Source organism: Mycobacterium sp. IDUB_36, from assembly GCF_055419225.1.
In genome coordinates, this window is record NZ_JBVAXH010000002.1 from 1 (window position 1) to 57,671 (window position 57,671).

49 protein-coding genes, 1 tRNA gene and 1 pseudogene (1 of these 51 running past the window's edge) are annotated in these 57,671 nt (G+C 65.6%); 33 read left to right on the forward strand and 18 right to left on the reverse strand.

Annotated features, from left to right (window positions below):
* Positions 1-91 precede the first annotated feature (91 nt).
* Positions 92-721, reverse strand: coding sequence for a class I SAM-dependent methyltransferase (locus tag ACZYW1_RS18375; RefSeq protein WP_463787895.1), 630 nt, complete (start codon positions 719-721; stop codon positions 92-94).
* A gap of 159 nt (positions 722-880) precedes the next feature.
* Here ACZYW1_RS18375 and ACZYW1_RS18380 point away from each other — a divergent pair, with 159 nt between their 5' ends.
* The 11 genes from ACZYW1_RS18380 to xerD all read left to right on the forward strand — a co-directional run bounded on the left by ACZYW1_RS18380 (position 881) and on the right by xerD (position 12,133).
* Positions 881-1,705, forward strand: coding sequence for a tetratricopeptide repeat protein (locus ACZYW1_RS18380; protein WP_463787896.1), 825 nt, complete (start codon positions 881-883; stop codon positions 1,703-1,705).
* A 1-nt stretch (position 1,706) separates the two neighbouring features.
* On the forward strand, positions 1,707-2,696 hold the full coding sequence (locus tag ACZYW1_RS18385) for an HAD-IIA family hydrolase (protein ID WP_463787897.1): 990 nt from the start codon (positions 1,707-1,709) through the stop codon (positions 2,694-2,696).
* Positions 2,697-2,717: 21 nt separating this feature from the next.
* Positions 2,718-2,894 (forward strand): hypothetical protein, encoded by a 177-nt coding sequence (locus ACZYW1_RS18390; RefSeq protein ID WP_463787898.1) that lies wholly within the window; start codon positions 2,718-2,720, stop codon positions 2,892-2,894.
* A 7-nt stretch (positions 2,895-2,901) separates the two neighbouring features.
* A complete protein-coding gene (locus tag ACZYW1_RS18395; RefSeq protein WP_463787899.1) occupies positions 2,902-3,711 on the forward strand; it encodes a TlyA family RNA methyltransferase in 810 nt (269 codons plus the stop codon).
* The gene (locus tag ACZYW1_RS18400) at positions 3,708-4,631 is read left to right on the forward strand and encodes an NAD kinase (RefSeq protein ID WP_463787900.1); all 924 of its coding nucleotides are present in this window, start codon (positions 3,708-3,710) and stop codon (positions 4,629-4,631) included. Before ACZYW1_RS18395 ends, ACZYW1_RS18400 begins: the two co-directional genes overlap by 4 nt.
* A gap of 2 nt (positions 4,632-4,633) precedes the next feature.
* Positions 4,634-6,406: a DNA repair protein RecN gene (gene recN / locus ACZYW1_RS18405; RefSeq protein WP_463787902.1), complete on the forward strand. Its 1,773-nt coding sequence runs from the start codon at positions 4,634-4,636 to the stop codon at positions 6,404-6,406.
* Positions 6,407-6,512: 106 nt separating this feature from the next.
* On the forward strand, positions 6,513-7,706 hold the full coding sequence (gene steA, locus ACZYW1_RS18410; RefSeq protein WP_463787904.1) for a putative cytokinetic ring protein SteA: 1,194 nt from the start codon (positions 6,513-6,515) through the stop codon (positions 7,704-7,706).
* Positions 7,707-7,715: 9 nt separating this feature from the next.
* On the forward strand, positions 7,716-8,657 hold the full coding sequence (locus tag ACZYW1_RS18415) for a copper transporter (protein WP_463787905.1): 942 nt from the start codon (positions 7,716-7,718) through the stop codon (positions 8,655-8,657).
* 146 nt (positions 8,658-8,803) lie between these two features.
* Entirely contained in the window at positions 8,804-10,561 is a 1,758-nt protein-coding gene (locus tag ACZYW1_RS18420) for a CTP synthase (RefSeq protein ID WP_463787906.1), read from the forward strand.
* Positions 10,554-11,189 (forward strand): NUDIX domain-containing protein, encoded by a 636-nt coding sequence (locus tag ACZYW1_RS18425; RefSeq protein WP_463787907.1) that lies wholly within the window; start codon positions 10,554-10,556, stop codon positions 11,187-11,189. The genes ACZYW1_RS18420 and ACZYW1_RS18425 overlap by 8 nt, the downstream gene beginning before the upstream one ends.
* Entirely contained in the window at positions 11,186-12,133 is a 948-nt protein-coding gene (gene xerD, locus ACZYW1_RS18430) for a site-specific tyrosine recombinase XerD (protein ID WP_463787908.1), read from the forward strand. The genes ACZYW1_RS18425 and xerD overlap by 4 nt, the downstream gene beginning before the upstream one ends.
* Here the strand turns inward: xerD and ACZYW1_RS18435 are convergent.
* Positions 12,130-12,885 (reverse strand): O-methyltransferase, encoded by a 756-nt coding sequence (locus tag ACZYW1_RS18435; protein WP_463787909.1) that lies wholly within the window; start codon positions 12,883-12,885, stop codon positions 12,130-12,132. The genes xerD and ACZYW1_RS18435 overlap by 4 nt on opposite strands.
* Positions 12,886-13,085: 200 nt before the next feature.
* On the opposite strand from ACZYW1_RS18435, the gene ACZYW1_RS18440 reads away from it, so the two are divergent.
* The 7 genes from ACZYW1_RS18440 to ACZYW1_RS18470 are packed head-to-tail and all read left to right on the forward strand — an operon-like array spanning position 13,086 to position 19,204.
* A complete protein-coding gene (locus ACZYW1_RS18440; protein WP_463787910.1) occupies positions 13,086-13,946 on the forward strand; it encodes a ParA family protein in 861 nt (286 codons plus the stop codon).
* Positions 13,943-14,752 carry a segregation/condensation protein A gene (locus ACZYW1_RS18445; RefSeq protein ID WP_463787911.1) on the forward strand — a complete coding sequence of 270 codons (810 nt, stop codon included), beginning with the start codon at positions 13,943-13,945 and terminating at the stop codon, positions 14,750-14,752. Before ACZYW1_RS18440 ends, ACZYW1_RS18445 begins: the two co-directional genes overlap by 4 nt.
* Positions 14,749-15,537, forward strand: coding sequence for an SMC-Scp complex subunit ScpB (gene scpB, locus ACZYW1_RS18450; RefSeq protein ID WP_463787912.1), 789 nt, complete (start codon positions 14,749-14,751; stop codon positions 15,535-15,537). The genes ACZYW1_RS18445 and scpB overlap by 4 nt, the downstream gene beginning before the upstream one ends.
* Complete coding sequence (locus tag ACZYW1_RS18455) at positions 15,534-16,289, forward strand: pseudouridine synthase (RefSeq protein WP_463787913.1); 756 nt, start codon at positions 15,534-15,536, stop codon at positions 16,287-16,289. The genes scpB and ACZYW1_RS18455 overlap by 4 nt, the downstream gene beginning before the upstream one ends.
* Entirely contained in the window at positions 16,286-16,978 is a 693-nt protein-coding gene (gene cmk, locus ACZYW1_RS18460; protein WP_463787914.1) for a (d)CMP kinase, read from the forward strand. Before ACZYW1_RS18455 ends, cmk begins: the two co-directional genes overlap by 4 nt.
* Positions 16,975-18,378 (forward strand): ribosome biogenesis GTPase Der, encoded by a 1,404-nt coding sequence (gene der / locus ACZYW1_RS18465; protein ID WP_463787915.1) that lies wholly within the window; start codon positions 16,975-16,977, stop codon positions 18,376-18,378. Before cmk ends, der begins: the two co-directional genes overlap by 4 nt.
* A gap of 43 nt (positions 18,379-18,421) precedes the next feature.
* The gene (locus tag ACZYW1_RS18470; RefSeq protein ID WP_463787916.1) at positions 18,422-19,204 is read left to right on the forward strand and encodes a sulfite exporter TauE/SafE family protein; all 783 of its coding nucleotides are present in this window, start codon (positions 18,422-18,424) and stop codon (positions 19,202-19,204) included.
* A 3-nt stretch (positions 19,205-19,207) separates the two neighbouring features.
* Here the strand turns inward: ACZYW1_RS18470 and ACZYW1_RS18475 are convergent, their stop codons facing one another.
* Positions 19,208-19,894, reverse strand: coding sequence for a DUF3060 domain-containing protein (locus ACZYW1_RS18475; protein WP_463787917.1), 687 nt, complete (start codon positions 19,892-19,894; stop codon positions 19,208-19,210).
* A 64-nt stretch (positions 19,895-19,958) separates the two neighbouring features.
* Here ACZYW1_RS18475 and ACZYW1_RS18480 point away from each other — a divergent pair, with 64 nt between their 5' ends.
* Both ACZYW1_RS18480 and ACZYW1_RS18485 read left to right on the forward strand, forming a co-directional pair.
* Complete coding sequence (locus tag ACZYW1_RS18480) at positions 19,959-20,978, forward strand: NADP-dependent oxidoreductase (protein WP_463787918.1); 1,020 nt, start codon at positions 19,959-19,961, stop codon at positions 20,976-20,978.
* Between the two features lie 74 nt (positions 20,979-21,052).
* Positions 21,053-21,126, forward strand: a tRNA-Pro gene (locus ACZYW1_RS18485).
* Positions 21,127-21,146: 20 nt separating this feature from the next.
* Here the strand turns inward: ACZYW1_RS18485 and ACZYW1_RS18490 are convergent.
* Both ACZYW1_RS18490 and ACZYW1_RS18495 read right to left on the reverse strand, forming a co-directional pair.
* The gene (locus ACZYW1_RS18490; protein WP_463788785.1) at positions 21,147-21,596 is read right to left on the reverse strand and encodes a universal stress protein; all 450 of its coding nucleotides are present in this window, start codon (positions 21,594-21,596) and stop codon (positions 21,147-21,149) included.
* 180 nt (positions 21,597-21,776) lie between these two features.
* Entirely contained in the window at positions 21,777-23,087 is a 1,311-nt protein-coding gene (locus ACZYW1_RS18495) for a cation:proton antiporter (protein ID WP_463787919.1), read from the reverse strand.
* A 194-nt stretch (positions 23,088-23,281) separates the two neighbouring features.
* On the opposite strand from ACZYW1_RS18495, the gene ACZYW1_RS18500 reads away from it, so the two are divergent.
* The 4 genes from ACZYW1_RS18500 to ACZYW1_RS18515 all read left to right on the forward strand — a co-directional run bounded on the left by ACZYW1_RS18500 (position 23,282) and on the right by ACZYW1_RS18515 (position 32,370).
* A complete protein-coding gene (locus tag ACZYW1_RS18500; protein WP_463787920.1) occupies positions 23,282-25,057 on the forward strand; it encodes an NAD(P)/FAD-dependent oxidoreductase in 1,776 nt (591 codons plus the stop codon).
* 67 nt (positions 25,058-25,124) lie between these two features.
* The gene (locus ACZYW1_RS18505) at positions 25,125-30,686 is read left to right on the forward strand and encodes a type I polyketide synthase (RefSeq protein WP_463787921.1); all 5,562 of its coding nucleotides are present in this window, start codon (positions 25,125-25,127) and stop codon (positions 30,684-30,686) included.
* Positions 30,683-31,519, forward strand: coding sequence for an ABC transporter ATP-binding protein (locus tag ACZYW1_RS18510; protein WP_463787922.1), 837 nt, complete (start codon positions 30,683-30,685; stop codon positions 31,517-31,519). Before ACZYW1_RS18505 ends, ACZYW1_RS18510 begins: the two co-directional genes overlap by 4 nt.
* Positions 31,519-32,370 carry an ABC transporter permease gene (locus ACZYW1_RS18515; RefSeq protein WP_463787923.1) on the forward strand — a complete coding sequence of 284 codons (852 nt, stop codon included), beginning with the start codon at positions 31,519-31,521 and terminating at the stop codon, positions 32,368-32,370. The genes ACZYW1_RS18510 and ACZYW1_RS18515 overlap by 1 nt, the downstream gene beginning before the upstream one ends.
* Here ACZYW1_RS18515 and ACZYW1_RS18520 read toward each other — a convergent pair whose 3' ends face one another.
* Positions 32,371-33,621 carry a flavin monoamine oxidase family protein gene (locus ACZYW1_RS18520; protein WP_463787924.1) on the reverse strand — a complete coding sequence of 417 codons (1,251 nt, stop codon included), beginning with the start codon at positions 33,619-33,621 and terminating at the stop codon, positions 32,371-32,373.
* Positions 33,622-33,927: 306 nt separating this feature from the next.
* On the opposite strand from ACZYW1_RS18520, the gene ACZYW1_RS18525 reads away from it, so the two are divergent.
* Positions 33,928-38,049, forward strand: coding sequence for a SpoIIE family protein phosphatase (locus ACZYW1_RS18525; RefSeq protein ID WP_463787925.1), 4,122 nt, complete (start codon positions 33,928-33,930; stop codon positions 38,047-38,049).
* Complete coding sequence (locus tag ACZYW1_RS18530) at positions 38,049-38,384, forward strand: STAS domain-containing protein (protein WP_463787926.1); 336 nt, start codon at positions 38,049-38,051, stop codon at positions 38,382-38,384. The genes ACZYW1_RS18525 and ACZYW1_RS18530 overlap by 1 nt, the downstream gene beginning before the upstream one ends.
* Positions 38,385-38,390: 6 nt before the next feature.
* Here ACZYW1_RS18530 and ACZYW1_RS18535 read toward each other — a convergent pair whose 3' ends face one another.
* Positions 38,391-38,579: a hypothetical protein gene (locus ACZYW1_RS18535; RefSeq protein WP_292989586.1), complete on the reverse strand. Its 189-nt coding sequence runs from the start codon at positions 38,577-38,579 to the stop codon at positions 38,391-38,393.
* Between the two features lie 98 nt (positions 38,580-38,677).
* On the opposite strand from ACZYW1_RS18535, the gene ACZYW1_RS18540 reads away from it, so the two are divergent.
* Positions 38,678-39,505, forward strand: a complete 828-nt coding sequence (locus ACZYW1_RS18540) for an adenylate/guanylate cyclase domain-containing protein (RefSeq protein WP_463787927.1) — start codon at positions 38,678-38,680, stop codon at positions 39,503-39,505.
* Here the strand turns inward: ACZYW1_RS18540 and ACZYW1_RS18545 are convergent.
* The 4 genes from ACZYW1_RS18545 to ACZYW1_RS18560 form a co-directional block, all read right to left on the reverse strand.
* On the reverse strand, positions 39,495-39,737 hold the full coding sequence (locus tag ACZYW1_RS18545) for a hypothetical protein (protein ID WP_463787928.1): 243 nt from the start codon (positions 39,735-39,737) through the stop codon (positions 39,495-39,497). The two genes, ACZYW1_RS18540 and ACZYW1_RS18545, sit on opposite strands and share 11 nt — an antisense overlap.
* Before the next feature lie 42 nt (positions 39,738-39,779).
* Entirely contained in the window at positions 39,780-42,569 is a 2,790-nt protein-coding gene (locus ACZYW1_RS18550) for an MMPL/RND family transporter (protein ID WP_463787929.1), read from the reverse strand.
* 50 nt (positions 42,570-42,619) lie between these two features.
* Positions 42,620-43,042 carry an MmpS family transport accessory protein gene (locus tag ACZYW1_RS18555; protein ID WP_463787930.1) on the reverse strand — a complete coding sequence of 141 codons (423 nt, stop codon included), beginning with the start codon at positions 43,040-43,042 and terminating at the stop codon, positions 42,620-42,622.
* Positions 43,043-43,233: 191 nt separating this feature from the next.
* Positions 43,234-43,704, reverse strand: coding sequence for a hypothetical protein (locus tag ACZYW1_RS18560; protein WP_463787931.1), 471 nt, complete (start codon positions 43,702-43,704; stop codon positions 43,234-43,236).
* Positions 43,705-43,777: 73 nt separating this feature from the next.
* On the opposite strand from ACZYW1_RS18560, the gene ACZYW1_RS18565 reads away from it, so the two are divergent.
* The 5 genes from ACZYW1_RS18565 (at position 43,778) to ACZYW1_RS18585 (ending at position 50,292) form a co-directional block, all read left to right on the forward strand.
* A complete protein-coding gene (locus ACZYW1_RS18565) occupies positions 43,778-45,244 on the forward strand; it encodes an MFS transporter (protein WP_463788786.1) in 1,467 nt (488 codons plus the stop codon).
* Positions 45,245-45,357: 113 nt separating this feature from the next.
* Positions 45,358-45,708, forward strand: a complete 351-nt coding sequence (locus tag ACZYW1_RS18570; RefSeq protein ID WP_463787932.1) for a DUF732 domain-containing protein — start codon at positions 45,358-45,360, stop codon at positions 45,706-45,708.
* 637 nt (positions 45,709-46,345) lie between these two features.
* Positions 46,346-47,344, forward strand: a complete 999-nt coding sequence (locus tag ACZYW1_RS18575) for a Gfo/Idh/MocA family protein (protein WP_463787933.1) — start codon at positions 46,346-46,348, stop codon at positions 47,342-47,344.
* A gap of 48 nt (positions 47,345-47,392) precedes the next feature.
* Entirely contained in the window at positions 47,393-49,027 is a 1,635-nt protein-coding gene (locus ACZYW1_RS18580) for a class I adenylate-forming enzyme family protein (protein ID WP_463787934.1), read from the forward strand.
* Positions 49,024-50,292 (forward strand): amidohydrolase family protein, encoded by a 1,269-nt coding sequence (locus tag ACZYW1_RS18585; RefSeq protein WP_463787935.1) that lies wholly within the window; start codon positions 49,024-49,026, stop codon positions 50,290-50,292. Before ACZYW1_RS18580 ends, ACZYW1_RS18585 begins: the two co-directional genes overlap by 4 nt.
* A 12-nt stretch (positions 50,293-50,304) precedes the next feature.
* Here the strand turns inward: ACZYW1_RS18585 and ACZYW1_RS18590 are convergent, their stop codons facing one another.
* From ACZYW1_RS18590 to ACZYW1_RS18615, 6 genes are all read right to left on the reverse strand, one after another.
* A complete protein-coding gene (locus tag ACZYW1_RS18590; protein WP_463787936.1) occupies positions 50,305-51,318 on the reverse strand; it encodes an LLM class flavin-dependent oxidoreductase in 1,014 nt (337 codons plus the stop codon).
* A gap of 129 nt (positions 51,319-51,447) precedes the next feature.
* Complete coding sequence (locus ACZYW1_RS18595; protein WP_463787937.1) at positions 51,448-52,026, reverse strand: hypothetical protein; 579 nt, start codon at positions 52,024-52,026, stop codon at positions 51,448-51,450.
* 135 nt (positions 52,027-52,161) lie between these two features.
* Positions 52,162-53,250 carry an NAD(P)H-dependent amine dehydrogenase family protein gene (locus ACZYW1_RS18600; protein ID WP_463787938.1) on the reverse strand — a complete coding sequence of 363 codons (1,089 nt, stop codon included), beginning with the start codon at positions 53,248-53,250 and terminating at the stop codon, positions 52,162-52,164.
* Between the two features lie 150 nt (positions 53,251-53,400).
* Positions 53,401-54,174, reverse strand: a complete 774-nt coding sequence (locus ACZYW1_RS18605) for a cutinase family protein (protein WP_463787939.1) — start codon at positions 54,172-54,174, stop codon at positions 53,401-53,403.
* Between the two features lie 116 nt (positions 54,175-54,290).
* Positions 54,291-55,412 (reverse strand): DUF1214 domain-containing protein, encoded by a 1,122-nt coding sequence (locus ACZYW1_RS18610; protein ID WP_463787940.1) that lies wholly within the window; start codon positions 55,410-55,412, stop codon positions 54,291-54,293.
* Positions 55,409-55,984, reverse strand: coding sequence for a TetR/AcrR family transcriptional regulator (locus ACZYW1_RS18615; RefSeq protein WP_463787941.1), 576 nt, complete (start codon positions 55,982-55,984; stop codon positions 55,409-55,411). The genes ACZYW1_RS18610 and ACZYW1_RS18615 overlap by 4 nt, the downstream gene beginning before the upstream one ends.
* A gap of 28 nt (positions 55,985-56,012) precedes the next feature.
* On the opposite strand from ACZYW1_RS18615, the pseudogene ACZYW1_RS18620 reads away from it, so the two are divergent.
* A pseudogene (locus ACZYW1_RS18620) lies at positions 56,013-57,261 on the forward strand (sulfotransferase family protein).
* A gap of 7 nt (positions 57,262-57,268) precedes the next feature.
* On the opposite strand, the gene ACZYW1_RS18625 reads toward ACZYW1_RS18620, so the two are convergent.
* Positions 57,269-57,671, reverse strand: partial view of a peptidoglycan endopeptidase gene (locus ACZYW1_RS18625; protein WP_463787942.1) — the 3' portion only. 125 nt of this gene lie beyond the right edge of the window; the window shows 403 of its 528 coding nt (coding positions 126-528); its start codon lies off the right edge, out of view; its stop codon occupies positions 57,269-57,271.

The following is a 57,671-nucleotide window of genomic DNA, read 5'->3' on the forward strand; positions in this document are numbered from 1 at the left end:
GGTGGAAAAGTAGGACACCGCCGAACACACACAACACACCCCGTGCCCCCCAAAACCCTTGGGGGGCACGGGCATTTGTATTTCAGGACGACTATGCAGGCTTGTCCCAGCGCAGCCAATAGCGCCAGAACACAAGTCGGCGCACCCGCACACCGGGCAATACCGCGGCCGCCCGTTCGGCCACCTCGCGGATGGTCAGTTCCGGGGCCAAGACGACAGGCATCGCCGAATGCGTCGGGTCCTTGGCGAACCACTCGCCGCGGCCGAGCGCCCGGGCAATCGAGAAAGCCGCTCCGAACAGTCGATGTCCCAGTGCGGCAATGATTTCCGCGCCCAGGTCGTGTCGCAGATCCTTTCGCGGCAAGGCGATGACGGCCAGCGTTCCGCCGGGCCGTAGCAGGGCCGCGCAGCGCCGCAATGCCCGTTCCAGGTCGAGATGATGCAGAGCGCATATCGAGAAGATCGCGTCGTAACCGTTCTCGGGCAGCGCGCACGTCATCACGTCGTCGAGGACGCATGTCACGTTGCCGGGTGTGCGCCGGCGGGCTAGATCGATCATCGCCGGCGAACGGTCGATCGCGTCGACCTGCTCCACCTGACGTGCCAGCCGGGCCGCGAATGTTCCAGCACCGCAACCGACATCGAGCACCCGGCGACTGCGCGGCGGTAATGCCCGGAGCAGCATCTGGTGGTAGTAGGCGTTGTGATCCCAGTCGAGCACGGTCGCGAGGCTACCGGCTGTGGCCGGAGCGCCGGACAAGGCCGTCCCGAGCACGGGGGCTACCCCGACCAACCGGCGTCACCGAGGAAGGTGGTCGCCGGTCCGCCCTGCATCCGGTGGCCCGTATCCTGACACGAGGCGTTGTGGCGAAAGGTTTCAGTGGTCGACAACAAAACAGGTGGCGAACGTCGTCAGCCCCGCAGTGCGGGCGGCAACGGATCTCGGGGTCAGCAACAACGGGGAGGACGCCCTCAGCCGTCGAATTCGCGACCCACCCGCGACCGTAGAGACCAGCCTCAGCGTGGCACGTCCGACAACGATCGCGACGAGCCGCCGATCCCGAGAGAGATTGAGGCCAAGCAACTGGCACCCGATGTCCGCCGGGAACTCAGCACCTTGGACAAGGCAAACGCCGACGCCGTGGCACGTCACCTGGTCGCTGCGGGTGAGTTGCTCGACGACGATCCCGAGGCGGCGCTCAATCACGCCCGCGCCGCGCGGGCCCGCTCCGGGCGGATCGCCGCCGTGCGGGAAGCGGTCGGCATCGCGGCCTATCAATGCGGGGATTGGGCGCAGGCCATCGCTGAACTGCGGGCTGCCCGCCGGATGGGCAGCAAGTCGCCGCTGCTTCCCTTGATCGCGGACTGCGAACGCGGGCTGGGCCGGCCGGAACGGGCGCTCGAGCTCGCCCGTGGCGAGGAGGCCGGCAAACTCACCGGAGACGAAGCCGACGAGATGCGCATCGTCATCGCCGGCGCCCGTGCCGACCTGGGCCAGCTCGAACAAGCCTTGACGGTGTTGTCGACTCCGCAATTGGACCCGAGCCGCACCGGCACGATCCCGGCCCGATTGTTCTATGCCTACGCCGAGACGCTGCTGGCGCTGGATCGTGGCGACGAGGCGCTGCAGTGGTTCCTGCACGCCGCCGAGGCCGACATCCACGGAGCCACCGACGCAGAAGACCGTGTAAGCGAGCTCGGCTGACGTGGGAACGCTTGCCCGGGACCATGATTGCCTGCTCCTCGACTTGGATGGCACGGTCTTTCGCGGCCACGAGCTGACCGAAGGCGCATCCGAAGCGCTGGACAAAGCGACAGGCCGGGCGCTGTTCGTCACCAACAACGCCTCGCGAAGTGCCGAGGAGGTAGCTCAGCATCTGACTGATCTCGGTCTACGGGCCGTCGCCGACGACGTCGTCACCAGCGCGCAAAGTGCGGCCCACCTCCTGGCTGGGCAACTCTCGCCGCGATCTCGGGTGCTGGTCATCGGCACGGAGTCGCTGGCCGCGGAGATCACCGCGGCCGGGCTGACACCGGTACGGAGCTACGACGACGACCCTGATGCTGTCGTGCAGGGCCACTCGCCGGAGACGGGGTGGGCCATCCTGGCCGAAGCAGCGCTGGCGATCCGGGCCGGTGCGCTGTGGGTGGCCGCCAACGTCGACGCCACTCTGCCGACCGAACGCGGACTCCTGCCCGGCAACGGCTCGATGGTGGCCGCGTTGCGAGCCGCCACCGACGCCGAACCACAGGTCGCGGGTAAGCCTGCGCCGACACTGCTGCGAGATGCCTTGGCGCGCGGCGAGTTCGAGACACCGTTGGTGGTCGGTGACCGACTCAACACCGACATCGCCGGCGCCGACGCCGCCGAGCTACCCAGCCTGATGGTGCTCACCGGCGTCAACTCGGCACGCGACGCCGTGTACGCCGGCGCCGAGGAACACCCGACCTTCATCGGCCGCGACCTCCGGTCGCTGCACCAGGATGCCGAGGAGCTCGCCGTCGGCCCACAACCGTCCTGGCAGATCGACTCCACCGACGGCACGGTCACCGTGACAAGTGCCGAGGCCGATGACGGTGACGGGCTCTCGATCGTTCGTGCGGTGGCTCACGCGGTGTGGTCCACCCAGGCCACAACGGTCACGGCCGGCGACGACACCGCATACGCGGCCCTGGAACAGTGGTCGCTGACATAAATCCGATAGCGTGGAACAGCGATGACTACCGACCCTGAAGAAATTCGCGCTCGGATCGACGCCATTCTCGCCGAATTGCCGGATCCCGATCATCCCGAGAAGATGCCCGCTGAAGCCGATCTCGAAGACCTCGCGCGCCAGCTTTCCGAGGCGCACGACATGCTCGTGCGGGCGCTGGAGTCGGCGGAGAGAGCCTGAGACCGCTGTGCCGCGGCGTACCCGTGTTGATGCCGAGCTGGTCCGTCGCGGGCTGGCTCGATCACGGCAGCAAGCCGCGGAATTGATCGACGCCGGCAAGGTGAGCATCGACGGCATGCCCGCGGTCAAACCGGGCACCGCTGTCGCCGCCACTGCAGCGCTCAGGGTCGCCGAGGATGCCGAACGTCGCTGGGTGTCCCGCGGTGCGCACAAGCTGATCGGCGCGCTCGACGCTTTCGGCATCGACGTCGAGAGCCGACGCTGTCTGGACGCGGGAGCGTCGACAGGCGGGTTCACCGAGGTCTTGCTGGATCGCGGTGCCCGTGAAGTGGTCGCGGTCGACGTCGGTTACGGACAACTGGCCTGGTCGCTTCGATCCGACTCCCGGGTGGCGGTCATCGAACGGACCAACGTGCGAGAACTCACGCCGGAGGCGATCGACGGCAAAGCCGAGACGATCGTCGCCGACCTGTCGTTCATCTCGCTGACCACGGTGTTGCCCGCGCTGACTGGCTGCGCCGTGCCCGGCGCGGATATCGTTCCCATGGTGAAGCCGCAGTTCGAAGTGGGCAAAGGGCAGGTGGGCGCCGGTGGCGTCGTTCACGACCCGGACCTGCGCGCGAGCGCGGTCCTTGGTGTCGCCCGTCGCGCCGGTGAGCTTGGTTGGCACGCCGTGGGAGTCACCCCCAGCCCGCTGCCGGGCCCCTCGGGCAACGTTGAATACTTCCTGTGGTTACGCGCCGAGACCGATCGGGGTTTGTCTGGAGATGAGCTGGAATGTGCGGTCCGCGATGCGGTTGAGGCAGGCCCGCAATGACGAGTGAGCGCACCGTTCTGCTGGTCGTGCACACCGGCCGCGAGGAAGCGACCGAAACCGCCTGCCGGGTCGAAAAAGTATTGAGCGACAACAACATTCATTTACGAGTGGTGTCGGCTGAGGCAGTCGATCGCGGACCCGTGCCGCTGGGACCCGACGATGGCCGCGACTTGGGCGTCGACATCGAGCTGATCGACGCCGATCCCGATGCCGCGCAGGGCTGCGAGCTGGTCATCGGCCTGGGTGGCGACGGCACCTTCCTGCGGGCGGCCGAGCTGGCCCGCAACGCCAACGTGCCGGTGCTGGGCATCAATCTGGGCCGCATCGGTTTCCTCGCCGAGGCCGAGACCGAGGCCATCGACACCGTGCTCGAGCACGTGGTTGCCCGCAGCTACCGACTCGAGGAGCGGTTGACGCTGGACGTCACGGTGCGGGTCAAGAACGACGTCGTCTCGCGCGGCTGGGCGCTCAACGAGGCCAGCCTGGAGAAGGGCCCGCGGCTCGGAGTGCTGGGTGTGGTCCTCGAAGTGGAAGGACGCCCGGTGTCGACATTCGGCTGCGACGGCGTTCTGGTGTCGACGCCCACCGGGTCCACCGCCTACGCATTCTCCGCCGGCGGCCCGATCCTGTGGCCCGACCTGGAGGCCCTGCTGGTGGTGCCCAACAACGCGCACGCACTGTTCGCCCGTCCGATGGTGACCAGCCCCGATGCCCGCATCGCCATCGAAATCGAGGCCGACGGGCACGACGCCCTGGTGTTCTGCGACGGCCGCCGCGAGATGCGGGTGCCCGCCGGCGCGCGGCTGGAGATCCAACGCTGCGACGCATCGGTGAAGTGGGCCCGACTGGACAGCGCTCCGTTCACCGACCGGCTGGTGCGCAAATTCCGGCTGCCTGTCACCGGCTGGCGCGGACGGTAGCGGTGCTCTCCGAGATTCGGATCGAGTCACTGGGCGCCATCAGCGTCGCGACAGCCGAATTCGACAGTGGCTTAACCGTTTTGACGGGGGAGACCGGCACCGGCAAGACCATGGTGGTGACGAGTCTGCATCTGCTCGGCGGAGCCCGCGCCGACGCGAACCGGGTGCGCTCGGGCGCTGAACGTGCCGTCGTCGAGGGTCGGTTCACCACCACGGACCTCGACGACAAAGCGGCCGCGCTGCTCGACGAGTTGCTGGACGGCTCGGGAGCCGAGCGTGACGAGGACGGCAGCATCATCGCGCTGCGCTCGGTCAGCCGGGAGGGCCCGTCGCGGGCGTACCTCGGCGGCCGGAGCGTGCCGGCCAAATCACTGAGCGGGTTCACCGCGGAACTGCTGACGCTGCACGGGCAGAACGACCAGCTGCGCTTGATGCGGCCCGACGAGCAACGCGGCGCACTCGACCGGTTCGCCGGCGTCGACTCCCGTCTGGAGAAGTACCGCAAGGTGCGCGAAGCGTGGCAGAACGCCAGGCGTGACTTCGTCGACCGCAGCAACCGGGCGCGTGAACTGGCCCAAGAGGCAGATCGGTTGAAGTTCGCGCTGAACGAGATCGACACCGTCGATCCCGGCCCCGGTGAGGACGAGTCCCTGGTCGCCGACATTCGTCGGCTCTCGGAGTTGGATGCGCTGCGCGAGGCCGCATCTGATGCGCGCAGTGCACTGACCGGCGCGCGGGATGAGGCAACCGCCGACCCGTCCGCGCAGATCGCATCCGCGGCGGACTGCCTGGCGCGGGCCAAGGCGGCATTGGAGTCGACCGAGGATTCGACGCTGCGGGCATTGGCCACGCAGCTCGAGGAAGCTCTTGCGGTGGTGGGCGACGCCGCCCGGGAACTCGGCGGCTACCTCAGCGAATTACCCTCGGACGCCAGCACATTGGACGGCAAGCTGGCTCGCCAAGCGGAGCTGCGCACCCTCACCCGGAAGTACGCCGCCGACATTGACGGCGTGCTGTTGTGGGCGCGCGAAGCCCGTGACCGGCTGGCGCAACTCGACGTCTCCGAGGAGGCGCTGGCCGGCCTGCAACGGCGGGTCGATGAATTGGCTGTCGAATTAGCATCTGCCGCAGCGGAACTCAGCAAGGTACGGAGACAGGCCGCCAAACGGCTCGCCAAGGAAGTCACCGGCGAGCTGGCCGGTCTGGCCATGGCCGACGCCGAATTCACCATCACGGTGTCGACCATGCCGGCGACCGCTGACGATCCGGCGGCACTGACACTGGCCTCCGGCACCCAGGCCCACGCCGGCGGCCACGGCGTCGACCTGGTCGAATTCGGCTTCGCCGCGCACCGCGGGATGACCGTATTGCCGTTGGCCAAAAGCGCGTCGGGTGGGGAACTGTCCCGGGTCATGCTGGCCCTCGAAGTGGTCCTGGCGGCGTCGACCACCGGCACCACGATGGTGTTCGACGAAGTCGACGCCGGTGTCGGCGGCCGCGCGGCGGTGCAGATCGGCCGACGGCTGGCGCGCTTGGCCCGCAACCGGCAGGTCATCGTGGTGACGCATCTGCCGCAGGTGGCGGCCTACGCCGACATCCACTTGATGGTCGACACCAACGGAAAGAACGGCGCCAGCGGAGTCCGCCGTCTCGACGGCGACGACCGGGTCGCCGAACTCGCCAGAATGCTGGCCGGACTGGGTGATTCGGACACCGCTCGCGCCCACGCCCGGGAACTCCTCGATGCAGCGGACTGTGACCGTATTGCGACCTGAAAAGCGCGACGTGGCCTGTGACAGGTGTGACACGATATAACTTCTGAGGCTTTTGTTACGGCGCGCCTCCCCGCTCGGTCTCGGGTTCCCCGACAGAATCGCCTCCATGACCGTGACCACCACCTTGTCCTCACTGTTGTCCCGCAACACTTCGCGGCCCGGGCTCATCGGAACCGCCCGTGTCGACCGCGACATCGACCGGCTGCTGCGCCGGGTGTGCCCAGGCGACATCGCCGTCCTCGACGTGCTGGACCTCGACCGCATCACCGCCGATGCGCTGGTAGACGCCGAGATCGCCGCCGTGATCAACGCGTCCCCGTCGGTGTCGGGTCGCTACCCCAACCTGGGACCCGAGGTGCTGCTCGCCAACGGTGTCACGCTGATCGACGAGACCGGGACCGACGTCTTCAAGAAGATCAAAGACGGGTCGAAGGTCCGCCTCTACAACGGGGGCGTTTACGCTGGAGATCGCCGACTGATTCGCGGCACCGAGCGCACCGACGAAGAAATCGCCGACCTGATGCAGGAAGCCAAGAGTGGGTTGGTCGCCCACCTGGAAGCGTTCGCCGGCAACACCATTGAGTTCATCCGCAGCGAGAGCCCGCTGCTGATCGACGGTATCGGCATTCCCGACGTCGACATCGAGCTGCGGCGTCGTCACGTCGTCGTGGTGGCCGACGAAGAAGATGCCGCCGACGACCTCAAACGGCTCAAGCCGTTCATCAAGGAGTACCAGCCGGTCCTGATCGGCGTGGGTTCCGGCGCAGATGTGTTGCGCAAGGCCGGTTACCGACCGCAGCTGATCGTCGGCGACCCCAGCGAGCTGAGCACCGAGGTGCTGAAGTGCGGAGCGCAGGTCGTCCTGCCGGCCGACGCGGACGGACACGCCCCCGGCCTGGAGCGGATCCAGGACCTCGGCGTCGGGGCGATGACGTTCCCCGCCGCGGGTTCCCCCGCCGATCTGGCACTGCTGCTGGCCGACCACCATGGCGCCGCATTGCTGGTGACAGCGGGACACCGCGCCAACATCGAGACGTTCTTCGATCGGACCCGTCAGCACAGCAACCCATCGACATTCCTGACTCGGCTGCGGGTCGGTGAAAAGGTCGTGGACGCCAAAGCCGTTGCGACGCTGTATCACAATCGAATCTCCGGCGGCGCGATCGCGTTGCTGATCATGACGATGCTGGTCTCCATCATCGCCGCGTTGTGGGTGTCGCGTACCGACACGGTGGTTCTGCACTGGGCCGCCACGTACTGGAATCACTTCATCCTCTGGTTTCAGCACTGGATCCATTAGGACGGCGACGTGATATCTCTTCGTCAGCACGCGATTTCGCTGGCCGCGGTGTTTCTGGCCCTGGCGGTGGGAGTCATCCTCGGCTCCGGTTTACTGTCCAACTCGATGATGTCGGGGTTGCGTGACGAGGCCCGCGGCCTGCACAGCCAGGTCGACGCGCTCAACGGTGACAAGAACGCCTTGAATGCAAAGCTCAACTCCGCCAATGCTTTCGACACGCAGATGGCGGGCCGAATGGTTCACGATGCGCTGAACGGCAAGTCGCTCGTGATCTTTCGCGCCCCCGACGCCAGGGACGAGGACGTCGACGCGGTGTCGAAGGTCGTTGCCCAGGCCGGGGGAGCAGTCGCCGGAACGGTGTCGCTGACGCAGGAGTTCGTCGATGCGAACTCGGCCGAGAAGATGCATTCGGTGGTGAACTCGTCGGTTCTGCCTGCCGGCGCGCAACTGAGCACCAAGTTGATCGATCAGGGGTCGCAGGCCGGCGACCTGTTGGGCATCGCGCTGCTGATCAACCGCGACCCCGCCGTCCCGCCGGTCGACGACGCGCAACGCGACACCGTGCTGGCCGCGCTGCGGGACACCGGATTCATCGGCTACGGCAACCAACATCTCGGTGCGTCGAACGCTGCCGTGGTGATCACCGGCGGATCGTTGAGCAACGATGCCGGCAACCAGGGCGTCAGCGTCGCTCATTTCGCCGCTGCACTGGCGCCTCACGGCACCGGGGTGCTGCTTGCAGGACGCGGCGGCTCGTCCGACGGACCCGCCGCGGTGGGCGTTGCCCGTGCCGACGCCGCGATGACCCCGGTGATCAGCACCGTCGACAATCTCGACGCCGAGGCCGGCCGGGTGACCGCGGTCCTGGGGGTGGCCGATCTGATCAACGGCGGCAGGACAGGTCAGTACGGAACGGGCCACCGCAGCACGGGCCTCACCGTCGCGACCTGAGCTCGCCGGCATCGTCGCCGGGCGTGTTAGCGACGGGTTGGCGGAGTGTTTGTTAGGGTAAGTTTCCGTGGGTCGGCAGGCCCCCAAGCTGGAAAACAGCCTTCATCAGAGGCTAGCCCTGCGCCGTCTTCACGGAGGTCGCCACATTGCGTAAGCATCCGCAGACCGCCACCAAGCATCTCTTCGTCAGCGGCGGAGTCGTCTCGTCGCTGGGCAAGGGACTGACCGCGAGCAGCTTGGGTCAGTTGCTGACCGCCCGCGGGCTGCAGGTGACGATGCAGAAGCTCGATCCCTATCTCAACGTCGATCCGGGCACGATGAACCCGTTTCAGCACGGCGAGGTCTTCGTCACCGAGGACGGCGCCGAAACGGACCTCGACGTGGGCCACTACGAACGCTTCCTCGATCGCGATCTGTCTGGCTCGGCGAATGTCACCACCGGACAGGTGTATTCGACGGTGATCGCCAAGGAGCGGCGCGGGGAGTACCTCGGCGACACCGTCCAGGTCATCCCGCACATCACCGATGAGATCAAGAGCCGGATCCTGGCGATGGCCGAGCCGGACGCCGACGGCAAGCGCCCCGACGTCGTCATCACCGAGATCGGCGGCACCGTCGGTGACATCGAGTCGCAGCCCTTCCTCGAAGCGGCTCGGCAGGTGCGCCACGACATCGGCCGGGAGAACGTCTTCTTCCTGCACGTGTCGCTGATCCCGTACCTGGCACCGTCGGGCGAGCTGAAGACCAAACCGACCCAGCACTCGGTGAACGCATTGCGCAGCATCGGTATCACCCCCGATGCGTTGATTCTGCGCTGCGACCGCGACGTCCCCGAGCCGTTGAAGAACAAGATCGCGCTGATGTGCGACGTCGACATCGACGGCATCATCTCCACGCCGGACGCGCCGTCGATCTACGACATCCCGAAGGTGCTGCATCGCGAGGAGTTGGACGCCTACGTCGTGCGCCGGCTCAACCTGCCGTTCCGCGACGTCGACTGGACCGAGTGGGACGACCTGCTGCGCCGGGTGCACGATCCGCAGGAGACCGTGCGAATTGCGTTGGTGGGCAAGTACATCGACCTATCCGACGCCTATCTGTCGGTCAGCGAGGCGCTGCGGGCAGCCGGTTTCAAGCACCGCGCGAAGGTCGAGATCCGCTGGGTGGGCTCCGATGACTGCGAGACCGCGAGCGGAGCGGCCGCGGTCCTCGAGGACGTCCACGGCGTGCTCATCCCGGGCGGGTTCGGTATCCGCGGCATCGAGGGCAAGATCGGCGCGATCTCCCATGCCCGCGCGCGTGGGTTGCCGGTGTTGGGCCTGTGCCTCGGCATGCAGTGCATCGTGATCGAAGCCGCCCGCTCGGTCGGACTTTCCGATGCCAACTCTGCCGAGTTCGACCCGGAGACGGCCGACCCCGTCATCTCCACGATGGCCGATCAGGAAGAGATCGTCGCCGGCGAAGCCGATCTCGGCGGGACCATGCGGCTCGGCGCATACCCTGCCGTGCTGGAGCCGGATTCCATTGTCGCCCAGGCATATCAGTCGACCGAGGTGTCCGAACGGCATCGGCATCGCTATGAGGTCAACAACGCCTACCGGGACCGCATAGCCGAGAGCGGGCTGAAGTTCTCCGGCACGTCGCCGGACGGGCATCTGGTCGAGTTCGTCGAGTACCCACCGGAGATGCACTCGTTCGTAGTCGGCACGCAGGCTCACCCTGAGCTCAAGAGCCGACCGACCCGGCCGCATCCACTGTTCACCGGCTTCATCGGCGCGGCCATCGAGTACAAAGCGGCCGAGCGGCTGTCTCTCGAGATGCCGGAGCGACGCGCCAACGGCAGCGAGCAGCACGAGGGGGCCGAGTCGGCACTGCCCGAGCCCGAGCCCGTCACCCGTGGGTGAGCACATCTTCGAGACGACGTCGTCCGAAACGCTGCACAGCGGAAAGATTTTCGCGCTGCGGGTCGACCAGGTACGGATGCCCGGCGGGGGCGTCGCCACCCGTGAAGTCGTCGAGAATTTCGGCGCGGTCGCAATAGTGGCGCTGGATGACGACGGCCGAATTCCGTTGGTCTACCAATACCGCCACCCGTTCGGCCGTCGCCTGTGGGAGTTGCCCGCCGGGCTGCTCGACATCGAGGGCGAGGCGCCGGAGCGCAGCGCGGCACGCGAACTCCAGGAGGAAGTCGGCCTGCGCGCCGAACACTGGCAGGTGTTGGCGGACCTCGATTCCGCGCCTGGCTTCAGTGACGAGTCAGTGCGGGTGTTCCTGGCCACCGGGTTGACCGAAGTCGAGCGGCCGACGCCGCACGACGAAGAAGCGGACATGACGATGCAGTGGTACCCGCTGGCCGACGCCGTGCAACGGATCTTCAGCGGTGAGATCACGAATTCCCTTGCGGTGAGCGGTATTCTGGCGGCTCACGCGGTCACCGGGGGCGTCGCCCCGGCCCGGCCGGTGGACGCGCCGTGGATCGACCGGCCGACGGCCTTCCGCGCGCGGAAGGCCCGTCTGGATGGTGCCCAGTGACGACGCTGGCGCAGCCACTGGAGGGTCAGCTTCAGGGGTACCTCGACCATCTGACGATCGAGCGCGGTGTCGCGGCGAACACCCTGAGCTCCTACCGGAGAGATCTGCGGCGGTATTTCGAGCATCTGACCACCCGCGGTGTCGACGACTTGGCGAACGTCGCCGAGGACGACGTCAGCGAGTTCCTGGTGGCACTGCGCCGAGGAGATCCGGACGCCGGCATTTCGCCGCTGTCGGCGGTCTCGGCCGCACGAACCCTGATCGCGGTGCGCGGATTCCATCGGTTCGCCGCCGCCGAGGGCCTGGCTGAGTTCGATGTCGCGCAGGGCGTCAAGCCACCGACGCCGGGCCGGCGGCTGCCGAAGAGCCTCAGCCTCGACCAGGTGCTCGCCTTGCTGGCCGGCGCGGGTGGCGACAGCCCGTCCGACGGCCCGCTGACGCTCCGCAATCGCGCGTTGCTCGAGCTGCTGTATTCCACCGGGGCGCGCATCTCCGAAGCGGTCGGCCTCGACGTCGACGATGTCGACACCGAAGCCCGGTCGGTGCTGCTGCGCGGAAAGGGCGGCAAGCAGCGGCTGGTTCCGATCGGACGACCCGCGGTCCAGGCTTTGGAGGCCTATCTGGTCCGCGGGCGGACCGAATTGGCGCGTCGCGGCCGGGGTACGCCGGCGATCTTCCTCAACGCCCGTGGCGGCCGCTTGTCCCGTCAGAGCGCGTGGCAGGTGCTGCAGGATGCTGCCGACCGGGCCGGTATCACCTCAGGCGTCTCGCCGCACACGCTGCGGCATTCGTTCGCGACCCACCTGCTCGAAGGCGGCGCCGACGTCCGCGTCGTGCAGGAACTGCTGGGACACGCGTCGGTGACCACCACGCAGATCTACACGATGGTCACCGTGCACGCGCTGCGCGAAGTCTGGGCGGAAGCCCACCCGCGGGCGCGCTAACCGCCCAAGTACTCCGACTCAAGCACCAGGTCGGAGAGCAGACTCTGATATTCCACGTGTGTCTTGTGCTCGACGGTCTGCCACAGCGCGCCCTGCTGCTGACGCATGTATTCGCGGTATTTCGGGGCGCCCGGCATCTTGACGTTGTCGGCGACCACGATCGAGCCGGTGTGTAGCCAGCCTCGGTCGAGGATGCTCTGCAGGTCGACGAGATAAGCGTCCTTGTCGTGGTCGATGAATACGAAATCCACAGCGCCAGAATCAAATCCAGGCTGGCCGGCCAGTGCGTCCAGCGTGCGTCCGCCATCGCCGATGGTGCCGACCACGCAGGTGATCCGGTCGGCGACGCCCGCGTGCGCCCAGATCCGACGGGCGTTGGCGGCGTTGACCTCGGCAAGTTCGACGGAATAGACGTGGGCACCGGGCGCCGACCGGGCGATGCGCAGCGCGCTGTATCCGCAGTAGGTACCGAGTTCGAGCGCCAGCGTCGGCTCGGCACGCCGAACCGCGGCGTCCAGCAACGCGCCTTTTTCGTCGCCGACATTGATCAGCAGCGATTTCTCGTAGGCGAACCGGTCGATCGCCGCCAGGACGTCGTCGATATCGCCCGCGCGAGCGTGGCTGAGCACGTATTCGACGGCAGCCGCTTCGCGCCCGTCGCCGATCTGGCCTGTCGTTGTGAGATTTCGCACGCCGGTCGCCATCCGCCAGAACGACCACCGGAGCAAGGGGATGCGCTGCTTCAGACTCATGACCGCCACCCTAGACCGCCGGGCAATGCCGGCGACGACGTCAAATTCGCAGGTGACGTTGTTGCGGGTCTTCCGGCGCGGGCGCACATACCCGTTAGACTTTCGAGCCATGCCCGCCGTTGCCCGATCGCCATACGAGCGGCAGTCATGAGCACCGCCGGCGACGATGCAGAGCGCAGCGATGCCGAGGAGCGGCGCAGATGAGTGACGATGCCGAGGGCACCGAGGTCGGCCTGACCGGGCGGGTGCCCCGGACAATTCCCGAACCGAAGCCACGCACCTCACACGGCCCGGCCAAGGTCATCGCGATGTGCAACCAGAAAGGTGGCGTGGGAAAAACCACGTCGACGATCAATCTGGGTGCCGCCCTGGCCGAATACGGTCGCCGGGTGCTGCTGGTCGACCTGGACCCGCAGGGCGCGCTTTCGGCCGGGCTCGGCGTGCCGCACTACGAGCTGGAACACACGATCCACAACCTGCTGGTCGAGCCGCGGGTGTCGCTCGACCACGTGCTGATGCACACCCGGGTCAAGAACCTCGATCTGGTGCCCAGCAACATCGATCTGTCCGCGGCAGAGATCCAGCTGGTCAACGAGGTAGGCCGGGAGCAGACCCTGTCCCGTGCGCTGCACCCGGTGCTGGACCGCTATGACTACGTCCTGATCGACTGCCAACCGTCGCTGGGCTTGCTGACGGTCAACGGGTTGGCATGCTCCGACGGCGTCGTCATCCCGACCGAATGCGAGTTCTTCTCGCTGCGTGGTCTGGCGCTGCTGACCGACACCGTGGAGAAGGTGCGCGACCGACTCAACCCGAAGCTGGACATCAGCGGAATCCTGATCACCCGCTACGACCCGCGAACGGTCAACTCGCGCGAGGTGATGGCCCGGGTGGTGGAGCGCTTCGGCGATCTGGTGTTCGACACCGTCATCACCCGCACGGTCCGCTTTCCGGAGACCAGCGTCGCCGGCGAACCGATCACGTCGTGGGCACCGAGATCCGGCGGCGCTCTCGCCTACCGATCGCTGGCCCGCGAGGTGATCGACCGGTTCGGCGCGTGAACGCTCGCGCGACCAGCGAGGCACCACCCCAGAACGGCTTCCAGGTCAGGCTGACGAATTTCGAGGGCCCCTTCGACCTCCTCCTGCAGCTGATTTTCGCTCACCGCCTGGACGTGACCGAGGTGGCGCTGCACCAGGTCACCGACGATTTCATCGCCTACACCAAAGCCATCGGCCGGGCGCTGGAGCTCGAGGAGACCACGGCGTTCCTGGTCGTCGCCGCGACGTTGCTCGACCTGAAGGCGGCCCGGCTGCTGCCGTCCGGTCAGGTGAGCGACGAGGAAGACCTGGCGCTGCTGGAGGTCCGCGACCTGCTGTTCGCGCGGCTGCTGCAGTACCGGGCGTTCAAGCACGTAGCGATGATGTTCGGCGAGCTCGAAGCCGCCGCGCTGCGAAGCTACCCGCGCGCGGTGTCGCTGGAGGAGCAGTTCGCCGACCTGCTGCCCGAAGTGATGCTCGGCGTCGACGCCCAGACGTTCGCGGAGATCGCCGCGACCGCCTTCACCCCCCGGCCGGTACCCACGGTGGGCACCGAGCATCTTCACCAGATCTACGTGTCGGTCCCGGAACAAGCCAAGCGGCTGCTGTGGTTCCTGGAACAGCGCGGGGTAGGGCAGTGGGCGTCGTTCTCCGACCTCGTCGCCGAATGCGAACCCATCGAGATCGTCGGTCGCTTCCTGGCTCTGCTCGAGCTGTTCCGCTCCCGAGCGGTAGCATTCGACCAGTCAGAACCGCTTGGTGTGCTCCAGGTTTCGTGGACCGGAGAACAACCGACCAGCGCAGAATTGCGGGACGAATACTCATGAGCCGTGCAGGCGACGATGCAGCGCCCTACGACGAGCCGGGGCCGGCCATCGACGAACCCGCGAACGACCTTCCCGTCGACGCGTCCGGTTCGGACTCCGATCTCGACGACGCCGGCGCGAATCTGGGTATCGACGTCGCCACGGCACCCGAGCTCGAGGACGGCGAGCTGGGTGCCGTCCTGGAGGCCCTGCTGCTGGTCGTCGACACCCCGGTGACAGTGGAACAGCTGGGTGCGGCCACCGAGCAGCCCGCCCATCGGATCGCCGCGAAGCTCCGGCTGATGGCCGATGAGCTCACCGAGCAGGACAGCGGCATCGACCTGCGCGAGGCGGGTGGGGGGTGGCGGCTCTACACCCGGGCCCGGTTTGCGCCCTACGTGGAGCGGCTGCTGCTGGACGGGTCACGCTCGAAGCTGACCCGGGCCGCGTTGGAGACCTTGGCCGTGGTGGCCTATCGGCAGCCGGTGACCCGCGCGCGGGTGAGCGCGGTCCGAGGGGTCAACGTGGACGCGGTGATGCGCACGCTGCTGGCCCGGGGCCTGATCACCGAGGCCGGCACCGACGCTGACACCGGCGCGGTGACATTCGCCACGACCGAATTGTTCCTGGAACGTCTCGGGTTGTCGTCGTTGACCGATCTCCCAGACATCGCACCATTGCTTCCCGACGTCGACATGATCGACGATCTCAGCGAATCCCTGGACGCTGAACCACGTTTCGCGAAGCTCGCGGGCGGTCCGGTCGCCAACGACCAGCCGCTGTCGTTCGACGTGGACCACGAATGATGGCGACCGCCGGCGAGCCCGAAGGGGTTCGCCTTCAAAAAGTGTTGTCCCAGGCCGGAATTGCATCACGACGAGTCGCCGAACGAATGATCATCGACGGGCGCGTCGAGATCGACGGTCGGGTGGTGACCGAGCTGGGCACCCGGGTCGACCCCGACGCCTCGGAGATCCGCGTCGACGGTGCGCGGGTGATACTCGACGACTCGATGGTGTACCTGGCGCTCAACAAACCGCAGGGCATGCACTCCACGATGTCGGACGATCGCGGCCGTCCGTGCATCGGCGACCTGATCGAGCATCGAGTCAGGGGCAACAAGAAGCTCTTTCACGTCGGACGCCTGGACGCCGACACCGAAGGGCTGATCCTGCTCACCAACGACGGCGAACTCGCACACCGATTGATGCACCCGTCCTATGAGATCCCCAAGACCTATGTGGCCACCGTCAACGGCGTCGTGCCGCGCGGCCTCGGCAAGAAGCTGCGCGCCGGCATCGAACTGGAGGACGGCCCCATCGCTGTCGACGATTTCGCGGTGGTGGACGCGATCCCCGGTAAGACGATGATCCGGGTCACCCTGCACGAGGGGCGCAAACGCATCGTGCGCCGGATGCTCAAAGCGGCCGGCTTCCCGGTACAGACTCTGGTGCGCACCGACATCGGGGCGGTCACGCTCGGGGATCAGCGTCCGGGCAGCATCAGGGCGTTGCGCCGCAACGAAATCGGGGAACTCTACAAAGCGGTCGGACTGTGAGCGCAACCAACGGTGCGGTTGTCGCCATCGACGGTCCGGCCGGCACCGGAAAGTCCTCCGTGTCACGAGGTTTGGCGCGACTGCTGGATGCCCGTTACCTGGACACCGGCGCCATGTACCGCATCGCCACCCTGGCCGTGCTGCGCGCGGGTATCGACCTTGCCGACCCGGCTGCCGTGCAGGGCGTAGCGACGGCTGCCGACATGTCGGTGGGCCACGATCCCGACGACAGCCGCAGTTACCTCGACGGTCAGGATGTCTCGTCGGAGATCCGGGGCGAGGAGGTCACCAAGGCCGTGTCGGCGGTGTCCTCGGTGCCTGCGGTACGCACCCGGCTCGTCGATCTGCAGCGCACTCTGGCTGACGGGCCGGGCAGCGTCGTGGTCGAAGGACGCGACATCGGCACCGTGGTGTTGCCAGAAGCCGACCTCAAGGTCTTCCTGACGGCCTCGGCCGAGACCCGGGCCCGGCGCCGCAACGACCAGAACGTCGCGTCCGGTCTTCCCGACGACTACGACGGCGTGCTCGCCGATGTCCGCCGCCGCGACCACATCGACTCCACCCGCGCGGTGTCGCCGCTGCGCGCAGCCGACGACGCGGTGATCGTCGATACCAGCGAGATGACCGAGTCCCAGGTGATCGATCACCTGTTGCATCTGGTCCAGCAGCGAAGCGAGACGATCAGATGAGTCAGGACGGCACGTGGGTCGACGAAAGCGACTGGGAGTCGGCGGAATTCGAAGACATCGTCGATGAACTGGCTGCGGGACCTCCGCCGGTGGTGGCGGTGGTCGGCCGCCCCAATGTCGGCAAGTCGACCCTGGTCAACAGGATTCTGGGTCGCCGGGAAGCGGTGGTTCAGGACATTCCCGGGGTGACCCGGGACCGTGTCTCCTATGACGCGCTCTGGATCGGGCGCCGATTCGTCGTCCAGGACACCGGCGGCTGGGAACCCGATGCCAAGGGTCTGCAGCAGCTGGTCGCCGAGCAGGCCTCGGTGGCCATGCGTACCGCCGACGCGATCATCCTGGTGGTGGACGCTGTGGTCGGCGCGACCACCGGCGACGAGGCCGCCGCGCGCATCCTGCGCCGCTCGGGCAAGCCGGTGTTCCTGGCCGCCAACAAGGTCGACAGCGACAAAGCGGAATCCGACGCCGCGGCACTGTGGTCGCTGGGAATCGGTGAGCCGCATGCGATCAGCGCGATGCACGGTCGCGGCGTCGGTGATCTGCTCGACGCGGTCGTCGGCGTGCTACCCGAGGTTGCCGAAGCGGCCTCCGGCAAGGGCGGTCCGCGACGGGTGGCGTTGGTCGGCAAGCCGAACGTCGGCAAGAGCTCGCTGATGAATCGGCTGGCGGGCGATCAACGGTCGGTGGTGCACGACGTCGCCGGCACCACCGTCGATCCGGTTGACTCGCTGATCGAATTGGACGGCAAAATCTGGAGATTCGTCGATACGGCCGGTCTGCGCCGCAAGGTCGGTCAGGCCAGCGGTCATGAGTTCTACGCCTCGGTTCGCACCCACGGGGCGATCGATGCCGCCGAAGTGGTGATCGTGTTGATCGACGGATCGGCGCCGCTGACCGAACAGGACCTGCGGATCTTGTCGATGGTCATCGAGGCCGGCCGGGCGCTGGTGCTGGCGTACAACAAATGGGACCTGGTCGACGAAGATCGACGGTACTTACTGGACAAGGAGATCGATCGCGAACTGGTCCAGATCCGGTGGGCGCAGCGGGTGAACATCTCCGCCAAGACCGGTCGCGCCGTGCAGAAACTGGTCCCGGCCCTGGAGGGCGCGCTGGCGGCTTGGGATACCCGGATCAGCACCGGCCGGTTGAACACCTGGATCAAGGAAGTCGTCGCGGCGACGCCGCCGCCGGTGCGCGGTGGCAAGCAGCCGCGGATCCTGTTCGCCACCCAGGCCACCGCCCGCCCGCCGACCTTCGTGCTGTTCACCAGCGGCTTCCTGGAGGCCGGCTACCGCAGGTTCCTCGAACGACGCCTGCGTGAGACCTTCGGCTTCGAGGGCAGTCCTATCCGCATCAACGTGCGGATGCGCGAGAAGCGCAAACCCAAGTCCCACTGACTGTGACGTAGGCGCCGAAACCGGGCCAGCTACAGTCCATTCCGTGTCGACGAGCCACGCAGTTCTTGTCCTTCTCGCGGGTCTGGGCGCGGGTGCCATCAACGCCGTCGTCGGCTCGGGCACTTTGATCACCTTTCCCACCCTGGTCGCCATGGGCTACCCGCCGGTGACGGCGACGATGTCGAACGCCGTCGGCCTGGTGGCCGGCAGTGTCTCGGGAACGTGGGGCTACCGCCGCGAATTGAGCGGACAGTGGGATCGGCTGCGCTGGCAGATACCCGCGTCGATCGTCGGCGCCGGGTTGGGCGCCTGGCTGCTGTTACACCTGCCTGACCGGGTCTTCATCCAGGTGGTGCCGGTGTTGCTCGTCGCGGCGTTGATCCTGGTGATCGTCGGACCGCGGATCCAGTCGTGGGCTCGTCGGCGGGCTGAGAGTTCCGGTCAGTCGGCTGACCACGTGTCGCCACGCCGAATGGCCGCTTTGGTGGCCAGCACCTTCCTCATCGGCATCTACGGCGGTTATTTCACTGCCGCGCAGGGAATCATGCTCATCGGCGCGATGGGAGCGCTGCTTCCCGAACCGGTGCAGCGAACCAATGCCGCGAAGAACTTGCTGGCACTCATTGTCAATATCGTTGCGGCGCTGGCGTATACCGTGACCGCCTTCGATCGGGTGAGTTGGGCGGCGGCCGGGCTCATCGCGGGAGGTTCGCTGATCGGCGGCTGGCTGGGCGCGCACTACGGCCGTCGACTGTCGCCGAACGCGCTGCGAGCCACGATCGTCGTGGTCGGGTTGATCGGCTTGTACCGCCTGCTGGCCCCCTGAGCCTCAGCCCTGCTGGACGACGTTGTCGAAACCGGACTTACTGATTTTCGGGCTTCCGGTGTGAAACGTGACGTGGTTGCCCGAACCTGAGGCCTGGATCGCGTCAGCCGCGTCGAGGGTGATCTGGTTCTGGATACCGGAGACGTTGACGCTGGCGCACTGGCCGGTGATCGTCACGATGTTGGTGATTCCGCTGACGCTCACGCCGCCGCCGGTGCAGCGGACGGTCCGGACCTCGTTGATGCCGGAGACCGTGACGTTCTCACCCGCCGGCGCCGTCGTCACCGAGGTACCCGGCGTCGGTGTCGCCAGACCCGGCGTGGTCGGAGCTCTCCTCGACGCGGTGGGGCTCGTCGACGACACACTCGGAATGGGCAGCATGGAAGGCAATCCACTGCGCGAGACCTGGTGTGCGCCGAACAGGAAGATCGCCACGGGCAGACACAGCACGCCAATCACGAAGAGCGCAACCAGAATCCAGCGAAGCTGCCCTCGTGTGGGCGTTCCGGTGTACGGGCCGGTGAACGATCCGCCGTAGTCCAGGGGTAACGGTGGCGGCACCGGGGGACCGGATGGCGGCGCCCACTTGCTGGGCGACTGATCCGCCGCGGCTTCGGAGGCGCGCGCCGCGTCGGCCAGCGGCTGTTCCAGTTCCCGGATACGGGCTTCTGGATCATCCTCGGATTTCATTGACCGATGCTCGCATACCACGAACATCGCTGACGGGGCATTCGCATTCGGTAGTTTCTGGAGCGTGCCGGAGTTAGCCAATCGCCAGGTCCTGCTGCGTCGCCGCCCGACCGGGCTGGTCGAGCCGGGGGACACCGAACTCGTGACCACCGCGGCCCCGCAGCCCGCCGAGGGTGAGGCGCTGGTCCGCACCACCTTTGTCGGCCTCGACGCTGCGGTGCGGACCTGGCTCAACGACCAGCAGGGCTATTTGCCGCCGGTCCAGCTGGGCGAGGTGATCCGGGCGGCCGGGATCGGCGAGGTGGTGTCGTCGCGGTGTGACGCCTACGCGGTCGGCGACGTGATCACCACACTCACCGGCTTCCAGGAGTACGTGATCATCCGCGACGACGTGTTCAGCACGCCGATCCCCGGCGAGAGCGATCAGCTGGCGATCATGTCGGTCTACGGACCGACCGGCGCGACCGCGTACATCGGGATGACCGATGTCGGCAAACCGAAAGCCGGCGACACCGTTGTCGTGTCGGCTGCCGCCGGCGCCACCGGCTCGATCGCCGGGCAGATCGCCAAGATCGCCGGCGCTCGGGTCGTGGGCATCGCGGGCGGCCCGGAGAAATGCCGGGCGGTGGTCGAGGACTTCGGTTTTGACGCATGCATCGATTACAAGAACGACGACCTGCCCGCCGCCCTCAAGCAGCACTGTCCCGATCGGGTGAACGTGTACTTCGACAATGTCGGCGGTCCGATCCTGGACGCGGTGCTGGGCCGGCTGGCCATGAACGCGCGAGTCGTGCTCTGCGGCATCATCTCCAGCTACCTCAGCGGCGATCACCCCGGCCCGGTCAACTACGTCAACCTGCTGTCCAAGACGGCGACCATGCAGGGATTCAATGCGCTCGACCAGTGGGGCCGCTTCGACGAGGCCTCGGCCGCGCTGCGGCAGTGGGGCCATGAGGGCCGAATCAAGTCCCGCCAGACCATCTTTGACGGCATCGAGTCCTGCGTCGATGCGCTCAATGGGCTCTTCACCGGAGCGAACATCGGCAAGATGCTGGTCAAGCTCAGCGAGCCGACGACGAGCTGACGGCTTGGATTGCGGCCGCCTTTACGGTCTCCTGTAGGCTCTTCACCTGCTGCCGGTCATGAGGACGGCGGCTTCGGGCTGTGGCGCAGTTTGGTAGCGCACTTGACTGGGGGTCAAGTGGTCGCAGGTTCAAATCCTGTCAGCCCGACTCAGCAGAGTCACCGACCGCTATTTGGTGTCGACGACCAGCACCTCGGTCTTCGCGCGATTGCGGATAGCGCGCGGAACCGATCCGATCAGGCGCCCCACCACCGAGTTCATTCCGACATTGCCGACCACGATGAGATCGGCATTCACGTCCTTCGCCAGCTCGACCAGGGCGTCGACGGGGGCGCCTTCGATCGCCTTTTCTTCGACGTCACGCGCGCCGGCCTGCTTGGCCCGGCCGCTCGCGTCACGGAGCATCGCGTACACGGGCGCGTTGCCCTCGGTCCGGTAACCCTCGCCGGATGCTTGATCGGGATCGGGTCCGCCCGAGCCGGAGTCAGCCGGCAAATGCGCCGACGCCACGATCAGCTTCGCGCCCGACTCGGCCGCGAGCTCGCCGGCTTTGTCAACCGCCCGAAGCGACGTCTCGGACCCGTCGGTTCCGACCAGGATGACCTTGTAATCCGCCACGCTCTTCACTCCCATCACCGTTGATGCTGTGGGTCCGCCTGCCGGCCGGCATCGGACCGCCATCACTATACCGGTGCACAAGTGTTCACTCAAGCACATCGGGGCTGCTAGATGGCGTGGGTAGCGTCGCGGGCCGCACCTGCGGTTATTCCGCGGGGCGCTGCGGTGATGGCCGACCGATCAGGTCGCCGGGGTCGGAACTGCGCCGGATTCGGCGACCGTCGGCGCGACGGCGGACTCGGTTTCGCTGTCCGCCAATGCCTTTCGGTGGCGTCCGTAGGCCAGCTCGAACACCGGGGTCGCCATCAGCGTGGTGACGATCGCGACCAGGACCAGAATGGTGAACAGCGTCGGCGTGATGATGCCCGCCTCGAGGCCGATGTTGAGCAGGATGAGCTCGATCAGGCCGCGGGCATTCATCAACGCACCCAGGGCGATGGATTCGCGGCGTGGGACCTTGTTGAGCCGAGCGGCCACTGTGCACGCGATTCCCTTGCCCGCGATCGAGACGACCAGGATGCCGATCGTGACACCCCACAACGCGGGCGTGTTGACCAGCCCGATCTGCGTGTTGAGGCCTGAATAGACGAAGAAGAGCGGCAGCAGGAAGGTGGTGACGAGCGGTTCGAGGTTGACCGTCAGACGCTCGGCGAAGAATCCGGCCGGCATGGCCACGCCGAGGATGAACGCGCCGAAGATGGCGTAGATGCCGATGGTGTCGGTGAACCAGGCGCACGTCATCAGCAGGATCAGGACCGTGCTCAGCACCGGAGGGGTGACCGCCTGACGACGCTCCGACAGCGTCCCGAAGACGCGAAATACCCTGCGCCCCAACGTGAGCATCAGCGTCGTGTACAGGATGCCACCGACTATCGCGATGACCGCCACCGAGGCGCTGCCGCGGTGGATGGCGAGCACCGTCGCCAGAAGGCACCAGGACAGCGCGTCGTCAACTGCGCCGCACGCCAGCGCAAGCGTGCCCAAAACTGTTCCAGATAGCTGTCTTTCGTAGATGATCCGGGCGAGCATGGGGAAGGCGGTTGTTGCGATCGAGGCGCCCAGAAACATCATTGCCATGATCAGGGTGACGCTCTTGTCGAAGAAGATGCCGCTGGACAACATCGGCACCGCGATCAACGCCCCCAGTGCGAGCGGAAAAAAAATTCCGGCCGCCGACACCGCAGCTGCGGTGCCCATGCGATGTTTGATCAAGTTGACGTCGAAATTCAGCCCGACCAGGAACATGTACAGCACCAGACCGATCTGGGCGGTCGTGTACAGCACGATATTGGCCGGGCCGTGCGGAAAAAGATGGTGCTGGAAATCAGGCGCGATGCGGCCGAGCAGCGACGGGCCCAGCAGGACACCGGCGATCATCTCGCCCACGACGGGCGCCTGCCCGAGTCGCTGAGCCGCCAACCCGGTGAGTCGGCAGGCGATCAGGATGATCGCCAGTTCGAGGATGAAATGGACCGCGGTTGCTGCGGGCATGCCGACATCCTTCTGGGTCGAGGAGTAAAGCGTCGGCTCGCGGGCTCTCGCCTCGTGGTTCGCGGATCCGATGACGCTCGTTGAGCGGCGGGAGCCCCCTGGCAGCCCCTCCTTTTCGGCTTGCCAGAAACCTGCTTTAGTGTAGCTTTTTAAATGTTAAGTAACTGTCCTATCCGAACAGCGGGAGCGGACTCATGGATGTGCAAGCACAGCTGTCACAACTGAGCCCGGATGCGCGGGCCGCGCTGATGCAGAAGATCAAGACGCGACTGGTGGACAGCGATAACGACAGCGCCGGCCCGGCTCACGACGTGGCCATCGTCGGCGGTGGAATAGCGGCTCTGACCCTGGCGATGGAGTTGCGTCTCGCGAGACCGGGCACCCGCGTTCTCATTGTCGAGCCGCGGGCGCATCCGGTGCCCGAGGTCACTCACACCGTCGGTGAGTCGACGGTGGAGATCGCCGCGCAATATCTGCGCGATCGCCTCGACCTGGCCGACCACTTGAACACCGCCCAGCTCCGCAAGATGGGACTGCGGATGTTCTTCACCCACGGCGCGAACAGCGACATCTCCCAGCGGATGGAGCTGGGCAGCTCGTCCTTCACCCCACAAGTCACCTATCAGATCGACCGCGGCAGGCTCGAAAACGAACTCAACCGGCGATGTCTCGCCAGCGGAGTCGAGATCACCGCCGGGCGGGTGACATCCGTCGAACTCGGTCACGGCGGGCATCCCCACACCATCTCCATCCAGCAGGACGAGGACACCAGCGTCACCACTGCCCGCTGGGTGGTCGACGCATCCGGCCGCAACCGGACGCTGCCTCGACAGTTGGATTTGAAGCGCTCCAACGAGCACCACTGCAATGCCGTCTGGCTTCGCGTCGCGACAGAAATAGACATCGGCCAATGGAGTGACGATCCCGATTGGCAGGCGCGCCTTCGCGAAGGCGATCGGGCGATGTCCACCAATCACCTGATGGGTGAAGGCTATTGGGTGTGGCTGATCCGACTCGCATCTGGTTCGACCAGCGTGGGTATTGTCGCCGACCCGGCGTTCCACGACTTCGACAGTTTCAACACCCTGGCCAAGGCCCAGTCCTGGCTGGCCGAACACGAGCCACAGTGCGCCGCCGTACTGCAACAGAGTGAGCACCTGATCCAAGACTTCAGGGTGATGAAGAAGTACAGTCACAGCTCCACCAAAGTCTATGACGCACAGAATCGTTGGTGCCTGACCGGTGACTCCGGCGTCTTCCTCGACCCGTTGTACTCGTCCGGACTGGACCTGGTCGCGATCGGTAACGGACTCATCACCGACATGATCACCCGTGAACTCGATGGCGAGAACGTCGTCGCACGGTCCGCGATAGACGACTCGTTGTTCCGTTCGCTGACCGACATGTGGCTCAACATCTACTGCGACCAGTACACGCTCATGGGCTCGCCCGCGGTGATGTCGGCGAAGGTCATCTGGGACATCGCTTTCTACTGGGGCTTTTTGGGTTTGATGTACAGCAACGGCCGATTCGTCAGTGTCGCCGACGATCCCGGGGTGGTCCCGCACCTGGAGGGTCTCATCGAGCTGAGCAATCGGATGCAACAATTCTTCCGCGAGTGGGCCGCGGTCGAGAATGCCCGTCCCTCTTCGCGTTTCGTCGACCTGTACTCGCAGCACAATTTCATGGTGACGCTGCACACCGCGATGATGGGTACGGTCCCGGACTTCGCCAGCCAATTCGATGCGAACGTCCTGCTACTCCGGCAACTTGCCGGCCAGCTGATCGAAACGATCCTCACCGACAAGTGCGCCGACTTCTCTGACGACGACGTCGTACATCAGGTGCAAGCCTGGCAGCGCGACTCGTTTCTACAGGAGCTCCGATCCGTCTACCGCCAGGGTCGGGATGCCGAACCGCTCAGCCGGGAGTGGATCGTCCGGACCGCACCCGCACTCGAATTCAGTTGAGCACGCACGGATCAAAGTTGGTGAACGGCGTGCGCTCTTACGCACCACAGGTCATTAGGGTGTGCCGATGAACCTGCCGGTCGAACCAGGCACGCAGCAGCCGCTCGCCATCGTCGGCGTCGGCTGCCATTTTCCGGGCGGCGCGCTCACACCGGCCGGCTACTGGGATCTGCTGCGCCACGGTGTCGATGCGACCCGTGACGTCCCCGAAACGCGGTGGAACGCAGACAAATACCACGACTCCAACCCGAAAAAAGTCGGGAAGATGGTGACCCGCCGGGGCGGGTTCCTCCACGAGATCGATCAGTTCGATCCTCAGTTCTTCGGTATCTCACCCCGGGAAGCCAATCTCATCGATCCGCAGCAACGCCTGTTGCTCCGGACCACCTGGGAAGCCCTGGAGGACGGCGGCATCTCCGCCGAGAGTCTGGCCGGCACCGATGTCGGCGTATTCGTCGGCGGTTTCACCCTCGACTATCAACTGCTGCAGAATCAGGGCCGCACCAGCCGCTATCGCTTCAAGACCCATTCCGCCACCGGAATGATGATGACGATGCTGGCCAATCGCATCTCCTACGCGTTCGATTTCCGCGGTCCCAGCATGACCATCGACACCGCATGCTCCAGCTCGCTGGTCGCGGTACACCTTGCCGCGCAGAGCATCTGGAACGGCGAGTGCGATCTGGCACTCGCAGGCGGCGTCAACATCATGATCGGTCCCAACACGGCGATCGCCGAATCCAAGAGCGGGTTTCTCGCCCCGGACGGCCGATGTAAGGCCTTCGATCAATCCGCTGACGGGTACGCCCGGGGAGAGGGCGGCGGGATCGTCGTCATCAAGACCCTGGAGCAGGCACTGCGCGACGGCGACGACATCTACGCGCAAATCCTCGGCACCGCGGTGTCCCAGGACGGCCATACCGACGGGATCACCGTACCGAGTGCCGATGCGCAGCAGGCCGCGATCACACATGCGTTGCGCCGAGCCGGCATTCATCCCAATGAAGTCGGTTACGTCGAGGCCCACGGCACCGGCACTCCGGTCGGCGATCCCATCGAAGTCCAGGCCCTGGCGAGCGCACTCGCCGCCGAACGTCCGGCCACTCAGCCTCTGTTGATCGGGTCGGCGAAAACCAACATCGGCCATCTCGAGGCCGGCGCAGGCGTTGCCGGACTCATCAAGGCAGCGCTGGTCGTCAAGCACGGCTACATTCCGGCGAACCTGCATCTCCGCGAACCCAGTGACCAGATTCCGCTGGGGGACTTGGCTATCGACATCCCTCGAACCGGCCGCCCGTTTCCCGACAGCGACCGGCGCATCGCCGGGGTCAATTCGTTCGGCTTCGGCGGCACCAATGCCCACGTCGTGCTCGCGGAGCCACCCGCACCGCCGGTTGCCCGCGTTGAAGGCCCGCCGTCGCAGCCTTTGCCCGCCCTGCTGCCGATATCGGCACGCGCCGAGGACGCGCTCATGGCCACCGCACGTCGACTGGCCGACCATCTGGGTGCACACGACGACCTCACACTGCTCGATCTGGGCTACACACTCGGACAGCGCCGCTCCCACCTGAACTACCGCCGGACATTGGTCGCAGACAGCATCGCCGATGCCCGACAACAACTTCGGGCTCTCGCGGACGGCGGTCACCTTTCGGCGAGCCGCACCGGCCCGTCGGCGTCCAAGCTGGCTTTCGTCTGCACCGGCATGGGGCCGCAGTGGTGGCGGATGTGCCGGGGCCTGCTCGACGTGTATCCGGTGTTCACCGAGAGCATCATGCGAAGCGACCGCGAGCTGTCTCGCTATACGAACTGGTCATTGATCGACGAGCTACGCGCCGACGAAATCGACTCTCGGATGGCCGAAACCGAGTTCGCGCAACCCGCCAACTTCGCCATCCAGGTCGCGCTGGCCGAGCAGTTGAAAGCGTTCGGGATCACCCCGGACGGGGTGATCGGACACAGCGCCGGCGAGATGGCCGCCCACTATCTGGCCGGAGTTCTCACCTTCGAACAGGCGATTCTTGTCACGTATCACCGCAGTCGGCTCCAGCAGCGCACCAGCGGCCTCGGTCGGATGCTCGCGGTCGGACTCAGCGCCGAGGCGTTCATGCAGGCAATCGACACCCGAACACGCGATGCCATCGGACACCGGGTTTCGATCGCCGCGATCAACGGGCCGTCGACCGTCACCGTCGCCGGCGACAGCGACGTGCTCGCGGACATCGCCGGCCAACTCGACGATCGTCAGATCTTCAACCGTTTCCTCAACGGACGAGTGCCTTACCACACCCACTACATGGAGGCCATCCGGGACGAGTTGGTCTGTGCCTTAACGGATCTCAAGCCAGGCACCGCGACCGTCCCGCTGTACTCGACGGTGACCGGTGAGCGGCTGGACGGCTACGCCGACGGCAGCGGATATTGGTGGCAGAACACCCGGGCGACCGTCCTGTTCGAGCCGGCGGTTCGCCGGATGCTCGACGACGGCTACACGCACTTCGTCGAGCTGGGGCCACATCCGGTTCTGGCCGCATCACTGTACGAAGTGGCCGCGAACCGGCAAACGGAATCCGTTGTGCTGGCAGCTCAGCGACGTGACGACGACGACGCCCGCACCCTGATGAACTGCCTCGGTGCACTTCATTGCCACGGCCACCAGGTTTCGTGGGACGCGCTCTATCCGCGCCAGGCAGCGAGACTGCTCAAGCTTCCGTTGTATACGTGGCAATCCAAGCGGTACTGGAACGAAACCCAGGAGGCCGCCGAGGATCTGCACTACAAACCGATACACCCGCTGCTGGGGCAGCCGGTCAGCGGGATCCACCCGACGTGGGAAGTCGAGTTGAACGCCGCCACCGCCCCGTTCCTTGCCGACCACCGGGTGCAGGGCAGCGTCCTCGTACCCGGCGCGGTGTACGTCGAAATGGCCTTGGCCGCAGCGAAAGAGGTGTACGGGTCCACCGACTACAGCGTGGACGATCTAGAGCTGCTGCGAGCCGTCATCCTCGACGAGACCTGTGACCCGGTTCTGCGGACCACCCTCCACCGCGAGACGGGGAGCCTGGAATTCGCCGCCTTGACCGCCACTTCCGGGGGTGAGGTCAAGTGGACTGTGACGGCGACCGCGGAACTCAACATCCTGGCGCCCGCCCCTGAGCTCGCCGAGACTGCGCGGCCCGCAGCATCCGTCACCACCATCGACCGAGACGAGTTCTACACCCGCGCCGGCGCGGTCGGATTCGAGTACGGCGAGGCTTTTCAGAGTATTGCCGGCATCACGTCCGGGGATGGCTGGGCGACAGCGGAGATCGTGGTTCCGGAACAGATCGGCGAAGACCTCGATCAGTACCGATTCCACCCGGCGCTCATCGACGGCGCTTTCCAAACACTGATCGGGACAACTCTTTTCACCGACGATCGCGGAGAAGACGCCTACCTTCCCACCCGAGTGCGGCGCAGCGCGATCTACCGGGCACCCGAACCGCACATGACGGCCCGAGTCACGGTGGTGTCGGCCACCAGAGACGAGATCGAAAGCGACATCACCCTCCTCGGCGCCGATGGAGCGCCGCTGGCCGTATTCACCGGTTTCACGTTGCAGTCGCTGGGTGCCTCGTCGCGCATGTCACCGGAGCGGGTGGACAAAGGACTCTACGAGATCGACTGGGTCGCCCGCCCTGAGATGTCGTCTGAGCAGGCCGAGATCCCGGCTCCGCCAGAGAGCTTGTCCTGGTTGGTGTTTCTCGACACCGGTGGCGTCGGAGCTGCACTCGCCGACCAGCTCCGCCGCGGCGGCCACCGCGTCCGGGGAGTGCTGTACCAGCCGGTCGACGAGCTGACGAAAGTCGACGGCGGATACGCGGTGAACCCGCGGCAACCCGAACACCTGCAGCAGCTGATCGAAACGCATCTCGCCAACGAGGGTGACCTCGCCGGCATCATCAACTGCTGGCCACTGGACATCGGCACCGAATCCATCGGCCGGCATGCCAGGGCAGACGACGACGGGAGCGAAATCCTCGGCGTTTTCCCGGTCCTGCACCTCGCCAAAGCCTTCGCGCAGAACGACACCGCGGCGCGGCTGTATCTGATAACCGGAAATGCCCAGCCCGCGTCTGGTACCGAGCCGCTCGCCGTCGAGCAGGCTGCCGTGTGGGGCCTGGGACGGGTTGTGGGCCATCAGGAGTTCGCCGACCGATGGGGCGGGCTGATCGACATCGACGGCGCCGACGACCAAGCCGAGACCGCTGCTCGTGTCTGCGGGCACATCCTGGCCGCCGATTCCGAGGACCAGATCGCCATCCGTGGCGGCACCGTCTTCGTTCCGCGTCTTCGTCAGGCCAGCAGCCTGACGCAAGCCTTCCCCACCAAACTCACACCCAATGCGACCTACGTCGTGACCGGTGGAACCGGAGCCCTCGGCCGCGTCGTCGCTGTGTACCTTGCTCAGCGCGGAGCCCGTCACATCGCCCTGCTGTCGCGCAGCGAGATCCCGCCGCGGGACCAATGGGCGACGCTGCCTGACGATCACCGGCATCACGCGACGGTCGCCGCCATCCGCGCGGTCGAACAACTCGGCGCCCAGGTGACCACCGCAAGCGTCGACATCACCGATCCCGGCCAGGTACAGGACTGGGTGACCGGACTGGAGCGCGCCGGAAATCGTCCGGTGCGCGGCGTCATCCACGCCGCGGGATCCGTCGAAGACCGTCTCCTGGTGAACATGACCGAAGACGACTTCACCACAGTGCTGTCGCCGAAAGTCGATGGTGCACGGGCGCTGCACAACGCATTCCGTGACACGGACTTGGAGTTCTTCGTGATGTTCGGGTCCGCGGGGTCAGTGGTCGCGTCACCCGGGCAGGGCAATTACGCCGCGGCGAATGCGGTCCTCGACGCCTTCGCGCATTATCGGCAGGCTCAGGGTCTACCCGCCCTCACCATCGGCTGGGGCCCGTGGTCAGTGGGAATGGTCGAGGAACTCAAACTCGAGAAAACCTACGCACAGCGGGGAATCGAGCTGATCACTCCCGCCGCGGGCGCGCGCATCCTCGATCGGCTGATCCGCCAGAAGACCCCGCACGTCATCGCGATCAGCGCCGACTGGATCAAGGCCCGCCGCGCGGGCCTCACCGGGCAGTTGCCGCCGATGTTCTCCGAACTGGGCGCCGCCGAGACTTCCGCTGAGACAGGCGATTCGGACTCGTCCATGCTCGATCATCTGGCCGCGTGCCCGGAAGCCGACCGGCTCGCCGTGGTCACCGGCCACGTCAGACAGATCGCCGCCGCCGTCTTCGAGCTCGCGGTCGATGACATCGGCGTGGACGACACCCTCGACGACATCGGCCTGGACTCCTTGATGGCCATGGAGTTTCGACTCAGGGTCAATGCCGTGTTCGCGATCGACCTTCCGCTCCTCGAGCTCCTTCGAGGCGTCAGCGTGAACACACTTGCGGTTAGAATCCTCCGCGACCTGCACTTGACGAGCGCCGGCCCGGCGGCCGCCGATGAGGAACCGGAGCCCACCGATGCCGACGGCGACATCGAGAGCGTGATCGACCAACTCTCCGAGGCCGAACTCCGTGACATGCTGGCCGAACTCGAGAAGCAGGACGAGGCACGGTCGTGACCTTGGCGGTCCACGTTCGCGGTCTGGCGAAGTCCTATGGCCGGCTGCAGGCGGTCCGGCATGTTGACCTCGATGTCGGACACGGCGAGGTCTTCGCGATTCTCGGTCCCAACGGAGCGGGCAAAACGACGATCATCGAGATCCTCGAGGGGCACCGCAAGCGCGACTCCGGTCACGTGAGCGTGCTGGGGGAGGATCCGGGAACCGCGGGTCGACGCTGGCGTGCTGAAATCGGCATCGTTCTGCAGGAGGTCAGTGACGCCGGCATGCTCACGGTCGCTGAAACCGTCCGAATGTTCGCGAAATGTTATGGCAAGGCCCGTGTCCCGGAGGAAGTACTGGCACTCGTCGGACTCGGCTCGGTGTCCGAGTCCAAGGTGAGGACGCTGTCCGGGGGCCAGCGGCGTCGGCTCGACGTAGCGCTCGGCATCATCAATGTCCCGAAGTTGCTCTTCCTCGACGAACCGACCACCGGGTTCGATCCCGAAGCGAGACTGCAGTTCTGGGAACTCATCCGGCTCCTGGCCGCCGGCGGCACGACGATCCTGCTCACCACCCACTATCTCGAGGAAGCCTCCGCGCTGGCCAATCGGGTCGCCGTCATCGCCGGTGGCCAGGTCATGGCGGTCGACTCGCCGCACAACCTGATCAGATACGTGAGCTCATCGGCGACGGTCCGGTGGCGCGCCGGCGGCGAAATCCAGACGCGGGTGACCGACCGACCGACAGAACTGATCAGGCAGGCGTCCCAGGACGGCGCCGAACTCAGCGAGTTGACGGTCTCTCGGCCGACGCTGGAAGACGCCTATCTTCAGCTGATCGGGCGCAGCTGATGAACGCCGATCGCGTGGTCGCACCGCCCCGTCGGCGACACGCCCAGCCGGCGCCGCCACTCCCGACGCCGGTGCGGATCGGCTTCTCGCGGGTCGTCCCCGAACTGAAGATGTTCTACCGCCGTCCCGAGCAGCTGGTGCTGACCTTCTCGTTGCCGGCGGTGATCTGTGTGCTGCTCGGTTCGATCTTTTCGACCAAGCTCCCCAACACCGAGACCAGCACCGGTGCCGTGATCGCGGCCAGCATGCTGGCCTACGGAATCCTCTCCACCTCGTTCATCAACCTCGGCATCAGCATTGCCGCCGATCGCGACACCGGTGCGCTGCGGCGGCTCCGGGGGACGCCCACGACCGCGCTGTCCTATTTCGTCGGAAAGATCTGTCTGGTCGCGATCGTCAGCCTCGCGGAGGCCTTTCTGCTGATGGCCGTGGGATTGCTCTTCTTCGACTTGCACCTACCGACAACCCTTTTCGGCTGGTTCACGCTGACCTGGGTGTTTTTGTTGGGAACCGTGAGCTGCTCGTTGCTGGGCATCTTCATCAGCAATCTGGCCAGTAACGCGGTCGCGGCCGCTGTCGTCACCAACGGACCGGCGGTGGGCCTGCAGTTCGTGTCGGGCACCTACGTCCCACTCGTCGTGCTTCCGACGTGGATGTTGGTCATCGGATCAGTATTTCCGGTCAAGTGGATGGCGCAAGGCTTTCGATCGGTTCTGCTTCCGCCGAAGATGGCCGCCTTCGAGCCGGCCGGCAACTGGGAACACTGGCACATCTTCTTCGTGCTGTCCGCATGGACGATCGGCGGTCTCGCAGCCTGTCTCGCGGTGTTCCGGTGGTCGGACCGTCGCTGATCAGGACCGGGTGGCCAGCAGCTGTTCGGCCGCCCGTCGACCACTCACCAGGGCACCCTGAATGGACGCGGTGTCCCGGTGGTCGCCGCACCACCAGAGGCCATCATCGACGGCCACCGACTGACGCACTTGCAGCGGTGCCGGCTGGGCCGGAAGCGCGTGGCGGATGATGTTGCGGGTCAACAGTTTCCACGGTCTGCCGTCGGCTCCCAGGATGTCAGCTGCGTGCCTGCGCGTTTCGCTCTCCGGGGGAGCTGACCCGTCGGCGGTCAGGAGAGCCGAAGCGGCGACCAGATGCCGTCCGCTCGGGGCGTAGCTCGGCACGGCGGCACTGATCACCGCGGTGTTGAGCACCGGCCCCGGCGCGGGATCGCGACCATCGACCCACAACATCGGTTCCGTGGTCGGCGCCTCGTCGGCCGACCACCATTCGGTGACCACGCCGTGCGTGGCCGGGGGAGTCGAGTCGGTCAGCGCGGCGGCGGCCACCGGATCAGTCGCCACGACGACGTCCTTCGCGCGCACACTGCCGGCCGGCCCCGACACCAGCCACCCCGAACCGCCGCGTTCGATCCGGCTGACGGGACTGCTCAACACGATTCGACCAGTCAGACGCTCCGCCATCAGTCGCGGAAGTGCCTGCATTCCCGCTGCAGGCAAAGCCGGCACCCCGAGCACGAAAACGCGAGCCAGCAGCAGCGCGAAGGCGTTGGACGTGCTTCCGGTGTCCTCGAGGACCACTCCGGCGAGGAAGCGGTCGATCACACGCCGCAACTCGCCGCCCACCCCGGCTTTGTCCAACGCCGCTTTCAGCGTGACGTCGTCCGCCGTATGGGATTTGAGCGCGCCGGGACGCAGCGCCGGAAGGATCCATCGCAGGACGGCGACGACGTCACCGGGCCGAACGGCGCCGGAGGTCAGCATCTTCGGCACGCGCGTGGGTGCGCGCAGGGGATGGGCCAGCACCGCCGACGAGGTTTGTCGCCGCACCGCGACACCCGCGGCGAACGGCTGGAGATCGAGCGCGGTCACGTCGAGGGTGCGCTTCAACTCGGAATACGCCGGATTCAGCACTTGGAAGCCGCGATCGCAGAGGAACCCGTCCACCGAATCGGTACGGACCCGGCCGCCGACCTCTGCGTCCTGTTCCCAGATTCGGACGTCGCGGCCCGCAGCGGCGATCAGTCCGGCGCATCGCAGGCCGGCCAGTCCCGCGCCGATGACCAATACGTCGACGGCATCCTCGGCCACTGCCTGCTCCTTCGCCCGAAAGTCCTGTGGTGCGACTGCGGGCACACATGGTGGTCCGTCTGCAGCTGCGCGACTACCGCCACATTGCCACGATGCGCGCGATTGAAACCCGGTGGCCGGCCCAACGGCATAAATCGTGAGCAAAATGGGAATCCCGCTCCACCGAGGCTCGACGTTCGCCTGGTCAGGCCCGGTGGCGAGGCCTGTGGAGCGGCCGAGGCTGGCGTGATGGTCTGAAGGAATGATTGTCTGAGCAGAGCAAATAGAACGTGCATGTTCTGAGGACGCGTCACACCGGTTGAAAGGATGCCAGTGGTCTTCCGCGCAGACCATGAGATCGGTCGCGATCTCGCTGCAGTCGATTGGGCTTCGACACCTGTCGGTCCTGTCGAGGGCTGGCCGCAGAGCCTTCGAACCGCCGTCGACATATTGCTTTCGTCGCGCTTTCCGATGTGGATGGCGTGGGGCCCGCAGCTGACCTTCTTCTGCAATGCCGCCTACCGCCGCGACTCCCTCCGGGACAAGTACCCCTGGGCACTGGGCCGGCCCGCCGACGAGGTGTGGGCCGAAATCTGGCCCGAAGTCGGGCCGCGGGTCGACAGCGTGCTGGCAACTGGGACCGCGACCTGGGACGAGGCGTTGATGCTGCTCCTGGAGCGTTCGGGCTACCGGGAGGAGACCTTCCACACCTTCTCCTACAGTCCGCTGCGCGACGATGAAGCCAACGTCGTCGGCATGCTGTGCGTCGTCAGCGAGGACACTGACCGCGTGGTCGGCGAACGGCGGATGACGACACTGCGCAACCTGGGCTCGGACCCGAGCGTGGTGCGCACCGAGCGACAGATGCTGGACTTCGCGGCCGACCAACTCGCCCACAACCCCTACGACCTGCCGTTCACGTTGACGTACTTGTTCGGCGACGACGGTGCGGCCCATCTCGCCGGCGCAAGTGGCATCGCGCCGGGGCATCCCGCTGCTCCGGCGACCCTGACGCCGGGGGCGGCCACGCGGTGGCCGGTGCAGAAGGCCGCTGCGGGTGAGTCCGAATTGGTCGAGCTCGACGCGCTGCCGGACCTACCCGGCGGTGCGTGGGATCTACCGCCGGAGCGTGCGCTCGTCGTGCCCCTGCTGCAACAGGGCGCCGAACCCCAGGGGTTCTTCGTGGCGGCATTGAATCGGTATCGCCCGTTCGACGACGCTTATCGCGGCTTCATCGAACTCGTCGCCGGTTACATCGCCGCCGGGGTCGCGACGACCCGGAGCTACCAGGCTCAGCAGCAACGGGCCGAGGCCCTGGCCGAACTCGATTCGGCGAAGACCACCTTCTTCTCCAGCGTCAGCCACGAATTCCGTACGCCCCTCACACTCATCCTGGGGCCGGTCAGTGAACTGCTGGGCCAGTCGACGGGGATCGACCAACGGGCCCGGCAGGAATTGGAACTCGTCCAGCGCAACGGCCTCCGGCTGACCAAGCTGGTCAACACTCTGCTCGATTTCTCGCGCATCCAGGCGGGGCGCATGCAGGCGCACTTCGAGCCGACCGATCTGCCCTCGGCGACAGCTGACCTGGCCAGCGTGTTTCGCTCGGCGGTCGAGCGGGCCGGCCTGACCTTCACGGTGGACTGTCCGCCGCTCGACCGTCCGGTACATCTGGACCGGGAGATGTGGGAGAAGGTCATGCTCAACCTGCTCTCCAACGCGCTGAAGTTCACCTTCGACGGCTCCATCACGGTCGCGGTCGACCGCGACGACACCGATGCCGTCGTCACCGTCGCCGACACCGGTATCGGCATACCGGCATCGGAGATGCCGCGGCTGTTCGAGCGATTCCACCGGGTCGAGACGGCTCGGGCCCGATCCACCGAGGGCAGCGGGATCGGTTTGGCCTTGGTCAAGGAACTGGTCGGCATGCACGGCGGCACCATCACCGCCGACAGCCAGGAAGGCACGGGCACGACGTTCGTCGTGCGGTTGCCGTTGGAGGCCGCGCATCCGCCGGCCGGTGAGCCCTCGCCGGCGCCCGGCAGCCGCCCGGGCCCGGGGGTGACCGCGGACCCGTACGTGCAGGAGGCGCTGCGTTGGCTGCCCGGCGAACGCGGGTCGACAACGCCGGCCGACGCGACCACCGCAAGCGTGACTCCGGCCGCCGGGACCGGGGACAGCTCCCGCGTGCTCATCGCCGACGACAACGCCGACATGCGCGAGTATCTGACCAGTCTTCTGAGCAACTCCGGCTACGACGTTGCCGTCGTCAACGACGGACAGCAGGCACTCGATGCAGTTCGCGCAGATCTGCCCGACCTGGTGATCAGCGACGTGATGATGCCGGAACTGGACGGCCTGCAGCTCGTCGCGGCGCTGCGCGCAGACTCGCGGACAGCCGCGGTCCCGGTGCTGCTGCTGTCCGCCCGCGCGGGGCAGGAAGCGTCGATCGAAGGCCTGCAGGCCGGCGCCGACGACTACCTTGTCAAGCCGTTCGCGGCGGCGGAACTGCTGGCCAGAGTGCGGGCCAACATCGAGATGGCGCGGCTCCGAAATCACCAGGCACGCTGGCGTACCGCCATGGTGGACTCTCTGCAGGAGGCGTTTTTCGTCTGCGACCACAGCGGCGCCGTCATCGAGATCAACAATGCGTTCACCGAGATACTCGGTTACGGGTCCGACCAGCTGCCCTATCCGGCCACCCATCCATGGTGGCCCGACGCCGATTCCGACCCCGAGGCTCATCGGCTGGTGGAAGAAGCGTTCGCGGAAATGCTCGGCAGCACACAGGGCAGCTTCACCGTTCCGGTCAATCACCGAGACGGGCACCGGATCTGGGTTGCGGCCACTTTCAGCCATGCCGAGGATCCCAAGACCGGCCAGCAGATGATGGTCGGCACGATGCGAGACGTGACGGCCGAGCATTACGCCGTGCAGCGCCAGACAGCACTGGCGGCATTGAATCAGCAACTGGCGCAAGCAGATACCGTTGACGACGCGCTGCACGGGGCGGCCGAGGAACTGCGGCGCGTCTGGCTGGCGCATCGCGTCCTGGCCGTGACGTTCGCCGGCGACAATGAAACCGCACCGCCGGACGTGATCAGTGCGGGCGATCCGGCGGGCTGGGCTGAGTTGTCCGGTCACACAAGGCATCTGATCGAGTCTCTGCGCGACGCCGACGTGCTGACAACCGTCGCCGAGGAGCCGGGGGCCGCCGGCATCACCCTGCACCACGCCCGCGGAACATCGGTGTTCTGGGTAGAGCTGGCCGAAAGGAGACCTTTCACCCCTGAAGACCACACACTTCTGACGGTGCTCGCCGGACGACTGGGCCAGGGTTTGCAACGTGCCCATGAGGTCGACGAGCAGCGCGAAACCGCGGTGGCACTGCAACACGCGATGCTCGGGCCGGAGAATTTACCCGGGGGCTTCACCGTCCGGTACCGACCCGCGAGCCGGCCGTTGCAGGTCGGCGGCGATTGGTATGACGCCGTCACCCTGGATGCGGGCCGCGTCGCGTTGATCGTCGGAGATTGCGTGGGCCACGGGCTGGCCGCCGCCACCGTGATGGGGCAACTCCGCAGCGCATGCCGGGCCCTGCTGCTCGAAAAATCCAGCCCGAGCGAGGTTCTCGCTGGGCTCGATCGCTTCGCGGCACGGCTGCCGGGAGCCGACTGCACGACCGCGTTCTGCGCGGTGCTGACGGTCGCCACCGGCGAGGTGGTGTATTCCAGTGCGGGCCATCCTCCGGCGATCGTCGTGCACGCCGACGGCGCCACCGAGGTACTCGAGGACGGACAGGGCTTTCCGCTGACGATTCGTCCGCATCAGACTCGTCCCGAGGGCCGTGTCACCATTCCGGCCCGCTCGACGCTGCTGTTATACACCGACGGATTGGTCGAACGTCGCGGCGACTCGCTCGAAGACGGCATGGCTCGCGCCGCCGACCTCGTCGGTAGTGGCCGGTCGCGGGGACTCGACGAACTCGCCGACGAACTGATGACCGGTCTCGAGCCCACCGGAGGCTACCCCGACGACGTCGCCATCCTGCTGTATCGCCAGCCGGCGCCGTTGAAAATGGATTTCCCGGCCGACGTACGGAATCTCGAGCCCAGTCGGGCGGCTCTGCGCAGCTGGCTGACCGACGTGGGCGTCGATCCAGAGCAAATCCAGGACATGCTCGTCGCCACCGGCGAAGCGGTCGCCAATGCGATCGAACACGGTCACCGCACCCGGCCCGAGGGCATCATTTCACTGCGCGCGACCGCGGTCGTGGACGGACTACATGTGAGCGTCGTCGACAGTGGCGTGTGGAAGATTCCGCGACAGGTGCCCAGCGAATATCGCGGCCGCGGCCTCACTCTCATGCGATGTTTGGTCCACGACTTGAGCATTCACTCCAGTGAGGCAGGAACTACGGTTCACATGTACGCAAGGATCACGTGATGATGACCCCGCTCACCCTCAACACCGACCGTGGCGTCGACGGGACGCCGCGAGTGACGGCGGCGGGCGAGATCGACATCAGCAACATTCACGTGTTCACCGAAGCGCTGACCGCGGCCAGCGAAGGCAACAGCAAACCGATCACCGTCGATATGAGCGCGGTGAAATATCTGGACAGCGCAGGCGTCAACGTCTTGTTCAAACACGCCGACGCCATTGACAGCCTGCACCTGATCGTCCACCCTCTGCTGGTGCGCGTGCTGTCGATCACCGGTCTCAGCGACATTGCGACGGTCGAGTCGGCGCCATCTGACCCGAGCCGAAACAGTCGATGACAGTGCCTAGTGGCCTTTGTAGCGACGCAACTGGACCGCGCCGTTGGCCGCAGCGGCGACACCCGCAATCAGCAACGCCATGGACGCCACTGCTGTCGCAGCCAGACCGACCGCCCCGTGCAGCGGCACGTTCACGAACAACGACAGCACGATCAGAACGGCACCGGCGGCGATCAGGACGCGGGCACGAGCCATCGGTCAAACCTCCTGAGTATCAACAGCAGTCAGGGTAGGCGACGTTACTTTGAGGTACCTGAGGATAATCGAGCCGTGACTTCACCGGTCGGCCGTCGATGACCGCGGCCGCGTTGACATTCGGCGCCGCCGTCATCGAACTCGGCGGGCTCATTGCCCTGGGCGTTCTGCTGGCGGTGTCTCGGCACCAGCTGAAAGAGACCAGAGCACAGCTCGAACGCGCTCGGCAACCGCGGACCGGCCGGCGCCGGCGGCGTCCCGGGCTCGCCCCGTTCGCCATCAGGACGGCGTGGCGAACGGCTGACTCACTGATGACCAAAGGTATTGGCGCGACTGTCCGTAACTCGGTGGAGGATCTGGCCGGCTGGGCACAGGTCGAACGTCCCGATCTGGCACGGCTCACCGCGAACGGCGACGTGGTGATCGTCTTCTCCGACATCGAAGACTCCACGCTCCACAACGAAGAACTGGGGGACCAGGACTGGGTCAAGCTCCTCGAGCGCCACAACCGGCTCATCGAGAAGCGCGTCGCCGAACACAGCGGGCACGTCATCAAGACCCAGGGCGACGGTTTCATGATCGCGTTCGCCGATGCCGAGCAGGCCGTGTCGTGCGGGATCGGTGTGCAGCGAGACCTGCTCGACAAAGCAGAACAATGGGGCGGAATCCGCGTCCGGATCGGTATCCACATCGGTCCGTCGGTCCGACGCGGAGACGACCTGTTCGGTCGCAACGTCGTGATGGCCGCCCGAATCGCCGGGCAGGCGGTGGGCGGCGAGATCCTGATCAGTGAAGCGGTACGAGACGCCGTCGACGGTGCGGCCGGAATCGAATTGGGCGCGCCGCGTGAGGCCGAACTCAAAGGCCTGCAAGGGACCTACAGTCTTTTCGCCGTCGCGATTCCCGACCGGTCGATCAAGGCCTGATTTCCACCAGGTCGCTGGGATTGAAATAGCGCTCGGATCCGTCGGTGAACTTCACCGTGCACACTTCCGGCAGAAAAGTGCCGTCGTGTGGGGCCAATTCCGAGACGACCCGGGTCTTCACCCGCTTCCATGCGTCGTCGCCTTCACCATGCTCACGGAGTTGGTAGCCCGGCAAGCGGTTCGTGAGATCGACTGCCCGCAATTGGAGCACCCGGCTAGATGGCGTCGGCATAACTTCTAATTCTGCCCAGTAATTCTTACGAGGAGGTGACGACTAGGTGCTGACCGGAAGCGGATCCCCGGGCCGCCGGCGCACCACTGTCGGCCACCAGAACCACGGACCCAGGATGGTGAGAATGGACGGCACGACGAACGACCGGACGATGAGCGTGTCGAGCAACAGACCGATGCAGACGGTCGAACCCATCTGACCGATGGTCCGCAGGCCGCTGGTGAGCATGGCCAGCATGGTGAACGCGAACACCAGGCCGGCCGACGTGACGACACCGCCGGTGCTGCCGAGTGCGCGGATCAGACCGGTGTGCAATCCGCCGTGCAGTTCTTCCTTGACCCGGTTGATCAGCAGCAGGTTGTAGTCCGATCCCACCGCCACCAGGATGATGAACGTCAGCGGCAAGATCAGCCAGTGCAACGGCAGCCCGATCAGGTGCTGCCAGAGCAAGACTGACAACCCGAACGCACCGGCATACGAGAACGCCACCGTGGCCGGAATCACCAACGCGGCCACCAAGCTTCGCGTGATGAACATCATGATCAAGAAGATCAGTACGAAGGCCGCGATCGCCGCGATGAGCAGATCCGATGCGGCGTATCCCTTGATGTCTTTGTCGGTGGCTCCCGAACCGCCGATGTAGACGCGAGCGCCCGCCAGCGACGTCTCTTTCAGAATCGTCTTGATTGCATCCGGGAACATCTCGACGTGTTCGACACCTTCGGGGCCCATCGCGTCACCCTCGTGGGTGACGATGAAGCGGGCGGCTTTGCCGTCCGGCGACATCATCAGTTTCTCGCCGGTTTTGACGTCCTCGTTGTCGAATCCCTCGTGCGGGATGTAGAAGAAGTCGTCGCTACGGGATCTGTCCCAGTCGTTGCCGACGTTGATCGAGTCGTCGTAGGTCTGCTCGGTCGCGCGGGATTGAAGATCGGCGGAACCGTAGGAGTTGACCAGCTTCGCCTTCAAAGCATCGGTGTCGTCGGCGGTGGCTTTGAGTTGCGCGATGATCTTCGGGAATGTCTTGTCGACTTCCTCGATCGAAATTCGCGCGTAGTTGATGTCTTCAGCCAGCTTGTCGATCTGGTCGACCGTGTCGAATACCGATCTGAACGTCCAGCAGATCGGAATATCGAAACAGTGCTTCTCCCAATAGAAATAGCTTTTGATCGGGCGGAAGAAGTCGTCGAGATTGGACACGTCGTCCCGCACGTCTTCGCTGACCTTTTGTAGATCCGCGATGGTGAGCGCCGTTTGATGCAGCTCGTCGGACACCTTCTGGAAGAACACGATTTCCTTACGCAACACTTCGACGGAGTGCGACTGGATCTCTGCCTGCAAGTCGGTGTTGGTGTTCTGCTCCCTGTTGAACGGCAACTGTTGACCGTTGCCGCTGCCCTGCGTGGTGAACAGATAGGGAATGCTGGCGTGTTCGAGCGGCCGGCCCAGAGGTCTGGTCATGCCCTGCACCATCGCCACACCATTCAGCCGGATCAAGGCTCTGTTGACCCGGTCCAACGAGATGAAGTCCGCCGAATTACGCATGTCGTGGTCGCTTTCGACCATGATCATCTCGGAGAACAATTTGCTCTTGGGGAAATGTCGGTCGGCGGCCTGAAAACCCTGATTCGAGGGCGAGTCGTGCGGCTGGTACTGCCGATCGTCGTAGTTCTGCCGATAGCTCGGCACGAAGATCGCACCCAGCATGACGATGGCCGAACTGGCGACCAGGATCGGCACCGGCCAGCGCACCACGCTCGCGCCGATGCGCCGGTACACGTGTGCCTTGGCGGCCTGTCGCGGATCGAACATCCCGAACAGGCTGCCCACCGTCAGAATCGCGGGACCCAGCGTCAGCGCTGCGCAGATGGTGAAGAGCATGGTGAGCGCGACAGCGGGGCCCATGGTGTGGAAGTAGTTCAAGCGCGCAAACGTCAGGCAGTAACACGCGCCGGCGATCGTCAACCCCGATCCGATGATGATCGGCGTGACGCCCTTGTAGGCGATGTAGAAGCTGTCTTCCCGGCTCTCTCCGGCTTGGCGTGCCTCGTGATAGCGGCCCATCAGGAAGATGCCGTAGTCCGTCCCCGCCCCCAGGGTCAGCGCGATGACGATATTGACTGCGAACGAAGACAATTCGAGCCATCCGTGGTGCCCGAGGAAGGAGATCAGCCCCTTGGCGAACAGCATCTCGATGAGGACGCCGAGCAGCACGGGCAACAGCGTGGGCGGGGAACGGTAGACGAGAATCAACATCACCAGGATGAGCAGGATGGTGATGATCGTGACGTTGTTCAGGCTCGAGTTGGCGATGCTCAAGGTGTCCGAGGCCAGCGGCGCCGCGCCGCTGACGTAAGCCTTGAGTCCCGGCGGTGGCGGGTCTTTGGCGATGATGTCGCGCACCGTGTTGACCGACTCGTTGGCCTGCATCTGGCCGATGTCGCCGGCCAGACGTAGCAACACGTAGGTGCACTTGCCGTCCACACTTTGAGCACCGGCAGCGGTGAACGGTTTGCCCCACAGATCCATCACGTACTGCACGTGTGTGGTGTCGTGCTGGAAGCGCTTCATCAGGTCGTCGTAGTACGCGTGATCCTGGTCGCCCAGCCGTCGGTTCTGCGCCTCGAACACCACCATGGTCAGGTTCGTCGAGTCGGACTCGTGGAACTTCTCGCCGATGTGCAGCAAGGCCCGCTGCGACGGCGCGTAGTGCGGGACCATCGGCCCGGCGAGTTCTTCGGCGACGTCCTCCACCTTGGGTGTGAACGCGGTCATCGTGACCGCGGAAAAGCCCCAGAAGAAGATGAGTGGGATCGCGAATCTACGCACCATTCTGGGAAGGAATGGACGCTTGACCCGAGCTTCATCCAGTCGGTGTTCACTCACGCGGATTTCACCCTGCACTCGACGTCAGCGTCCGGATGATTGTCCGAAGCCTCGGGGACGCCGGATTCCGGCGGCGGTGGCACGCCGTTGACCAGCATGCGGCAGCGCAACGGACCGCCGTGGACGTGTACGGAGACGGCGCCGGATGCGACGGTCAGAGTGGTGGTCTCGTCGTGGGTCCAGGGCTCCTTCGTGAAGGTGACGTCGACCGGATGCGGGTGCCCTTCGATGTCGACGTAGACGATCTTCGCGGCCTTTCCGGCGGGACCGAACACCTGATACGTCAGCCTTTTGACGTTGAACTGCTCCGGCGCCTGTGGACCGTTGACCGTGATGACCGGCTCCGGCTCGGAGAATTGGTGCACCTTGTACATGCACACCAGGCCGACGCCGACGGCGATCACGGCGACCATTGGCATCCAGATTCTTGCCAGGACAGCCCGTCCTTTTGGACGAGGACTCACTCGATCACCTTTCGGAACGCGCTTCCCCAGACCCGTGCTCTGACCGACTCCATCGTCGGCGAACTCATATCAACCAGGTTGATATGGGTTCGTTATGACGTTACCAGTACAGAACGGCAACGACTACAACTTGCGGAACGTTATCACTAGCCCACGGGCTCGGCAGCGCGGAACTGCGGCTCCACAGCCACCACTTCCGTGGTGCGCAGCCGACCCTTGAGCCGCTTCGCGCGTAGCAGTTGGATCGCGAGATTTGTCGAGGTGAACATCGGAATGACGCCGAGGAACGACCGCTCGGACGGCGTGGCCCCCTGCAGATATTCCAGACATCCGAAGACGTAGTACGTCGACAGCGCGAACAACGTGAACGGGATGCAGAAGGCCATCGGGTTACCGCGGATGGCGACGATGCGCTGCGCGTACTCGAACTCCTCCGGCGTCATGGACTCGCGCTTACGCAGTTTCTTGATGACATGCGGCGCCGCGCCGATCTGCTCGCTGAACGGAAGCGTGGGCGTGCGCTCCAGACGCCGCACGTAGATGGTCGCGATCGTCAGCAGGAGCAACGTCACTGCCAAGGCGATCAACGCGAGCAGACCCCAGAAATACGTACTCACACCCAACTCCTTTGCTTTGCCAATCGAACCTAACACCGGCACCGGCCACCCTGCGGACTGGAAGACTGGCGGCATGAGCACCGGAACCATCACCACGAAAGTCCCGGCGCGCCTGGACCGGCTGCCCTGGTCGCGATTTCACTGGCGCGTCGTGGTCGGCCTGGGCGGCGTGTGGGTGCTGGACGGGCTCGAGGTGACGATGGTAGGCAACGTGTCGTCGCGCCTCACCGAGCGGGGCAGCGGAATCGCCCTCACCCCAGCGGATATCGGCACGGCCGCTGCGTTCTACATCGCCGGGGCATGCCTCGGCGCCTTGTTCTTCGGCCACCTCACGGACCGCTTCGGGCGCCGCAATCTTTTCATCCTGACCCTTGCCGTGTATCTGACCGCGAGTGTGGCCACCGCATTCGCCTTCGCCCCGTGGTACTTCTTCCTCACCCGATTTTTCACCGGGGCTGGTATCGGCGGCGAGTACGCGGCCATCAACTCAGCCATCGACGAACTGATCCCCGCTCGGGTGCGCGGCCGGGTGGACCTGATCATCAACGGGACCTACTGGCTGGGATCGGCCGCGGGCGCCGGCGCGGCGCTCATCCTGCTGAACACGTCGACCTTCCCGGCCGACATCGGCTGGCGCCTGTCGTTCGGGATCGGTGCCATCTTCGGAATATTCGTGCTTCTGGTCCGACGCAACGTCCCGGAGAGCCCGCGCTGGCTGTTCATCCACGGACGCAATTCAGAAGCCGAGCGGATCGTCGGGGAGATCGAAGCGGACGTCGAGCACGAAACGGGCGAGCCACTTCCGGAGCCGCAGGGAAAGGCTCTCAAAGTCCGCCAACGCGAAACGATTTCGTTTGTCGAGATCGCACGGGTGGCTTTCAAACTCTATCCGCGGCGTGCCGTCCTGGGCTTGGCCCTGTTCATCGGGCAGGCATTTCTCTACAACGGTGTCACGTTCAACCTGGGCACGTTGTTGAGCGGTTTCTACGGCGTCGACGCGGGCAAAGTCCCGCAGTTCTATGTGCTGTGGGCGCTGAGTAACTTTGCCGGGCCGCTGATCCTCGGCCGTTTCTTCGATACCGTCGGCCGAAAAACCATGATCACCATCTCCTACGTCGGCTCGGCGGTGGTGGCGAGCGGGCTCGCGATCTTGTTCTTGAAACAAACCGGTGGCGTCTGGGCTTTCATTCTCGTGCTCGCCGTCACGTTCTTCCTGGCATCGGCCGGTGCGAGCGCGGCCTACCTGACCGTCAGCGAGATCTTTCCAATGGAGACCAGGGCACTGGCCATCGCGTTCTTCTACGCGGTCGGCACTGCGATCGGCGGCATCAGCGGCCCGCTGTTGTTCGGCCAGTTGATCGCTTCCGGGGAGCGCAGTCAGGTGATGTGGTCCTTCTTCATCGGGGCGGCGGTCATGGCACTCGCAGGCTTGGTCGAGCTGTGGCTCGGAATCGATGCCGAGCAGCGTCCGCTCGAGGAACTGGCGCTTCCGCTGACAGTGGCGGACGCCGAGGGCGATCGGGAATCCGGCGAGCGCTGAAGGCAACACGCGAGCCACAAACGCGTAAACGCTCGCTGAATTCGCGCGATTCACCGGTGGAGATGACCGGGCTAGGCTGCGCTCGGCCCGCCACTTTGCAAGACTCGGGCCTCATGAGAAGTCTGCTGATCGTGCTCGGTGCCGCCGGCATGCTCGTCGGGTCCGGGCCGGCCTATGCCGATCCACCTCCCAACAACGACGCGGACTTTCTCAAACAGCTCACCGCGGCCGGGCTCACCTATCAGGACCCGGCCCAGGCTGTTGCGGTGGCCAAAGAGGTGTGCAAGTTGGTCGACAAGGGGACACCCGACACCGACATCGAGAAGAACCTGAAGCTCCGCAACCCGTCATTCACCGGCAACGGCGCGGCCGAGTTCATCACCCTGGCGGCCGGCGAGTATTGCCCGAAGTACCTGACCGGCGAAGGTCGCCCTCCGAAACCGCCTGGCGCAGTAGGGAATTAGACGGCACCTCGGACAACCGAGTCGGCAGCGGCCCGCATCCGCTCCGACATTCGGAGCAGATCGTGTTCGCCGACGCCGTTCTGAAATGTGTAGGCGAGCTGGCGCAACTCGACTGCACAATTACGGAGCTCATCTTCGAGGCGGGATTGAACAGGGATCATGACGTTCTCCCTCGAGCGGGTCGGGCGGGTAGCCCGGCAATCGAATAATGGTCGCAGCTCGTTAGCCGGTCGGCGAGATGGCGCGGGCTGTATTTACGAGACATTGACATCGCGTTTACGTCCGAGACTTCATGGCGCACACGCCGATCGGCCACGCGTGGGCGAACATCGGTTAGTTCTGAATGGAAGTCGTTGCACGACAATGACATCGCCAGCTCGGACGCTGACTGCGAGAACTCGGCTGACAACCGCGGCAACAGTGCAGCGGTAGCGCCCCGGGTCCCGATGAGAAGCAGATGAGCTCACCGACCGCGGGCATACCGAGAACCTAGGCGCCATCCCTGCGTGCGGCATTAATAAATCAGATGGACTCGCTGAGAAAAATTCAGCAGGAGGCACCGCCGTAGGCGTGAAAGAAATTGAGCATTCCTATGTTTCGCGGGCTACCCGTGCGGCGAAGTGTTAACTTTCCCTGCGTGCCTGCGCAGGGAAAGCCGCTACGTCTCGGCGTGCTCGGCGCGGCCCGCATCGCCCCCGCCGCGGTGATCAAGCCGGCACGGGACAATGCCGAGGTCGTGGTCGCCGCGGTAGCCGCGCGCGATGTCGGCCGCGCAAAGGCATTCGCGGCCAAACACGACATCGCCCGGGTACACGACAGCTACGAGGCGCTGATCGACGACCCGGAGGTGGATGCCGTCTACAACCCACTTCCGAACGGCTTGCACGGCAGATGGACTCGTGCCGCCCTCGACGCCGGCAAGCACGTGTTGTGCGAGAAGCCGTTCACCGCCAACGCCGCCGAAGCACAGGAGATCGCCGACGCCGCGGCGAAGTCGGATCGGGTGGCGATGGAGGCGTTCCACTACCGCTACCACCCGCTGGCGCTGCGGACGGAGCAGATCATCGCCTCCGGCGCTTTGGGCACACTGCAGCGTATCGAGGCGACGTTGTGCTTCCCGCTGCCCGTGTTCTCCGACATCCGTTACAGCTACCCGCTGGCCGGCGGCGCGCTGATGGACGCGGGGTGCTACGCCGTCCACATGGTCCGCACCTTCGGCGGATCGACGCCGGAGGTCGTCTCGGCCGAGGCGAAACTCCACGACCAGCAGATCGACCGCGCGATGACGGCCGAGCTGAGGTTTGCCGAGGGGCACACCGGCCGTGTGCGCTGCTCCATCTGGTCTGCTCGGCTGCTCGAGACCAGCACTCGAGTGATCGGCGAGCGAGGTGAGTTGTCGCTGTTCAACCCGGTGACGCCGCACTACATCCACCGGCTGGCCATCCGTGTGCCGGAGGGTAAGCGGGTCGAGCGGTTTTCCCGCCGCCCGTCCTACGCCTACCAGCTCGACGCATTCGCCGCCGCGGTCCTGCGCGGGGGACCCGTGCTGACCTCGCCCGAGGATGCCATCGAGAACATGGCGGTCATCGATGCGATCTACCGCGCGGCCGGCCTGCCGCTCCGTCAGCCGAGCTGATCGACCAATGCCGGTCGTGCGGGCAGCCCGTCGCCATATCATCGGATGATGGGCACCGGCGGGCTGGATACCGTGGGCTCGCCGGCCTTCACCGACGAGGAGTCCGTCCGCTATCGCGCCGCAGGCTGGTGGTCGGACCTGACGCTGTCCGCCGCGGTGGGCCGTAACGCTCAGCGGAATCCGGACCAGGTGGCCTACACCGACCACCACAGCTCGTCGTTGACGTGGCGCGAGTTCGATTACATTGCAACTGCTTTGGCCGAGCAGCTGACCGGTGTCGGCGTTCTGCGGGGCGACCGGATCGCGGTATGGCACGGCGACTCCGCAGGTATCCACGCACTGTTCGTCGCCATCGAACGCTGCGGCGGGATCGTTGTCGGCATCGGCGCGCGAGCCGGCACGCGGGAGGTGACCGCGATACTGCGCAGCTCACGGCCGACCATGTTGATCAGCGACGCACCACGCGAAGATGCCGCGATCCACGCCGTGGCGGGCGTGACCGACGTCTCCGTGCCGGTGGTGTCGCTCACGCCCGGATTGCGACTGGACCTCGAAGCCGCACCGGCGGCAGTGTCGGTGGGCGCGGCGATCCGGTCCGACGACCCGTTTCTGATCAACTCGACGTCCGGCACCACCGGATTGCCCAAGTGCGTGGTGCACACCCAGAACCGCTGGTTCTACTTCCATCAGAAGGCCGTCGCGAACGGACACCTGACGCCGGACGATGTGTTTCTGCCGGTCATTCCCACGCCATTCGGCTTCGGACTGTGGACCAGCCACACCACCCCGATCCTGCTGGGCGCGAGCACCGTTCTGCTGGAACGCTTCAGCGCCAGAGCGACGTGCCAGGCGATCGCCGAGCACCGCGTCACTGTGCTCTGTTGCGTCAGCACCCAATTGACGATGCTCATCGCGGACAGCGCATCGGGGGAGTACGACCTGAGCTCGTTGCGGGTGGTGTTCACCGGCGGCGAGGCATTGCCGTACCGGCCTGCCGTGGAATTCGAGAAGTTGACCGACGCAACGATTCTCCAGTTCTACGGCTCGAACGAGACCGGTCTGCTCAGCGCCACCACGACGGAGGATTCGCAGCCGCACCGGCTGCGGACGGGGGGACGGACAGTGCCGGAGATGTCGGTACGACTGTTCGACGGCGATCGGGACGTCACCGCCCTCGGCCGCGGACAGCCCGCCTGTCGAGGTCCGGCGACCAGCCTGGGCTACCTGGGCGGCACCGACCACGACAAGCTTTTCACCCGCGACGGCTGGATGCGGATGGGTGACATCTGCGAGATCGACGCCGACGGATATCTGAGCGTCACCGGTCGCACGTCGGACTTCATCCTGCGCGGCGGCAAGAACATCAGCGCCGCCCAGGTCGAGGATGCTGCGATCACGCACCCCGCGATCGCTGTCGCTGCGGCGGTCGCCATGGCCGATCCGGTATTCGGCGAAAAGGTTTGTCTCTACGCCGAACTCGTCGAATCACGGACGATCAGCCTGCCCGAGCTGATCGACTTCCTGGTGGCGGCCGGAGTTTCCAAGGAGCTACTGCCCGAGCGACTCATCGTGGTCGACGAACTGCCGCGATCCTCGGGCGGCAAGATCGCCAAAGGTCAACTGCGCGAGGATATTCGGGTCAAGATCGAGACCAACGGTGCTGGACTGGGCGAGTCGCGATGAAATCGATCGACGACCTGGCCGCCAACCTGAACTTCACCACCGCCAAGACCGGTGAAGACCGCTCGGTCACTTTCCTGCCGGATCCGCCGCGGGCGCCGCGCCGCTACACGCTGATCTCCGTGGACGACCACATCGTCGAACCACCGGACACCTTCACCGGACGCCTGCCGCGGCGCCTCGCTGATCGCGCCCCCAAAGTCGTCGACACCGCCGACGGAGGTCAGACCTGGGTGTACGACAACCAGGTACTGCCGAATGTCGGCTTCAACGCCGTGGTCGGACGGCCAGTCTCCGAGTATGGTTTCGAGCCGGTCCGATTCGACGAAATGCGTAGGGGTGCGTGGGATATCAACGATCGAATCGCGGACATGGATCTCAACGGGATCTACGCATCGTTGAACTTCCCCTCATTCCTGCCGGGATTCGCCGGCCAACGCCTGCAACAGGTGACCAACGATCGCGACCTCGCGTTAGCTTCGGTGCGGGCCTGGAACGACTGGCACCACGACGTGTGGGCCGGTTCGCACCCCGGGCGGATCATTCCGTGCCAGCTGCCGTGGCTGCTGGACCCCGAACTCGGCGCACAGCTGATCCGCGAGAACGCCGAACGTGGCTTCCACGCCGTGACCTTCAGCGAGAACCCGTCGATGCTGGGATTGCCGAGTATCCACTCGGGCCACTGGGATCCGATGATGGCCGCCTGCGCCGAGACGTCGACCGTAGTGAACCTGCACATCGGGTCCTCCGGTTCGTCGCCTTCGACGACCGACGACGCGCCACCGGACGTACAGGGCGTGCTGTTCTTCGCTTACGCCATCTCCGCGGCCGTCGATTGGCTGTACTCCGGGCTACCCAGCAGGTTTCCTGATTTGAAGATCTGCTTGTCCGAGGGCGGAATCGGTTGGGTCGCTGGACTATTGGACCGGCTCGACCACATGCTCAGCTATCACGAGATGTACGGCACGTGGGCGGCTCTGGGTGAGAGGCTGACGCCGGCCGAGGTGTTCACCCGCAACTTCTGGTTTTGTGCAGTGGAAGACAAGTCGTCGTTCGTGCAGCACGAGCGGATCGGCGCCGACAACATCATGCTGGAAGCCGACTACCCGCACTGCGACTCGACATGGCCGCACACGCAGCAAACCGTGCACGAGCAGATCGGTGACCTGCCCGCGCACCTGATTCGAAAGTTCACCTGGGAGAACGCTTCCCGGCTTTACAACCACCCGGTGCCGGTCGAGGTGCAACGGGATCCAGAAGCATTCTGAACCTGTCGCCGGCTACTGGTGGCGGTTGAGTGCTTCGGAGGCCTGATCGTTGCCGCCCCGCAGCGCCGGCATCACCGCGTCGTCGACATAACGCAGGTAGTTCCAAGCGATGTCGGGCGGAAGGCCACCGCACAACGGTGCCAGTGTCAACATGCCGCCACCGCGGACATGCGCCACCGCCTCGTCGGCGGTGAAGATCCGATGAGTTCGCGAGGTCGCCCGTAATTCGTCGACATCAGCGACATCGGCGATTCCGGCCGAGGTCTGATTGTCGGGATTCCACTGCGCATACATGCGCGCATCGTGCAGAAGGTGTGCACCGATCTCCTGCCACGCGGCGTCGACATCGGGTGCGACAAAACAGACAGACGGGGTATCGCGATTGGGCAACAGGGTCATACCCGGCTCGAAACCGTGTGCGCGGCAGGAGTCCTCGTACGCTTCCAGCGATCCGGGGGCGTCGCCCTGGGCAAGGTATCCCAGCCCGTAGCGGCCCGCCCGTCGCGCCGCCGCCACACTGCCACCGCCCCACATCATCAACGGCCCCTGAGGCGACAATGGCAACGGCGACAACGTGATTCGCCGCCCCTCCTGCTGCACCACCTCGCCCGCCAGCAGCCGGCGCAACAGGCTGAGCTTCTCGTCGGCGATGCGACCACGCGACGTGAGATCGAGACCGAAATGCTGATATTCCTCCGGGCGGTAGCCGAGCCCGAACACGTAGGCGGCCCGACCCTTGCTGATGAGATCGAGCACGGCGATCTCCTCGGCAAGACGCACGGGGTCGTAGAACGGCAGGATGACGATGAGCGTCATCATCAGCTGTCTGGTGCGCGCGGCGATGGCGCTACCGAGCAGCAACGGCGTCGGCAGGTACCCGTCCGGCGAACTGTGGTGCTCGCAGATCACCGTCGCGAGGCATCCTCGCGTTTCCGCCCATTCGCACATGTCGACGGCCGCCGCGTACAAGTCGACTGCCGGTGCGCCGAAATCGGGCGCCCGCATATCGAACCGCATCGAATACACGACTGATACCTGATTTCGCTGCCGGGAGGCGGATGGACTCCGCGGCCACGAACGTACCGCAATCCTTACCGGAAGGCCGGCGAATCCTCGCGAGAACCGCTGACCGAGAATCGGTTTGAACGGTGGCGGTCAGCCGCCGAAAGCCGCCTTGATCGCCTCATCCTGCTTCTGTCCGACCTGGGTGATGAACTCCTGCGGCGCCAGGGCGAACGAGGGACCGTCGAATTCCAGCGTCACCAACGCCTTGTCCCGGGTGAACACCAGCACGGTCACCCCTTTGGAGTGATCCGGCGACAATCCTGAAATCGTCGCGCCGCTGACCCCGACCTCGGCGTTCAGCGACTTGGCGAGAAGGGTTTCCCGGTGAGTGGCCTTCGCCGATTCCAATGCGGCGGCCGCCGCTTCGACGTCCGGCAAGACATCAATGGTGTCGATGATGGCGTGGCTGTGATCTTGGTCGGTGAACGTGACCGTGGCGCCCTGCTGACCATTCGGGTTCTTCGTCGCCGGGCCGGCGGTGAAGGCATCGGGTGCTTTGATGTCACCGGCTTTGATCAACAGGGTCGTGTAGTCCGTGATCGCCGGGCGGGGAGTGGTGCTCGAGCTCGACGTCGCCTTCGACGACTGGGAGTCGTTCCCGCAGGCCGACACTCCCGCCAGAGTCGCCGCGATCGCCGCGGCGGCAATTACTGCCGGGGGAATTCTCATCGACCGTTCTCCTTTTGGCTCCGATGACGGAAACCGTATCTCATCGGCGACCGGCTACCGCAACTCCTGGAACCGGCACCCATCGACGTGCGCCGCGAAGGGGCGAAATATCACTGCGCTCAACAACTTTTGAAACTAGCGAGCGGCGACTTCGCTGCGGGAGTACGACCCGCTACCGGTGATCAGCGGGAGGTCCAACGTCGTCCTGATGCCGGGTGTGGCCGCGACCACTGCCGGAATGGCGTTGACGATCCGGCCGGCCGCGCCACAGATGGCGGCCTGATTGTGGTCACCGTGCCGACTGCTCGGCACGATGTCGACCGCGTAGGAAGGCTCGCCGGTGATCTCGATGCGGTAGGACCCACCGCCCGCAGCGGGTTGCGGCAGGTCGGGCCGCAGATCCGGACGCAACCGGGTGACGTGCTCGATGACGATCGCCGGGTGGCCATCGACCATGCCGCGAATTTCGAACTGCAAGACCGCCAACGTTCCTTTGGCTACGTGACCGACCGCGATGTCGAAGTCTTCTGGTGCGGGCTCACGCTGATAGGACTCGGTGATTTCGTCCACCTCGAGACCGAGGCCCGCCGCCAACTGCCTGATCGCGGTACCCCACGCGATACTCAAGACCCCTGGCTGCAACAGCATCGGAATGTCGCCGAGGGGCCGCGCGAAACCCATGTAATGCATGACCTCTGCGCCGTCGTAGGACGCGTAATCGTGGATTTCCATGCAGCGGATCTGCTCGATGCGCTGACAGGTGCCGGCCAGCGCGAACGGGACCAGGTCGTTGACGAATCCCGGGTCGACACCAGTGATGAACAGGCTCGAATTACCCTGTACCGCAGCATCTTCGACGCGTTGAATGTACTTGTCGGGCATCACGCCCCAGGGATACTGCAGCAATCCGGGTGACGACCCGACCACATTGACCCCGGCGGCAAGGATCCGCATGACATCGGCCATTGCATCGGGCAGACGGGTGTCGCCCATCGCGCAGTAGACAACGCAATCCGGTTTCGCGGCCAACAAGGCGTCGAGGTCATCGATGGCGTTGATCCCGGTTGTGACGTCCAGGCCGGCCAGCTCACCCGCGTCCTTGCCCACCTTCGCCGGCGTCGAGACGCAGACTCCGGTGAGCTCGAACAGTGGGTTCTCGATCAGTCCGATCAGCGCCAGCCGTCCAACGTTCCCGGTACCGACGTGGGCGACTCGTATCGTCATCGATGTTCTCCGTCCGGAACTGCGCGCGAAAGACCGTCCTCGACGCTAGCTCACGGAGATAGTCGGTGCGACGAATCGTCGGCGGCACCGGATCAGCTCAGGTGTGCTCCCGCAGCGCCCGGGCGTCTCCTGCCGACAGCCCGGTCGACGTCAGCTACCGAAGCCGCCGTGCTGAGCCGCCCGGGGTGCCGGTGAGCCACCCGGGCCTTGCAAGTGGTTGGCGGCGAAGTCGGCACCCTGCGCGATCACGCTGCCGTCGTCGACGTAGCTGTTGTGCGCGGAGAAGTTCACGCCTTCCGAGCAGACCGGGTCTTCGACGGCACAGACCTCGATGGTCTTGGCCTGATAGAGCGGCCCGATCACCAGCTGCGGTTGACCGAGAAAGTCCATTGCCCGGACGTTGGGCGTGCCGAACAGCACGACCGCGGCCACGTGATCGGCCACGGCCGGATCCAGTGGCTTCGGGATGGTCGCCGGGTCGACGTCCTTCGGCACGGAGTCCGGAACAGCGGGAGAGGTGACGAAGCCCGCGACCGCTGCGCCTTGGGAGTAACCCCCGAGCACCATCTTGGTGTTGGGGCATGCGCTCGCCTCGGATACCACGTGCGCGCCGGCGTCCCGGATACCGTCCAGACCCGTCGACCACTGGTCGCTGGCCGGGTAGTTCACCGGGTAGACGTCCACCGACCTGCTACCCATACGGGTCCGAAGGGCGTCGATGAAGGCCTGACCCGTGGGGCCGACGCCGGGCTCTTCGCCGGTGCCGCGGGCGAACACCACCTGGGTATCAGGACATGGTTGGGCGGATGCGGAGGGGATTGTGCCGACGGGAAGCGCGGAGGCGCCGAGCCCCCACAGCGCAATCAGTACGGCACCAGCTGAACGATTGACTCGACGCGCATTCATGACGCAGAAGATTCCCATACGAATGCAGGTCCAAACTAAGAAATATCTGGGTATAGCCTGAGCTTGCGGCTGCGCGCCGACAGCAGGGGATCCTGGTCGAGCCGCCGGCCAGTTGAGCAGCGCGACAGAGTGTTTCAGGAATCGCCGTCGATGCCGGTGGGCGCATCGGCCACTTTCACCAATTGTGCGCGTGGCAGCGCCGGCACCGCGTCGGCCAAAAACCAGCGAAATGCGAGGTTGCCGCGGGGGTAGTCAAGCGTGGTCAACGAATTCGGATGTGCCGTCAGACCTCGGCTGAGAACGATCGTCACCGAGCCGTCGGCATTGGGTACCGCGCTGTGACCGTTGACCGAGCAGCGGCCGTCGCTGACACCGTGGGTTGCCATGAATTGGTTCCACACCACCAGATTCCAGAACCGGCAGTCGGGTGGGCGGTGAGTGATCACCAACGCTTCGTCGTCGTTCAGGACGAAGCTGCCATAGGAGTAACAGGCATCGCGGGCCGACCAGCCGAAGTTGGCGTCGGGCACTTGGTACGGCTCCGCGAATTGGTTTGCTGCGTGGTCGATCTCATGGCCGAGCGCATGGGTGTCGTCGCCCCTTACACCCACCGTGAGAGGGACGATCGCGAACATGGTGCGCATCCAGGCCGCCGTCGCCCGGAGCTTCGCCGCTGTCTCGGTATCACCGTGCCGGACGATCCCGGGTTCGTCGAGCGACTCGATGCGCCAGCGGACCCGGCGCCCGGTCTGTGGGTCGGCCTGGTAGTCGCGGGTCATCAACACCGCGGCATCGGGGACCGGCCCGAAGTCGAACGAGAAGTTGCCGTCGGCGTCGATGTCGAGGTCGTCGTCGCGGACGATCGCCACGATGCGATCCGACCAGGCCCCCGGCGTCGGCTCGTTGTACGCGGTCAGGGAGAAATAGACGCTGTCGCCTCGGTTTCCACTGATGCGATAGCGGCGGCGGGGGTCCACCGGACAGATGTAGTAATAGGCGTCGGTGTTGTCCCCTCCCCAGCGGAGGTCCCGGCGGAAGGGAGTGTTGATCGCCATGAACACCGGCCGGCTGGGCTCCCCGAACAGGTATGTGTCGAGAGCCACCCCCAGTGTGGTGGCCAGCATTCGGTAGCCGTCGGCGATCTGCTGGTCGTCGGCAACAGCGCGCTCGCCCTCGAGGAACGACCGGTCCAGGCCGCCCAGGGTGTCCAGCAATTCGTGCCATGCGGCGGTGGATGCGTGCGCGGCGTGCGTCATCCGCTGATTCCTCTCGTGATGAAGTCGGCCGTACGTCGCACCCAGGTGTCATCGAGGGTGTCGCCGCGGGTGAGCAGAGCCAAGAAGGTGGCGCCGGCCACGACCTCGACGACATCGGCGGCCACGATGTCGGGCCGCACCTCGCCGCGCGCGACCGCATCGGCGAGGCGGTCGGTCAACCCGCGCGAGAGGATGTCGCTGAAACGCTCGAGCAGAGCCGCGTGGAGAGTCAGGTCGGCGGCCATTTCGCCGACCAATCCGGGCAGCGCGGCCCGAGCTGCTGGAGTCGTGATCAGGGCGGCGGTCCGGCGGACCATCTCGCGAACGTCTCCGGCGAGCGAACCGGTGTCCGGCAGCGCGGTGGCATCACCAATCGGGAAGACCGCTTCATGGACCAGGTGTGCCTTACTGGCCCAGCGGCGATAGATCGCGGGTTTGCTGGTGCCGGCCTGACGCGCGACCGCGTCGACCGAGAGGCCGGCGTAGCCGGTGTCGGCAAGGAGCTCGACCGTCGAGCGCAGCACCGCGCCGTCGATCCGTTTGTCACGTGGTCGGCCAAGCTCCGTCGTCATTACGGAACTCAGAGTAACATAATTAGCCATGACAGAAGCCGCTCCGGTGCCGGTGCATCTCGATGACCTCGACACACCGCGGTTCAGCCCAGAGATCGATCAGCTCCATCAGCTGATGGCCGGCATGGCGCCGGAGTGCCCGTTGGACAGCGCGGCACTGCACGCCAAGGCCGCGGCCGAGACGGGGCTGACGGACTTCGGACCCGACGACTACCGGGAGCGCCTCGAGGTCTATCTGGCCGCCCTCCGCGAGATCGACGGCCTGCACGGTGCGGGAATCGTCAACTTTCACGCGCAGGCGCTGCAGGCGTTGAAGAATCGGCTGCTGCTCAACGACCTGCTGGCGCGTCATCCCGAGATCCATCAGATCGAGTTAGTACCACCGGTCGTCATCGCCGGTCTGCCCCGCACCGGCACCACCCACCTGCACAATGTGCTGGCAGCTGGGCCCACCTTCAGGTCTCTGCCGTATTGGGAGAGCGTGGAGCCGTTCCCACTACCGGCCGAGCGGGGCATTGAGCCGGATCCGCGCAGGGCCCGGATGGACGCCGCCGTCGAATTCATGAATGCCTCGATGCCGCATTTTGCGCTGATGCACGAGATGACCACCGAGCACGCTCACGAAGAGATCCAGCTGCTGGCCAACGACTTCTCCACGATGCTCTTCGAGACTCTCGCCCACGTGCCACGGTGGCGCGACTACTACCTGGCCCACGATCAGACGCCGTCGTACCAGCACCTGAAGTTGCAATTGAAGGCGCTCCAATTCCTCCGGGGCGGCCGACGCTGGCTGCTGAAAGTCACCCCAGCACCTGGAACAACTGCCGGCTTTGCGCGCGGTTTTTTCCGGCGTCGTCGTGGTGTTCACCCATCGCGACCCGGTGCCGGTGGTGCTGTCCATGCTCGCGATGCTCACCTACACCGCTCGAATGCACCGCGCACCGGTGCCGGTACACGAGATCGCGGAATCGTGGTCGCACCGCCTGGCGCAGATGTTGCAGGCGCTGGTGCGGGATCGCGACCTCCTACCGCCCGACCGGTCGATCGACGTCCGCTTCGACGACTTCATGGCCGACGAGATCGGCACCGTCGAGCAGATTTACCACGTCGCCGGAGAAGCGCTGACCGAGCAGGCGCGCGCGGCGATGATCGGCTACCTCGAAAGTCACCCGCGCGGGCGGATGGGCAGCATTGCAACGTCGGCCGCGATGTTCGGGCTCGACGAACACGAGCTGCCCGCCCGGTTCACCGGATACCGAGAACGCTTCTCAGTCTGACGGTCGGTCAGGCGGGTTGCGGAGGCGCCGGAGCGTCGGCAGGCACATCGGCCGCCGGCACCGCTTCGGGCGCCGGTGCGGGCGGCGCGGGCTCGGGGCCCGGCGGCGGCGGTTCTGGAGCGATCACGTTGACCAGAACGGGCGGGGCGTCGGGAGGACCGTCAGGGTCGACGGGCAGGTACATGTGATGGCTGAACTGCGGCTGATAGGCGCCGCCACCGCCGATCCGGACACCGCCGCCTTCACCGCTGGACACCGGCGTGCCGTCGGGCAGCGTCACTGCGGTGTGACCACGGTTCCAGCCGATCACCAGCGCGCCCGGGGCAGTGCCGTACTTGAAGCCGCGAGCCAGCAGAGCCGACTCTTCGTCACCGGTGTTGAACCGGCCGCTGAAAGCCGGCCGGTCGGTT

What these genes read in the sequence shown, in the direction of transcription:
- ACZYW1_RS18390 (WP_463787898.1), top strand. Translation starts at nt 2,718, where the DNA reads ATGACTACCGACCCTGAAGAAATTCGCGCTCGGATCGACGCCATTCTC.
- ACZYW1_RS18400 (WP_463787900.1), top strand. Translation starts at nt 3,708, where the DNA reads ATGACGAGTGAGCGCACCGTTCTGCTGGTCGTGCACACCGGCCGCGAG.
- steA (WP_463787904.1), top strand. Translation starts at nt 6,513, where the DNA reads ATGACCGTGACCACCACCTTGTCCTCACTGTTGTCCCGCAACACTTCG.
- ACZYW1_RS18435 (WP_463787909.1), bottom strand. Translation starts at nt 12,885, where the DNA reads ATGAGTCTGAAGCAGCGCATCCCCTTGCTCCGGTGGTCGTTCTGGCGG.
- ACZYW1_RS18440 (WP_463787910.1), top strand. Translation starts at nt 13,086, where the DNA reads ATGAGTGACGATGCCGAGGGCACCGAGGTCGGCCTGACCGGGCGGGTG.
- scpB (WP_463787912.1), top strand. Translation starts at nt 14,749, where the DNA reads ATGAGCCGTGCAGGCGACGATGCAGCGCCCTACGACGAGCCGGGGCCG.
- ACZYW1_RS18455 (WP_463787913.1), top strand. Translation starts at nt 15,534, where the DNA reads ATGATGGCGACCGCCGGCGAGCCCGAAGGGGTTCGCCTTCAAAAAGTG.
- der (WP_463787915.1), top strand. Translation starts at nt 16,975, where the DNA reads ATGAGTCAGGACGGCACGTGGGTCGACGAAAGCGACTGGGAGTCGGCG.
- ACZYW1_RS18475 (WP_463787917.1), bottom strand. Translation starts at nt 19,894, where the DNA reads ATGAAATCCGAGGATGATCCAGAAGCCCGTATCCGGGAACTGGAACAG.
- ACZYW1_RS18495 (WP_463787919.1), bottom strand. Translation starts at nt 23,087, where the DNA reads ATGCCCGCAGCAACCGCGGTCCATTTCATCCTCGAACTGGCGATCATC.
- ACZYW1_RS18500 (WP_463787920.1), top strand. Translation starts at nt 23,282, where the DNA reads ATGGATGTGCAAGCACAGCTGTCACAACTGAGCCCGGATGCGCGGGCC.
- ACZYW1_RS18505 (WP_463787921.1), top strand. Translation starts at nt 25,125, where the DNA reads ATGAACCTGCCGGTCGAACCAGGCACGCAGCAGCCGCTCGCCATCGTC.
- ACZYW1_RS18515 (WP_463787923.1), top strand. Translation starts at nt 31,519, where the DNA reads ATGAACGCCGATCGCGTGGTCGCACCGCCCCGTCGGCGACACGCCCAG.
- ACZYW1_RS18525 (WP_463787925.1), top strand. Translation starts at nt 33,928, where the DNA reads ATGCCAGTGGTCTTCCGCGCAGACCATGAGATCGGTCGCGATCTCGCT.
- ACZYW1_RS18530 (WP_463787926.1), top strand. Translation starts at nt 38,049, where the DNA reads ATGATGACCCCGCTCACCCTCAACACCGACCGTGGCGTCGACGGGACG.
- ACZYW1_RS18535 (WP_292989586.1), bottom strand. Translation starts at nt 38,579, where the DNA reads ATGGCTCGTGCCCGCGTCCTGATCGCCGCCGGTGCCGTTCTGATCGTG.
- ACZYW1_RS18540 (WP_463787927.1), top strand. Translation starts at nt 38,678, where the DNA reads ATGACCGCGGCCGCGTTGACATTCGGCGCCGCCGTCATCGAACTCGGC.
- ACZYW1_RS18545 (WP_463787928.1), bottom strand. Translation starts at nt 39,737, where the DNA reads ATGCCGACGCCATCTAGCCGGGTGCTCCAATTGCGGGCAGTCGATCTC.
- ACZYW1_RS18550 (WP_463787929.1), bottom strand. Translation starts at nt 42,569, where the DNA reads ATGGTGCGTAGATTCGCGATCCCACTCATCTTCTTCTGGGGCTTTTCC.
- ACZYW1_RS18555 (WP_463787930.1), bottom strand. Translation starts at nt 43,042, where the DNA reads ATGCCAATGGTCGCCGTGATCGCCGTCGGCGTCGGCCTGGTGTGCATG.
- ACZYW1_RS18565 (WP_463788786.1), top strand. Translation starts at nt 43,778, where the DNA reads ATGAGCACCGGAACCATCACCACGAAAGTCCCGGCGCGCCTGGACCGG.
- ACZYW1_RS18570 (WP_463787932.1), top strand. Translation starts at nt 45,358, where the DNA reads ATGAGAAGTCTGCTGATCGTGCTCGGTGCCGCCGGCATGCTCGTCGGG.
- ACZYW1_RS18580 (WP_463787934.1), top strand. Translation starts at nt 47,393, where the DNA reads ATGGGCACCGGCGGGCTGGATACCGTGGGCTCGCCGGCCTTCACCGAC.
- ACZYW1_RS18585 (WP_463787935.1), top strand. Translation starts at nt 49,024, where the DNA reads ATGAAATCGATCGACGACCTGGCCGCCAACCTGAACTTCACCACCGCC.
- ACZYW1_RS18595 (WP_463787937.1), bottom strand. Translation starts at nt 52,026, where the DNA reads ATGAGAATTCCCCCGGCAGTAATTGCCGCCGCGGCGATCGCGGCGACT.
- ACZYW1_RS18600 (WP_463787938.1), bottom strand. Translation starts at nt 53,250, where the DNA reads ATGACGATACGAGTCGCCCACGTCGGTACCGGGAACGTTGGACGGCTG.
- ACZYW1_RS18605 (WP_463787939.1), bottom strand. Translation starts at nt 54,174, where the DNA reads ATGGGAATCTTCTGCGTCATGAATGCGCGTCGAGTCAATCGTTCAGCT.
- ACZYW1_RS18610 (WP_463787940.1), bottom strand. Translation starts at nt 55,412, where the DNA reads ATGACGCACGCCGCGCACGCATCCACCGCCGCATGGCACGAATTGCTG.
- ACZYW1_RS18615 (WP_463787941.1), bottom strand. Translation starts at nt 55,984, where the DNA reads ATGACGACGGAGCTTGGCCGACCACGTGACAAACGGATCGACGGCGCG.